51 protein-coding genes, 1 rRNA gene and 1 pseudogene (1 of these 53 cut by a window edge) are annotated in these 56989 nt (G+C 62.7%); 25 read left to right on the top strand and 28 right to left on the bottom strand.

Annotation, left to right across the window (positions count from 1 at the left end; genetic code table 11):
• Positions 1-846: the 5' portion of an MFS transporter gene (locus tag F759_RS0111635; RefSeq protein WP_027800005.1), read on the bottom strand. 453 nt of this gene lie to the left of the window's left edge; the window shows 846 of its 1299 coding nt (coding positions 1-846); it begins with the start codon at positions 844-846; its stop codon lies beyond the left edge, outside the window.
• Positions 847-875: 29 nt separating this feature from the next.
• Positions 876-1736 (bottom strand): NAD-dependent epimerase/dehydratase family protein, encoded by an 861-nt coding sequence (locus F759_RS0111630; RefSeq protein WP_027800004.1) that lies wholly within the window; start codon positions 1734-1736, stop codon positions 876-878.
• Between the two features lie 599 nt (positions 1737-2335).
• Between F759_RS0111630 and F759_RS0111620 the strand changes: the two genes are divergently transcribed.
• The 4 genes from F759_RS0111620 to F759_RS0111605 all read left to right on the top strand — a co-directional run bounded on the left by F759_RS0111620 (position 2336) and on the right by F759_RS0111605 (position 6020).
• Complete coding sequence (locus F759_RS0111620; protein WP_027800003.1) at positions 2336-3760, top strand: cytochrome ubiquinol oxidase subunit I; 1425 nt, start codon at positions 2336-2338, stop codon at positions 3758-3760.
• Positions 3761-3784: 24 nt separating this feature from the next.
• Entirely contained in the window at positions 3785-4789 is a 1005-nt protein-coding gene (gene cydB, locus F759_RS0111615) for a cytochrome d ubiquinol oxidase subunit II (protein WP_027800002.1), read from the top strand.
• A complete protein-coding gene (locus F759_RS43285) occupies positions 4764-4916 on the top strand; it encodes a hypothetical protein (RefSeq protein ID WP_167334020.1) in 153 nt (50 codons plus the stop codon). Before cydB ends, F759_RS43285 begins: the two co-directional genes overlap by 26 nt.
• Before the next feature lie 342 nt (positions 4917-5258).
• Positions 5259-6020, top strand: a complete 762-nt coding sequence (locus F759_RS0111605) for a response regulator transcription factor (RefSeq protein WP_027800001.1) — start codon at positions 5259-5261, stop codon at positions 6018-6020.
• Positions 6021-6343: 323 nt separating this feature from the next.
• On the opposite strand, the gene F759_RS0111600 is transcribed toward F759_RS0111605, so the two are convergent.
• Positions 6344-8281, bottom strand: a complete 1938-nt coding sequence (locus F759_RS0111600) for an ATP-binding response regulator (protein WP_027800000.1) — start codon at positions 8279-8281, stop codon at positions 6344-6346.
• Positions 8282-8622: 341 nt separating this feature from the next.
• On the opposite strand from F759_RS0111600, the gene F759_RS0111595 reads away from it, so the two are divergent.
• Positions 8623-9414 carry a hypothetical protein gene (locus F759_RS0111595; protein WP_027799999.1) on the top strand — a complete coding sequence of 264 codons (792 nt, stop codon included), beginning with the start codon at positions 8623-8625 and terminating at the stop codon, positions 9412-9414.
• A gap of 177 nt (positions 9415-9591) precedes the next feature.
• Positions 9592-13002 (top strand): alpha/beta fold hydrolase, encoded by a 3411-nt coding sequence (locus F759_RS0111590; RefSeq protein WP_027799998.1) that lies wholly within the window; start codon positions 9592-9594, stop codon positions 13000-13002.
• Positions 13003-13012: 10 nt separating this feature from the next.
• On the opposite strand, the gene F759_RS0111585 is transcribed toward F759_RS0111590, so the two are convergent.
• The gene (locus F759_RS0111585) at positions 13013-14434 is read right to left on the bottom strand and encodes an FAD-binding oxidoreductase (RefSeq protein ID WP_027799997.1); all 1422 of its coding nucleotides are present in this window, start codon (positions 14432-14434) and stop codon (positions 13013-13015) included.
• A gap of 27 nt (positions 14435-14461) precedes the next feature.
• Positions 14462-15436: an isopenicillin N synthase family dioxygenase gene (locus tag F759_RS0111580; protein ID WP_027799996.1), complete on the bottom strand. Its 975-nt coding sequence runs from the start codon at positions 15434-15436 to the stop codon at positions 14462-14464.
• A gap of 227 nt (positions 15437-15663) precedes the next feature.
• On the opposite strand from F759_RS0111580, the gene F759_RS0111575 reads away from it, so the two are divergent.
• The 5 genes from F759_RS0111575 to hutC (F759_RS0111555) all read left to right on the top strand — a co-directional run bounded on the left by F759_RS0111575 (position 15664) and on the right by hutC (F759_RS0111555) (position 19702).
• The gene (locus F759_RS0111575) at positions 15664-16491 is read left to right on the top strand and encodes a transporter substrate-binding domain-containing protein (protein ID WP_027799995.1); all 828 of its coding nucleotides are present in this window, start codon (positions 15664-15666) and stop codon (positions 16489-16491) included.
• A gap of 70 nt (positions 16492-16561) precedes the next feature.
• Entirely contained in the window at positions 16562-17212 is a 651-nt protein-coding gene (locus F759_RS0111570) for an amino acid ABC transporter permease (protein WP_027799994.1), read from the top strand.
• Between the two features lie 19 nt (positions 17213-17231).
• Positions 17232-17894: an amino acid ABC transporter permease gene (locus F759_RS0111565; protein WP_027799993.1), complete on the top strand. Its 663-nt coding sequence runs from the start codon at positions 17232-17234 to the stop codon at positions 17892-17894.
• Between the two features lie 17 nt (positions 17895-17911).
• Entirely contained in the window at positions 17912-18775 is an 864-nt protein-coding gene (locus F759_RS0111560) for an amino acid ABC transporter ATP-binding protein (RefSeq protein WP_027799992.1), read from the top strand.
• 51 nt (positions 18776-18826) lie between these two features.
• Positions 18827-19702 (top strand): histidine utilization repressor, encoded by an 876-nt coding sequence (gene hutC, locus F759_RS0111555; RefSeq protein ID WP_027799991.1) that lies wholly within the window; start codon positions 18827-18829, stop codon positions 19700-19702.
• Between the two features lie 42 nt (positions 19703-19744).
• On the opposite strand, the gene hutC (F759_RS0111550) is transcribed toward hutC (F759_RS0111555), so the two are convergent.
• From hutC (F759_RS0111550) to F759_RS0111510, 9 genes are all read right to left on the bottom strand, one after another.
• Complete coding sequence (gene hutC / locus F759_RS0111550) at positions 19745-20575, bottom strand: histidine utilization repressor (RefSeq protein ID WP_407668530.1); 831 nt, start codon at positions 20573-20575, stop codon at positions 19745-19747.
• A 126-nt stretch (positions 20576-20701) separates the two neighbouring features.
• Positions 20702-22387: an HAL/PAL/TAL family ammonia-lyase gene (locus tag F759_RS0111545; protein WP_027799989.1), complete on the bottom strand. Its 1686-nt coding sequence runs from the start codon at positions 22385-22387 to the stop codon at positions 20702-20704.
• A 38-nt stretch (positions 22388-22425) separates the two neighbouring features.
• The gene (locus tag F759_RS0111540) at positions 22426-23217 is read right to left on the bottom strand and encodes an ABC transporter ATP-binding protein (RefSeq protein ID WP_027799988.1); all 792 of its coding nucleotides are present in this window, start codon (positions 23215-23217) and stop codon (positions 22426-22428) included.
• Between the two features lie 34 nt (positions 23218-23251).
• A complete protein-coding gene (locus tag F759_RS0111535; protein ID WP_027799987.1) occupies positions 23252-24007 on the bottom strand; it encodes an ABC transporter permease in 756 nt (251 codons plus the stop codon).
• A gap of 13 nt (positions 24008-24020) precedes the next feature.
• Complete coding sequence (locus tag F759_RS0111530) at positions 24021-24743, bottom strand: ABC transporter permease (protein ID WP_027799986.1); 723 nt, start codon at positions 24741-24743, stop codon at positions 24021-24023.
• Positions 24744-24833: 90 nt separating this feature from the next.
• On the bottom strand, positions 24834-25694 hold the full coding sequence (locus F759_RS0111525; protein ID WP_027799985.1) for a transporter substrate-binding domain-containing protein: 861 nt from the start codon (positions 25692-25694) through the stop codon (positions 24834-24836).
• Between the two features lie 290 nt (positions 25695-25984).
• Entirely contained in the window at positions 25985-26665 is a 681-nt protein-coding gene (locus tag F759_RS0111520; RefSeq protein ID WP_027799984.1) for a methyltransferase family protein, read from the bottom strand.
• An 11-nt stretch (positions 26666-26676) separates the two neighbouring features.
• Positions 26677-27513 (bottom strand): arylamine N-acetyltransferase family protein, encoded by an 837-nt coding sequence (locus tag F759_RS0111515; protein ID WP_027799983.1) that lies wholly within the window; start codon positions 27511-27513, stop codon positions 26677-26679.
• A 28-nt stretch (positions 27514-27541) separates the two neighbouring features.
• The gene (locus F759_RS0111510) at positions 27542-28231 is read right to left on the bottom strand and encodes a hypothetical protein (protein ID WP_027799982.1); all 690 of its coding nucleotides are present in this window, start codon (positions 28229-28231) and stop codon (positions 27542-27544) included.
• 369 nt (positions 28232-28600) lie between these two features.
• Here F759_RS0111510 and F759_RS0111505 point away from each other — a divergent pair, with 369 nt between their 5' ends.
• Complete coding sequence (locus F759_RS0111505; protein ID WP_407668529.1) at positions 28601-30064, top strand: carbohydrate porin; 1464 nt, start codon at positions 28601-28603, stop codon at positions 30062-30064.
• A 45-nt stretch (positions 30065-30109) separates the two neighbouring features.
• On the opposite strand, the gene F759_RS0111500 is transcribed toward F759_RS0111505, so the two are convergent.
• The gene (locus F759_RS0111500) at positions 30110-30997 is read right to left on the bottom strand and encodes a LysR substrate-binding domain-containing protein (protein ID WP_027799980.1); all 888 of its coding nucleotides are present in this window, start codon (positions 30995-30997) and stop codon (positions 30110-30112) included.
• A 101-nt stretch (positions 30998-31098) separates the two neighbouring features.
• On the opposite strand from F759_RS0111500, the gene F759_RS0111495 reads away from it, so the two are divergent.
• Complete coding sequence (locus F759_RS0111495; protein ID WP_027799979.1) at positions 31099-32031, top strand: DMT family transporter; 933 nt, start codon at positions 31099-31101, stop codon at positions 32029-32031.
• Positions 32032-32155: 124 nt separating this feature from the next.
• Here F759_RS0111495 and F759_RS40795 read toward each other — a convergent pair.
• Positions 32156-32393, bottom strand: a pseudogene (locus tag F759_RS40795) (Txe/YoeB family addiction module toxin).
• 24 nt (positions 32394-32417) lie between these two features.
• Positions 32418-33716, bottom strand: a complete 1299-nt coding sequence (locus tag F759_RS0111490) for an MFS transporter (RefSeq protein ID WP_027799978.1) — start codon at positions 33714-33716, stop codon at positions 32418-32420.
• Between the two features lie 183 nt (positions 33717-33899).
• Between F759_RS0111490 and F759_RS0111485 the strand changes: the two genes are divergently transcribed.
• From F759_RS0111485 to mdcH, 8 genes are read left to right on the top strand one after another with little or no spacing between them, the layout of a single operon-like run.
• Positions 33900-34673, top strand: coding sequence for a GntR family transcriptional regulator (locus F759_RS0111485; protein ID WP_027799977.1), 774 nt, complete (start codon positions 33900-33902; stop codon positions 34671-34673).
• Positions 34674-34681: 8 nt separating this feature from the next.
• Positions 34682-36343: a malonate decarboxylase subunit alpha gene (mdcA, locus tag F759_RS0111480; protein WP_027799976.1), complete on the top strand. Its 1662-nt coding sequence runs from the start codon at positions 34682-34684 to the stop codon at positions 36341-36343.
• Positions 36343-37368 (top strand): triphosphoribosyl-dephospho-CoA synthase, encoded by a 1026-nt coding sequence (locus F759_RS0111475; RefSeq protein WP_084534240.1) that lies wholly within the window; start codon positions 36343-36345, stop codon positions 37366-37368. The genes mdcA and F759_RS0111475 overlap by 1 nt, the downstream gene beginning before the upstream one ends.
• Before the next feature lie 5 nt (positions 37369-37373).
• A complete protein-coding gene (locus tag F759_RS0111470) occupies positions 37374-37688 on the top strand; it encodes a malonate decarboxylase subunit delta (protein WP_027799974.1) in 315 nt (104 codons plus the stop codon).
• Positions 37685-38572 (top strand): biotin-independent malonate decarboxylase subunit beta, encoded by an 888-nt coding sequence (locus F759_RS0111465; protein ID WP_027799973.1) that lies wholly within the window; start codon positions 37685-37687, stop codon positions 38570-38572. Before F759_RS0111470 ends, F759_RS0111465 begins: the two co-directional genes overlap by 4 nt.
• A complete protein-coding gene (gene mdcE / locus F759_RS0111460) occupies positions 38569-39384 on the top strand; it encodes a biotin-independent malonate decarboxylase subunit gamma (protein WP_027799972.1) in 816 nt (271 codons plus the stop codon). Before F759_RS0111465 ends, mdcE begins: the two co-directional genes overlap by 4 nt.
• The gene (locus F759_RS0111455; RefSeq protein WP_027799971.1) at positions 39384-40076 is read left to right on the top strand and encodes a malonate decarboxylase holo-ACP synthase; all 693 of its coding nucleotides are present in this window, start codon (positions 39384-39386) and stop codon (positions 40074-40076) included. The genes mdcE and F759_RS0111455 overlap by 1 nt, the downstream gene beginning before the upstream one ends.
• Positions 40076-41008 carry a malonate decarboxylase subunit epsilon gene (gene mdcH, locus F759_RS0111450; RefSeq protein WP_027799970.1) on the top strand — a complete coding sequence of 311 codons (933 nt, stop codon included), beginning with the start codon at positions 40076-40078 and terminating at the stop codon, positions 41006-41008. The genes F759_RS0111455 and mdcH overlap by 1 nt, the downstream gene beginning before the upstream one ends.
• A gap of 58 nt (positions 41009-41066) precedes the next feature.
• Here the strand turns inward: mdcH and yjfF are convergent, their stop codons facing one another.
• From yjfF to F759_RS0111420, 5 genes are all read right to left on the bottom strand, one after another.
• On the bottom strand, positions 41067-42164 hold the full coding sequence (yjfF, locus tag F759_RS0111445) for a galactofuranose ABC transporter, permease protein YjfF (protein WP_027799969.1): 1098 nt from the start codon (positions 42162-42164) through the stop codon (positions 41067-41069).
• Entirely contained in the window at positions 42161-43204 is a 1044-nt protein-coding gene (locus tag F759_RS0111440) for an ABC transporter permease (RefSeq protein WP_027799968.1), read from the bottom strand. Before F759_RS0111440 ends, yjfF begins: the two co-directional genes overlap by 4 nt.
• Positions 43201-44820 (bottom strand): sugar ABC transporter ATP-binding protein, encoded by a 1620-nt coding sequence (locus F759_RS0111435; RefSeq protein WP_027799967.1) that lies wholly within the window; start codon positions 44818-44820, stop codon positions 43201-43203. Before F759_RS0111435 ends, F759_RS0111440 begins: the two co-directional genes overlap by 4 nt.
• A gap of 245 nt (positions 44821-45065) precedes the next feature.
• Positions 45066-46052: an ABC transporter substrate-binding protein gene (locus F759_RS0111425; RefSeq protein WP_036024167.1), complete on the bottom strand. Its 987-nt coding sequence runs from the start codon at positions 46050-46052 to the stop codon at positions 45066-45068.
• Between the two features lie 580 nt (positions 46053-46632).
• Positions 46633-47247, bottom strand: a complete 615-nt coding sequence (locus F759_RS0111420) for an alpha-ketoglutarate-dependent dioxygenase AlkB family protein (RefSeq protein WP_027799965.1) — start codon at positions 47245-47247, stop codon at positions 46633-46635.
• Between the two features lie 227 nt (positions 47248-47474).
• Between F759_RS0111420 and F759_RS0111415 the strand changes: the two genes are divergently transcribed.
• A complete protein-coding gene (locus tag F759_RS0111415) occupies positions 47475-48059 on the top strand; it encodes a malonic semialdehyde reductase (protein WP_027799964.1) in 585 nt (194 codons plus the stop codon).
• 21 nt (positions 48060-48080) lie between these two features.
• Here F759_RS0111415 and F759_RS0111410 read toward each other — a convergent pair whose 3' ends face one another.
• Complete coding sequence (locus F759_RS0111410) at positions 48081-48419, bottom strand: hypothetical protein (protein ID WP_027799963.1); 339 nt, start codon at positions 48417-48419, stop codon at positions 48081-48083.
• A gap of 402 nt (positions 48420-48821) precedes the next feature.
• Between F759_RS0111410 and F759_RS0111405 the strand changes: the two genes are divergently transcribed.
• Entirely contained in the window at positions 48822-49985 is a 1164-nt protein-coding gene (locus F759_RS0111405; protein ID WP_027799962.1) for a metallophosphoesterase, read from the top strand.
• Between the two features lie 78 nt (positions 49986-50063).
• On the opposite strand, the gene F759_RS0111400 is transcribed toward F759_RS0111405, so the two are convergent.
• Positions 50064-50600, bottom strand: a complete 537-nt coding sequence (locus tag F759_RS0111400; RefSeq protein WP_027799961.1) for a hypothetical protein — start codon at positions 50598-50600, stop codon at positions 50064-50066.
• A gap of 346 nt (positions 50601-50946) precedes the next feature.
• On the opposite strand from F759_RS0111400, the gene F759_RS0111395 reads away from it, so the two are divergent.
• On the top strand, positions 50947-51201 hold the full coding sequence (locus F759_RS0111395) for a GlsB/YeaQ/YmgE family stress response membrane protein (protein WP_027799960.1): 255 nt from the start codon (positions 50947-50949) through the stop codon (positions 51199-51201).
• Between the two features lie 69 nt (positions 51202-51270).
• Here the strand turns inward: F759_RS0111395 and F759_RS0111390 are convergent, their stop codons facing one another.
• The 3 genes from F759_RS0111390 to F759_RS0111380 form a co-directional block, all read right to left on the bottom strand.
• Complete coding sequence (locus tag F759_RS0111390; RefSeq protein WP_027799959.1) at positions 51271-52785, bottom strand: acetyl-CoA hydrolase/transferase family protein; 1515 nt, start codon at positions 52783-52785, stop codon at positions 51271-51273.
• A gap of 157 nt (positions 52786-52942) precedes the next feature.
• On the bottom strand, positions 52943-53158 hold the full coding sequence (locus tag F759_RS0111385; RefSeq protein WP_027799958.1) for a hypothetical protein: 216 nt from the start codon (positions 53156-53158) through the stop codon (positions 52943-52945).
• A 142-nt stretch (positions 53159-53300) separates the two neighbouring features.
• Positions 53301-55457 carry an FUSC family protein gene (locus tag F759_RS0111380; protein WP_027799957.1) on the bottom strand — a complete coding sequence of 719 codons (2157 nt, stop codon included), beginning with the start codon at positions 55455-55457 and terminating at the stop codon, positions 53301-53303.
• Between the two features lie 196 nt (positions 55458-55653).
• Here F759_RS0111380 and F759_RS0111375 point away from each other — a divergent pair, with 196 nt between their 5' ends.
• Positions 55654-56658: a LysR family transcriptional regulator gene (locus tag F759_RS0111375; protein WP_027799956.1), complete on the top strand. Its 1005-nt coding sequence runs from the start codon at positions 55654-55656 to the stop codon at positions 56656-56658.
• Between the two features lie 139 nt (positions 56659-56797).
• Here the strand turns inward: F759_RS0111375 and rrf are convergent.
• Positions 56798-56911: ribosomal RNA gene (gene rrf, locus F759_RS0111370) — 5S ribosomal RNA — on the bottom strand.
• Between the last annotated feature and the right edge of the window lie 78 nt (positions 56912-56989).

The following is a 56989-nucleotide window of genomic DNA, read 5'->3' as shown; positions in this document are numbered from 1 at the left end:
GCCGAGCACGCAGCCGATATCCGCTGCAAGGAACGGCATCCATGCGTAGAGCGCGATTTCCTTCAGGTTCATGTGGCGCTCGGTCATCATGTAGAGCGGAATCCACGCGTTGAAGGTCTGCCATGCCGGCTCGGACAGAATGCGCGGAATGCCGATCGCCCAGAAGTCGCGGCTGCGCAGCATGGCGAACCAGCTGCGCTTGGGCGCGCCCGCGTCGCTGTGCTTCGCTTCCTGGCCGCTGAGGATGTAGTCGCGCTCTGCGTCGCCCAGCAGTTTCTGATTGCGCGGATGCTTGTACAGCACCATCCACACGACGCTCCAGACAATGCCCGCTACACCGACGATCACGAACGCCAGTTGCCATTCGCCGTGCAGCAGCGCCCACACCACGAGCGGCGGCGCCAGCAACGCACCGATCGACGAACCGATGTTGAACCAGCCGATCGCAACCGAGCGCTCCTTCGCAGGGAACCACTCGCTGGTGGCCTTCACGCCGGCCGGAATGCCGGCGGCTTCGGCAATACCGAGCAGGCCGCGGAAAAATGCGAGGCTGCGCCATCCCGTCGACCACGCCGCCGCCGCGCATGCGAGCGACCACGCCAGCGCGAACGCGGCAAAACCGATCTTGGTGCCGACCGTATCGAGCAGGAAGCCCGCGACCGGCTGCATGAACGCATAGCAAAGCTGCCACGCGACCACCACGTGAGCGTATTGCTCGGTCGTGATGTGCAGGTCTTTCATCAACGTCGGTGCGGCCACCGACAACGTATTGCGCGCCAGATAATTGATGATGAGCCCGGCCGCGACCAGACTGACCATCCACCAGCGGATGCCCTTGATCTTCATTGCTGCGTCTCCTCGTAATACTCGAACTGTCACGACGGCCGCGCCGCGGAAGCGGCCGCGTTGCCGGTGCCCGCGCCGGTGCCCGCGCTGCTATCCGCGTCCTCGCGCGAATAGTCGATGCCGACAAAGCCGCCGCCCTGGAAGCGCTGACCCAGCGCATCGAGCGGATTCGGGCGGGCCAGAATTTCCGCGGCGTAGTCTTCGGCGTTTTGCGTCGGCCGGTAGCCAAAACGCTCGGCGCCGCTGTTGTCCCACCAGCTGCGCGTATTCGCCGACACGCCCCACACGGTGATGAAGCCCACGTCCTCTGCTTCGATGCAGCGGTCGAGGAAATGCATCAGGTCGGCGTGACCGAACCAGGTGCTCAGATGCCGCGGCTCGGTCGGACGCTCGAGACAGCTGCCGATGCGCACGCACACGCTCTCGATGCCATGCTTGTCCCAGTACATGCGCGCAAGCGCTTCGCCCCACACCTTGCTCAGACCATAGAAGCCGTCCGGGCGCAGTTCGCAGTCGAGGCTCAGGCGCTCCGTCACCGAATACATGCCGATTGCGTGATTCGAGCTTGCGAACACGATGCGCTTGACGCCATGCCGGCGCGCGCCCTCGTAGACCTCCACGAGACCGCGCAGATTGTTTTCGATGATCTCGGGCAGCGGACGCTCCACGCTCGTCCCGGCGAAGTGGATCAGCACGTCGACGCCGTCGAGCAACCGGTCGACTACCGCTGGATCGCGCAGATCGCCGTGCATCACATCCTCACCTTCGACGAGCGGTGTCAGCGGCTTCGAGCCGGCCGCCGAACGCAACGGCGTGCCGCGCGCAATGAACGCAGCGCGCACGACCGAGCCAAGCTGGCCTCCGGCGCCACTCAGGGCAATCTTCTTCATAGGGATTCCTTTACTGCACCCGCTCGCGAGCGGCGTGGATCGATTCACGCGTCGGCTTGGGTGGGGTCGTCTGCGATAAGACCGATGTTGTACGATAACGTACTATCTACGATGCGCAAGCGGATTTCAACTAGGCATTTACCCGTATTCATGATGCCGTCTTCGAAGCTGTCGCCGGCCAAAACACACCGCGAGGACCGGTTATTTGTGCGATGTCGTATAACATAGCCCTATCAACCTCTGATAATTTCGCCACGCGCCCAACAGCCACTGCCACGGCGTTCGCCAACGCAGTCAGCCGGCGCCGGCCTCGCTCTGCCTGACGCGACAGCGTTGCTGCGACGCGGTCGATTGACGCAGTTTTGCGCTACTGCGTCAAACCGCACAGGAATAAACAATAAGAAAATCCTGATACGCGTCAACAGTTTGCAACGCACAAAGGGCCCAACCGCGCAAAACAACGCGGTTTTTTGACGCACGTCGCACCGCAGCATAAACCTCGCACTTCCCCTAATCTTCGGCCATCTGCGAAACGCAGTGCGCACCGACACCGGTCGACGCGCGTAGTCCGCCCACGCGGCATCACGCACTTCACGATCATGAACTCCGCAATATCGGCATTCGACCTCGCCCGCATCCAGTTTGCGTTCACCGTCTCTTTCCATATCGTCTTTCCGGCGCTGAGCATCGGCCTCGCGAGCTTTATCGCCGTGCTCGAATGGCGCTGGCTGAAAACCGGCAAGGCGTACTACAAAGACCTCTGCCTCTTCTGGTCGAAGATTTTCGCCGTAGCCTTCGGCATGGGCGTGGTGTCCGGCGTCGTGATGAGCTATCAGTTCGGGACCAACTGGTCGGGCTTTTCCAGTTTCGCCGGTCCCGTCACCGGACCTCTGTTGATGTACGAGGTCATGACCGCGTTCTTTCTCGAAGCCGGCTTTCTCGGCATCATGCTGTTCGGCTGGCAGCGCGTGAGCCCGCGCGCGCATTTCGGCGCGACGCTGATGGTCGCCATCGGCACGCTGATCTCCACGTTCTGGATCCTTGCGTCCAATAGCTGGATGCAGACGCCGCAAGGCTTCGAAGTCGTGAACGGCCGGGTCGTGCCGCTCGACTGGTTCAAGATCATCTTCAACCCGTCGTTCCCGTACCGGCTCGCGCATATGGCGCTGGCGGCGTTTATCGTCGCCGGGCTCGTCGTGGCAGCGGTGGGCGCGTGGCATCTGCTGCGCGGACGGCGCGACCCCGCCGTCAAGAAGATGTTTTCGATGTCGCTGTGGCTGCTGCTGATTCTCACGCCGATCCAGGCGTTCGTCGGCGATCAGCACGGCTTGAACACGCGCGAATATCAGCCGGCGAAGATCGCGGCAATCGAAGGTCTGTGGGACACGGAGAAAGGCGGCACCGCGCTGAATCTGTTCGGCATCCCCGACATGCAGGCGGAAACCACACGCTATGCGGTGTCGATCCCGCACCTCGGCAGCCTGATCCTCACGCATAGCTGGGACGGCGAAATTCGAGGTCTGAAGGAGTTTCCGCCGCAAGACCGGCCCAACTCGACGGTCGTGTTCTGGAGCTTTCGCATCATGGCCGGGCTCGGCGTGCTGATGATCGTAATGTCGGTCGCCGCATGGGTACTGCGCCGCCGCGGACGCCTGTTCGAATCGAAGTGGTTTCAGCGCGTCGCCGTGGCGATGGGCCCGAGCGGCTTCATCACGCTGCTCGCGGGCTGGGTCACCACGGAAGCCGGCCGTCAGCCGTGGGTCGTGTACGGCGTGATGCGCACGTCGCAGGCCGTGTCGCCGCTCACCGCGCAACAGGTCGGCATTTCGCTGATGGCGTTCGTGGTCGTCTACTTCCTCGTGTTCGGCACGGGCATCTACTACATGCTCAAACTGATGCGTTCGGGCCCGGCGCTGCCCGCACACACGCCGCACGGCGTGCCGGATCACTCGCCGGAATGCACGCCAAACCAGACCGCGCGCCGCCCCTTTTCGGCCGCCGATCAGATGATCGACGCCGCCTAACCCCGATCGCTTGCGAGAAACAAAATGGACGTAACCGTAGTGTGGGCCGCGATCATCGCGCTGGGCCTTTTCATGTATGTCGTGCTGGACGGCTTCGATCTCGGCATCGGCATCGTCTTTCCGTTTTTCCCCGACGAGAAGGAACGCGACCTGATGATGAACACCGTCGCGCCGGTCTGGGACGGCAACGAGACCTGGCTCGTGCTCGGTGGGGCCGCGCTTTTCGCCGTCTTCCCGATGGTGTACTCCACCGTGCTGTCAGCGCTGTATCTGCCGCTGATCTTCATGCTCGTGTGCCTGATCTTTCGCGGCGTGTCGTTCGAGATTCGCGCGAAGGCGAACCGCACGAAGCATATGTGGGATCTGGCGTTCATCGGCGGCTCGGCGGGCGCCACGTTTTTCCAGGGCATCGTGCTCGGCGCATTTCTGCAAGGCATTCCGGTGATCGACGGCGCTTATGCCGGCGACGCGTTCGGCTGGCTCACGCCGTTCAGCCTGCTGACGGGCCTCGGGCTCGTCGTCACCTACGCGTTGCTGGGCTGCTGCTGGCTGATCGCGAAAACGGAAGGCGACTTGCAGCGCCGCCTGCATCGCGTGGTATGGCCGCTGACTGTCGTGCTGCTCGGCTTCATCGCGATGGTGAGCCTGTGGACGCCGCTGCAAGACCCGAACATCGCGCAACGCTGGTTCCATGACGGTCTGTTTTACCGGCTGCTGCCGGTGCCGTTCATGGTCGCGGCGTGCGCGTTCTTCATGCGCCGCGCCGTGCGCGAGCGGCATCACAACACACCGTTCGCGCTCGCGCTGCTGCTCGTGCTGCTCGGTTACGTGGGGCTGCTGGTGAGTCTGTGGCCGTATGCGATTCCGTCGAGCGTCACGCTGTGGGAAGCGGCCGCGCCACGCTCCAGCCAGACGTTCACGCTGGTCGGCGCAGCGGTGATTCTGCCGATCATCGTCGCGTACACGACGATGGGTTACTGGGTATTTCGAGGCAAGGTGCGTCATGGCGACCAGCATCATTATCACTAGGTCCGCGCGCAAGCTGCCGGGCTGGCTCTGGTTCATCGCGCTGTGGTGCTTGGGCGTAGGCTCGGCGATGTCGCTCGGCTTCGCCTTCAAGCTTCTGATGAATGCAACGCTGTTTGCAGTGAAATGACGGCTTACCCCGCGTGCGCTCATGCGGTTTAATCCGGCTCGCATAAGCTTCCGGATACGGTCGCCGCGGCTTCAAAAACAGCGCGCGCGGCTCGTCTACGTAGCAAGCCGGAACCGTAGCGCGAGTGAGACCTGCCTACAAAGACGTAGATAAAAACGTGGCGCCGGCGATGCCACAATCAGAGAACGACCGGCGCGGCGAGCCTCAAGGCGCGCCGCGCCGCACCGATCGGCTTATGATCACGGGGTAGCCGGCAATGATGCGATTCACGACCATAGAAGTAAAACAACACCCAGCAACGGCGGTAGTCCACAACGCGCAAGCCCGACTCGTGGAGACATCATGAAGTTTCTTGTGGCGGACGACCATGAACTGATCCGGCAAGGCGTCAAGGGAATGCTCCGCGGACTCGACGCCGACGCCCAATTCGACGAAGCCGATACCTGGGAAACCCTGGCCGCGGCCGCGCGGCCCGATGCCGATCACGATCTCGCAATCGTCGATCTGCATATGCCGGGCATGAGCGGGGCGTCGTCGCTAGAAGTATTGCTGAAGGCGAATCCCGCGCTGCCGGTGGTGGTGCTTTCCGCCGAAGAGTCGCCCGACGAAATGCGCGCGGTGCTCGCCGCAGGCGCGCTCGGCTTCGTGCCCAAGCGGCAGCCCGCGAGCGTGATGCTGAAGGCGATTGAACTCGTGTTGTCGGGTGGCGCATATGTGCCGATGGAAGCGCTGAGCCTGCTGGGTTCGCGCGATGCGCAGCAATCCGCGGATGGGTGTGCAGAGCGCGTCGGCGCCGCTGCATCGCAGGCGACGGCAAACACGGCCGGGCAAAGCACGGCGACGCTGACCGAGCCGATTGCGCAGCTTCAGGCGTTGCAGCCGCATCAGCAGCATTTGCTGGAAAACTTGTCACCGCGTCAGCAGGACATTATGCGGCTCGTACATCGCGGCTGGACCAACAAGATGATCGCGCGCGAACTCGGAGTGGCCGAGGGCACGGTCAAGGTGCATCTGTCGGTGATCTTTCGGGCACTCGGCGTGCACAACCGGTCGACGGCAATCGCGGTGATCAACGGCTGGCTGGAAGCGGGGAAAACGCTGTAGCGCTTGCGGGCTACCAACGGTGACGGGGTGGCGTGCAGGGGTTGTCGTCGGCGGTTCGTGGAGTTATTCGCGGTTGCGCCTGCTGAGTCGTGCTTGCTCCGCGTCCCTCGTGCTTGCTGCTGCCCGCTTGTGCTTGCTCCTGCTGTGTCGTGCTCGTTGGCGCTCGTTCGCGTTCCTTCCCGCTCGCTCCCAATCTGTCGTACTCGTTTCGCGCTTTGTCGTAGTCCTCGCGCTTAGGCTTGCCCGCGGTCGCTCGCGGCGATGGCGGCTCGTCACAACGCCGCGCCGCCGCGATCAACTCGCGACCTCCTCGCTATCCGCACCTATCCTTCCTCTTGCGATGCACTTTGCGGACGATGTCGCGCTTCGATTCGCGCAGCGCCAGGCGAGGTAATCACCTGATCGGCGCCCGCGTCCTTGCTCAAAACGGTCCCTTCACGGCCCGCCTCCGCGCTCTGACCGACGGGCAAGTCCACTGCGGCACCCGGCCGTCCCTTATCGAGCTCCGCCTGTTGCCACAGCATTTCAAGCGTGCGCCGCAAGCGCGCCGCCGTGACCGGCTTGTGCAACACCGGAATGCCTTGCAACGCGAGTGCCGCGAGCTCGGCCGACGCCATATCGCCCGTAATCAGCAGCATCACCACGCCTTCGTGGCCCGCGCGCGACAGCATGCTGCGCACCGCAGTAAGCGCCTGCGCGCCGGTCCTGTGATTGGCCAGTTGATAATCGCAAAGCACCGCGTCGGGCACGAAACCGTCCGCGAGCGCGGCCAGCGCAGCGGTCTCGTCGCGGGCGCCGCGCACGGTGCAGCCCCAGCGACCGAGCAAAGCTGAGAGGCCTTCGAGAATCGACGGTTCATCGTCGATGCACAGCACGCGCCGCCCTTGCGCCGACGTTCCACCCGCGGCCGCTTCGTTCAGGCTCGCGACAATGCCACTCGCGTCACCCGCCTGCACCGGAAAGCGGAACACCGAACCGCGGCCCGGCGCCGAGCGCAACTGCAATTCGCCGCCCAGCATGCTGACGAGGCGCTTCACTGTCGGCAGTCCAAGGCCGTGCCCCTGACGCGCATCGCGCTGCGGGTTGGCGACCTGATAGAACTCCTCGAAGATACGCTCGTGCTCCTCGGCCGGAATGCCGATGCCCGAATCGCGCACCTCGATATAGCCGCCCGCGGTTCGCCCCGCGCGCCGGACACCGAGCCAGATCGCGCCTTCTTCCGTATAACGCACCGCGTTCGACAGCAGATTGCTCAGCACGCGTTCAAGCAGCACCGGATCGTCGTAGACCACCATCGGCGTGGGCGCGATTCGCAGCGCGAGCCCTTTCGCCGCCGCCTGCGGCCGATACTGGCTACCGACCCGCTCGAACAACTCAGAGAGCCGGAAATGCAGACGGATCACTTGCGTCACGCCGCTTTCGAGCCGCGCCAGATCGAGCACCTGGTTGAACAACTGATTCAGCGCTTCCACGTTATAGACGATGTGCTCGGCGGTCTTCGCATGCTGCGCGGGCGTCGCTGCGGAATCGTTGAGCGACGCCGCGAGCAGGCCGATCGCATGCAAAGGCTGACGCAAATCGTGGCTCGCCGCCGCGAAAAAGCGCGTTTTCGCGAGGCTCGCTTCTTCGGCGACATGCTTCTGCACTGCGAGCGATTCCGCGAGGTACTGCTGATCGACGCGCGCCTGCACCACCTGCTGGAACAGTTTTCGGTAGCTAAGCGCATACACGTTGATCGCGCAAAAGAAAAACGCGAGGACGATGGCAAGAATCGTGCGATCGAACGTATGGGTGCCGAAGTGCAGCACGATCGACGGAAACAGCAGGAATGGAATGGCCGTGACGAAATTCAGCATGTCGAAGCCATTCGACATGAAGACGCCCGCTGCGAGCGTGACGAGCATCACCGTGTGCAGCAGCGGCAAATCGCTCTGCGGACTCTGGAATGCAAACCAGATTGCGATGCCCGGCGCGCTATACAGCAGTACGCCGCGCACGGCATGCAGATTGATCCAGCCGCGCGGCGACACGAGATGCGGATAGCGCCGGTTGCAGATCCACAGCGCAAGGCCCGCGCAATTGGCCGCTGCATAGAATCCGAAGCAGGCAATGAAAAGCGGCGGCGAGGGAATCGCCGGCCAGTAGATCGCCACCAGCACCGCAATCGAAAACCAGTGCGAGAAGAAAGCAATCGGGTCTTGTGCGTACAGCACGCGCACCAGGTCTTCGTCGATTGCACGCTGGATCGGGTCAGCCCGCATCGCGCGGTCTCCTTGTCGGGCACGGCAAATTCGGTGATGTCGCGCGAAAGCCCGGCGCTCGCGTGAAGCGCGGCCCGGCGTGTGGCGCACGCGCCTGCATGGTCTGCGGCAACGCGGCGGCGCCGTGCAACCGCTTTCTCATCAGACGAATGAGAGGCGATCTGTCGGATGGTTTACCCGGCAGTTTACCCATCGGCTACGACTTAATCCATATAGGCGAAGCCGGCGTCGGCGACCATACTGCTTTCACAACACCGCGCGGCCGCAACGGATCTATCGTCAACTCTTCGCCTGCAGTCGAGGCTCACCGCGCTTCTTGCCTTACCCAAATGGAGGCTTCCATGGGCGCAGTTCCGAGCCACGAGTTCGTCCGCAATTTCGACGATGCGATCCTGCCCGATCTGTGGCGCCGTCGTACGAAGCTGTCCGCCGACGAAATGGTGTCGATGGTCGAACTAGTCAAGCGGGCGTTGCGCACATATCACCCGCTCGAGTTGCAGGCACTCGGCGAAGATAAGGAAGAACTCATCGCGCAGTTCATTTATTCCAAGGTGCTGCGCCTCGCGCCCGGTCATACGGAAACGCGCGCCTGCGCCGACAGCGCGCCGTCCAACGGCTACGCACTGTGCGCGTATTTTCGCCGCTATCTGATCGACTGCCTGCGCAGCGCCGGCCATCAGCGCAACGTGTCGATGGAAACCGACGGCATGGCGCAGGAAATCGATCTGCATGCCCAGGCATTGGAAGACCCGGTGCAAAGCGTACTGCTCCAATACGGTCTCGACGAACAAAGCGTGCGGCTCGCGGCGCGTGCTTTTATCGAACGTCTCGACGAACCCGAACGGATCGTGCTGGCCGGCAGCCTCGGCTGGTGCTCGGAAGGCAAAGGCGGATTGTCGGCGGTTGCGGCCCAGCATCGTGTGCCCTCGTATCATTATCGCGCCGTCAAACTCGGCGTCACGATGAAAAAGACGGCCAGCGCCGACGATTTTTCCAATACGAAGATCGGCCGCTGGCTCACGGACGTGCTCGGCATCGAAATAGACATCGACAATCGTGGCGCCATTCTGCTTGCGCTGAACCTGCTTGCGGCCGAATCGAGCGATAGCGAAATGAATGAAGTGGCCGCGTAAGAGGCCATATCGACGGAAAAAAACAGAGCGTGCAACGAACGCCGCACGGCGCAGCGCCCTGATGCGCCTTTTTTTGTCATCGTGTAGCGCCTACGATAAAAAAGCCGCGGCACGCGCCGTCTTCCTTCCGCAGTCCTGCTGTCTTTCCTGCACCGATTCCTGACGAGGTGGTCCGGTATGAACCGCTTATCGAGCGCCGTGACGGCGATGAAATCGCACTACGAAGTGGTCGTGATCGGTTCCGGTTACGGCGGCGCCATCGCGGCGAGCCGCATGGCGCGCGCGGGCCGCAGCGTGTGCGTGCTCGAACGCGGGCGCGAGTTCATGGCCGGCGAATTCCCACGCACGCCTTTTCAGGGCGCCGAGCAGATCCAGTACAACACTGCGCTGGCGCAAATCGGCTCGCCACTCGCGCTGCTCGAAGTCCATGTGAACGACGACGTCAACGCGGTGGTCGGCTGTGGTCTGGGCGGCACTTCGCTGATCAACGCGAACGTCGCGTTGAAGGTCGATCCGCGCTTATGGGACGACGCGCGCTGGCCCGCCGCGTTACGCGACGATCTGGCCGGCCGCGACAAGGGCTATCAGCGTGCGTGGGACATGCTGCAACCGTCGCCGGTCCCAAGCCGCTTTCGCGAGTTGCCGAAACTGCTGGCGCTCGGGAAATCCGCCGAGGCGCTCGGCATGGGGGATCGCTTCAGCACGCCGCCGGTGACCGTCACGTTCGAGGACCGCACGAATGCGGCCGGCGTCGCGCAGAAAGCCTGCACCGGCTGTGGCGATTGCAACTCGGGCTGTAACTACGACGCGAAGAATTCGACGCACATGAACTATCTACCCGATGCCGTCGCGCACGGCGCGCAGATTTTCACGGGAGCCGCGGTGCATTCGGTCGTGCGCAATGCCGACACGCAGAAGTGGCAAGTCGCCTATCAGCTTGTCCGCCTCGGCCGCGAGAGCTACGACGCGCCCGATCTCTTCGTGAGCGCTGACATCGTGATCGTGTCGGCGGGAACAATCGGCTCCAGCGCATTGCTTTTGCGTTCGCGCAACGAGGGTTTGGGCGTATCCGGCATGCTCGGCCAGCGCTTCACCGGGAACGGCGACGTGCTCGCCTTCGCGTACAACGCCGACGACGTGATCAACGGGGTCGGCTGGGGCGCGCATGTCGAGCGCGATATTCCCGCAGTCGGACCGACCATCGCTGGCCTGATCGACCATCGCAATACCGCGAATGTAAAAGACGGCTTCGTGATCGAAGAAGGTTCGCTCGCGGGGCCGATCGGTGCGGCGCTCGTCGGCATGCTAGGCGCCGCTGCCCCGCTCGCGGGCGTGGATGTTGCGGGGCCCCGCACAGTGGCACAGCAGATTGCGTACGACGCGCGCGTTGTCGAAGGTTTCCTGCATGGTCCCTATCGCGGCGCGCTCAATCATACGCAGAGCTATCTCGTGATGGCGCACGACGACGAAAGCGGCCGGATCAGCGTGAACGAAAAGGGCCGGCCGCGCATCGCGTGGGAAAACGCCGGCAAGCAGCCGATTTTCGCGACCGTCGAGGAGACACTGAAGAAAGCAACGGTGCCGCTCGGCGGCAAATACTTGCGCGATCCGATTTCGAATGACATCTTCGGCAACCGGACCGTGACCGTGCATCCGCTTGGCGGCTGCGCGATGGGCGAGGACGCGGAACATGGCGTGGTCGATCATATGGGCCGCGTTTTCAGCGGCATGACCGGCACAGATGTACACGAGGGCATCTACGTGATGGACGGCGCCGTGATGCCTATCTCGCTCGGCGTCAATCCGCTGTGGACGATCTCCGCACTCGCCGAACGCAATTGCGCGCTGCTCGCCGCATCGCAGGGGTGGAGCATCGACTACGATTCGAAGGGCACGGCCGCTGCACCGCCCGTGCAAAAAATCGGGCTGCGCTTCACCGAAACAATGGTCGGCCATTACACAGCGGCTGGGGCGAACGAGGCCGCCGCAAGCCCGATGGCCTTCACGCTCACCGTGGAATCGGACGACCTTGCGAATATGCTTAGCGATCCGAATCATATGGCAAGAACCGCCGGCACGCTGACCTGCCCCGCCCTCTCCGCGCAGCCAATGACGATCACGGACGGCACGTTCAATCTCTTCGTGGCCGACCCGGACGATGTTGACGAGCGCAACATGAACTATCGAATGACGCTCAATTCGGCTGAAGGCAAAGCCTGGTATCTGAGCGGGCAAAAGATCATTACGCGAACGTCGCCGCTCGAGTTATGGGAGCAAACGAATACGCTGTATGCGCAAGTTCGTGAAGCGCCGTCAATGGATGCGCCGGCTATCGGCAGCGCGAAGCTGATCATTACGCCGCAGAACTTCCTGAAGCAGCAGCGCACGCTCGAAGTCACCAATGCACCCGATTTGAAAACGCGTCTCGAATGGACGCTGAAGTTCGGCAAGTACTTTGCAGGTGTACTGTTCAGCGAATATGGCGGTGTGGCCGCGCCGTTGCAGTACTACGACCCAAATGGGGCGCCACGCCTGAAGCGCGCATTGCGTGCGCCAGCGCCGCAAGTCTTCTTCTTCGATACGTCGGACGGCACGCGTTTGCGGCTCACGCGCTACGTCGATCCCGCCCGCAAGAACGCGCGCCCCGTGTTGCTGATTCACGGCTCAGGCGTGTCGAGCCGCATTTATTCGACGGACCTGATCGGCACCAACCTCGTCGAATATCTGTGTGCCGCGGGCTACGACGTGTGGCTCGTCGATCTGCGCGTGAGCATCGAAATGCCGAGCGTGCTGGTGCCGACCAATGTCGATAAAGTCGCACTGGAGGACATTCCCGCAGCGGTCGCAAAGATTCGCGAAGTGACAGGCGCAGTGGAGATTCAGGCGCTCGGCCACTGCATGGGCGGCCTCGCGCTGAGCATGTCGCTAATGGCGGGACTCGAAGGCGTGCGCTCGGCGGTGATATCGCAAGTCGCCGTGCATCCGGTGCCCGGCCGGCTCGGGAGGATCAAGGCGGGCCTGCATATTCCCGACATCATGCAGCACCTCGGCGTGACCGACCTCACTGCATATACGGAGGACGAAAGATGGCCGCACAATCTGTTCGATGAAGCGCTGCGGCTCTATCCGATAGATCATGACGAAGGCTGCGGCAACCCGATCTGCCATCGTGCAACTTTCATGTACGGCCTGCTTTACGAACATGCACAGGTGAGCGAGACGCTTCATTCGAACTTGCAGGAATTGCTCGGCGTGCATGACGTCGGCGTGTTCAAGCATCTGGCCGCGATGGTGCGCGCGGGCAATGTCGTCGATGCGCAGGGCGACGACGTCTATCTGAAAGGCGCGCGCGGTATGAAAGGCCTGGAAGGCATGCGCATTCCGATCGGTTTCATTCACGGCGACCGCAACGAAACGTATGTGCCGCAAAGCACCGCACTCACCTACGAAATGCTGGTCAACGCGTTTCCCGAGCAGCCTTATGAGCGATATCTGATCCCCGGCTATGGGCACATCGACTGCGTATTCGGCAAGAATGCGGCGGTCGATGTCTATCCGTCCATTGCGCGTTATCTGAATGCGCATTAACGCCGCAGCGTTAGAACAGTTTGCCAGGATTCAAAATGCCGTGCGGATCGAGCGCATGCTTGATCGCTGCCATTGCCGCCAGTTCGGCGGCCGAGCGCGAGATCGGCAGGAACTCGCGCTTGAGCAAACCGATTCCATGTTCCGCCGACACCGACCCATGCAGCGGCCCGAGCATTTCATAAACGAACGCGTACACCGCATGATGATCGACGCCCGGAATCGAATGGCCATCCACCGTCACATGAAGATTCGAATCACCGATGTGGCCGAAGAAATATGATTCGTTGCCGGGCCAGCGTTCATTCAACGCCGAGCGGCAGCGCTCGACAAAATCGCCGATCACGCTGATCGGCAGGCTCACGTCGAAGTTGATCGCGTCGAGTCGCGCCGGAAATTCGACGGTGCATTCGCGAATTGCCCATAACGCGCGCGCGTCGGCCATTGATTGCGCGATTACCGCGTCGCGGATTGCGCCTTGCTCAAGCGCGTCGGTGAGCGCGGCGGCAAAATGCTCACCGTCGTCGCTGGCATCGAAACTCGCGTGTTCGATCAGCGCGTAGAGCGGATGCGAGCCGTCGAACGGCGAGCGTGCGCCCGTCAGCTTCACGCCGAAATCGTAGAAATCCGGCCACATGATTTCGAATGCGCCGATGTCGTTGCCGAAACGCGTCGCCAGACGCCGCAGAAGATTGACGGCTGCATCATAGCCGTCGAGTGCGACGAGCGCCGTGTGACGCGCGGCGCGCTGCGGATGAAGCCGCAGCACCGCGCGCGTGATGACGCCAAGCGTGCCTTCCGAGCCGATGAACCAGTGCTTCAGGTCATAGCCCGTGTTGTTCTTGACCATCTTGCCGAGCGATGTCAGTACGTCGCCATTGGCCAGCACCACTTCGAGACCGAGCACCTGGTCGCGCGCGGTGCCCGACTGGATCACGCGATTGCCGCCCGCATTGGTCGCGAGATTGCCGCCGATCTGGCACGAGCCGCGCGCGCCGAGATCGAGCGCGAGTTCGAAGCCGGCTTGCGCCGCTGCTTCCTGCGCGGTTTGCAATGTAGTACCGGCGCGTACGGTCAGCGTGGCCGAAGCCGCATCGATTTCCTCGACGCCGGTCAAGCGTTCGAGCGACAACGCAATATCCGCAGCGCGCGCAATCGCGCCGCCGGCGAGCCCTGTCATACCGCCTTGCGGCACCACCGGCTGACAGGCCGCGTGGCAAATGGCGAGTGCACGAGAGACCTGGTCTGTGCTTCGCGGCAACAGCAATGCGGCGGGCCGCATGGGAGCGTGGCGTGTCCAGTCGGTCAGCGCGCGTTCGCCGATCTCGTCGCCTACGCGCACCGCTTCGTTGCCGAGCGCGGCACGCAACGCTTCGAGCGTCGCGGCAAGCGGCGCGGTGCGGTTTTGCGCGCTCGCGTTACCGTTATCCGTCATGCAGTTGTCCTTTGCGTGTTAGTTAGCTCAGGTGGCTTTAGCGGCCTGCTTCTTCCGATAACCCATTGAATCGTTGATACGCCCGAGAATATAGTCGCCCGCGGCCACAGGCTGATACTTCAGATCGTCCGCGCTCGCGCCGAGATCGCGCGGATCGACGATTGCGCCGTAGGTCGGATCGTAGAACGTCGCGATCGAATAACGCTCGCGCCCGGAGGCATTGATCACGCGATGCAGCGTCGAGCGAAAACGATCGTCGGTCCAGCGCGCGAGTAGATCGCCGACGTTCACGACGAAGCTGCCCTCGACAGGCGGCGCATCGACCCACGTATCGTTGGCAATTTCACGCACCTGCAAGCCACCCACCTGGTCCTGCCACAGCAGTGTGATGCAGCCGTAATCAGTATGCGGCGCGACACCGAACTGATCCTCGTCCAATTGAGGCGGCTGCGGCGGATAGTAGACCATCTGCGTGCGCTGCATCCGCTTCGTATAACGCGGCGCGAAAAAATGTTCATCGACGCCAAGGCTTACCGCCACCGCGCGCAGCAGATCGGCGCCGCATGCGCCCACCGCTTCATAGTAGCCGTACAACGCGGGACGCAGTTCGGGCATGAAGTCCGGCCAGTTATTCGGTCCGCGCAGCGCCTGTCCGGCGAGCACATCAGGATCGTCTTCCGGCAATTCGAGCCCGATGCTGAAAAACTCCTTGTAATCGGGGCGTTTCGCCTGATACATGGTCGCGTCGCCAAGCGCATTGAAACCGCGATGCCGATGATTGACCGCCGCGCGCCGTTTGATCTCGGGTGCAAACGCGAAGAACGTGCGCGCGGCCTGTGCCGCGGCGTCGATCGTCGCTTGCGGCACGCCGTGATTGACGATGTAGAAGAAGCCGATCGTCGTGCAGGCTTCGCGAATTTGCCGCGCCACGCGCTGCAACGCATGCGCCTCGCCCGCGCGAACGCCGGCAAAGTCGATGAGGGGAATACGGGTCACAGGCATCGCGTTGCTCCGTGAGAGGACCGACGGGTTCGGCGGGATCGCCATGTCATTGCAGTGGTATATACCGCCAAAGGCGCGCTCGCAAGTGCGCGAGCGGTGCTTCATATAAGGGCTTTTCTCTACTCGTGCGTTTATTTATTTCGCGCGAAAACTGCGGTATATACTGCCTCGCATGACTTGCGCCGAGCGCTTTCGTGCGAGCCTCGCTTTGCCAACCGGAGAATCCCATGAGCATCCTTGCAGGCTGGAAGTGTCGTTTGGTCATGCTGGCGTTGTGCGCCACGAGTGTCACCGCTCATGCGGAAGACCAGCTTGCCAAAGTGAAGAAGGCCGGCGAACTCGTGGTCGGCACCGAGATGCAGTTCGCGCCTTTCGACTTCCTCGAAAACGGTCAGCAAGCGGGTTTCAACAAGGATCTCTTCGCCGAAGTCGGCAAGGAACTCGGCGTGAAAGTGCGCTTTATCGACTTGCCGTGGCCGAGCGTGCTGCCCGGCCTCGAAGCGGGCAAGTTCGATATGGTGGGCGGCCCGCTCACCGTCACGAAGGCGCGTATGGAGCGCTACACGTACACGTTGCCGGTTGCAGACGCCACCGACGCGCTGCTCAAACGCGCGAACGACGCGGCGCTCAAGCAATCGTCGGACATTGCAGGCAAGACCGTGGGCGCCGGCAAGGGCTCGGCCCAGCTCGATCAGCTGAAGGCATACGTCGCCACATTGCCGAAGCCGCCTGAAATCCGCGAATACGTCGACAACAATCAGGCCTATGCTGATCTCGCCGCTGGCCGCATCGCGGCGGTGGCGAATTCGATGACCAACATCGCCTATGTCGCCAAGCAGCGACCCGAAACTTTCGCGGTGGTGCAACCGCCGTTCGGCGCGAAAGTGTACTTCGCGTATTGCCTGCGTAAAGATGCGGACAGCAAGCCGCTCGCCGACGCCTTCAATGCGGCGCTCGTGAAAATGCACAACGACGGGCGCCTCGCGGCTTTGCAGAAGAAGTGGTTCGGCGTGGCAATGGATGCCCCGACGACCATGCCCGCGCCGAACTATTGAGCGCGTTCTAAAAGCGCATTGAGCACGCATTGAACACGCACTAAACGCACGTCAGCGGGGGGCGACGCTCATGTTCAGTACGACCGTCTTCGTTCAGGGCATGCCGCTGCTGCTGCACGCGGCGCTTGCCACCATCGGCGTTTCGCTGACGGGTCTTTTCATCGGCTTCTTCGTCGCGGTCGGCGTGTGCACAGCGCGCCTGTCGCCGAATCGCGCCGCGCGCCGATTCGGCGGTGCGTATGTGTTCTTCTTTCGCGGCGTGCCGATGCTCGTGCAATTGCTGCTGGTGTATTACCTGCTGCCGTTCGCGGGCATCAACGTATCGCCGCTCGTTGCTGCGATCAGCGCGGTATCGCTGTGCTCGGCCTCCTATATCGCTGAAATTCTGCGCGGCGGTTTTCTCAGCATTCCACCGGGTCATATCGAAGCCGCGCGCATGCTCGGCCTCTCGCCGTTCGACACACTGCGGCGCATTCTCGTGCCGCAGGCATTCCGCCTGACGCTGCCGTCGCTCGTCAACGAGATGGTGCTGCTGATCAAGGCTTCGTCGTTGATCTCGGTTGTCGGTGTGGCGGAGTTGACGCGCACCGCGCAGAACATTGCCGCGAGTACTTACAGACCGCTCGAAGCGTATCTCGCCGCCGGGCTCATTTACTTCGTGATTTGCGGTGCGCTTGCGTTGATCGCGCATGCCGCGGAGTATCGTCTGAAGCACGCCTGATCGACCCGGAGCCTACGCGATGCAACAGTTCGATCCCACCGTCATCACGCACAATCTTCAGCCGATTGCAGCGGGCCTCGCCACCACGCTCGGCACGTGGGCGGCGGGCGTGGCGATCGGCATGGTAATCGGCTTTCTGATCGCCGTACTGCAACTCTTTTGCGGACGCTGGATACGCGGCCTGTTGCGCTTATATATCGAGCTCTTTCGCGGCACGCCGTTTCTCGTCCAACTGTTCTTGCTCTACTACGGCGGCCCGTCGTTCGGCCTCACGCTCGAACCAATGACAGCCGGCGTGCTCGGCCTTGGCCTCTATGGCAGCGCGTATTTCGCCGAAGCGTTCCGCTCCGGATTCCAGTCGGTGCCGCCTGGCCATCTCGAAGCGGCGTCGTGTCTCGGCCTGACGCGCACACAGGCCGTGTGGCGCATTCAGATGCCGCAAATGCTGGTGCTGATCGTACCCGCGCTGACGAACCTCATCATCGTATTGAGCAAGGAGACCGCTGTGCTGTCGATCGTCACCGTGCCTGAACTGACGTTCGTGCTGACCGGCATCGGCTCCGCGAGTTTCGCTTTCGTCGAAACGCTGCTCATGCTATGCGTGTGCTATCTCGCGCTGGTCGAACTGACTTCGCGCGCGGGCATGTGGGCCGAGACCCGCATCGCCCGTTTCATGGCATAAAGGAATCGGACTACTTCATGAACGCTATTGCCGACATGCCCTCTTCCGCGTCCGCCGTCGACACGCAACACGGTTCGCCGCTGATCGAAGTGCGCGATCTACGCAAGCGCTTCGGCGAAGTCGAAGTGCTGCGCGGCGTCGATCTGGAGATCGCCCGTTCCGAAGTCGTGTGCATCATCGGGCCTTCCGGATCGGGAAAGAGCACGCTGTTGCGCTGCCTCGCCGCGCTGGAAACGTACGATCACGGCGACGTGCGCATCGAAGGCGAACTGCTTGGCTATAGCGAGCGCAACGGCAAGCGCGTGCGCGCTCCGCAAGCCGAGATCAATCGCGTTCGGCGCAACGTCGGCATGGTGTTTCAGCAGTTCAATCTGTGGCCACACATGACGGCGCTTGGCAACGTCATGGAAGCGCTGCTGCGAGTGCGGCGTATGCCGCACGCCGAAGCGCGCCGCCGCGCGAATGCGATGCTCGAAACAGTGGGCCTCTCGCATAAGGGCGATGCATATCCGGCGAAACTTTCAGGCGGCCAGCAGCAACGCGTGGCGATTGCACGAGCGCTGGCAATGGAACCGCACATCATGCTGTTCGACGAACCCACTTCGGCGCTCGATCCCGAACTCGTCGGCGAGGTGCTGCAAGTGATGAAGCAACTCGCGCGCGACGGCATGACGATGGCCGTGGTCACGCATGAAATGGGCTTCGCCGCGCAGGTCGCGGATAAGGTGATGTTCATCGACCAGGGACGCATTGCGGTCCAGGGCAAACCACGCGAAGTTTTTCACGACGCCGGACAGCCGCGCTTGCGACAGTTCCTGCAAAACTATTTCGACCGCAACGCTTTCTGGGCGCGCGGCCCCGACGACGCAGAGCCGCTATGAACGCGCGCCCTGCCCCGAGCGCATCGCGCGGACAGTAACCAGGGGCTGCCGATGTCCTCCATGCTTCGCGGCAAGAGCCACAAAGCCCGCCGCAAACCCCCAGCCGCCGCGGCTCAAAGCACGCGCGACGCGGATCAGCAGCACACGCGCGCTGCGCCGCGGCGTACGCACGCTTCGGCTTCAGGAACACGCGCTGCGGCTGAGGCGCCGGCTGCACGCTACGAGCAGGTCAAGCATCATATTCGCGGCATCATCGAATCGGGCGCGCGTCAGGCAGGCGAGCGTCTGCCCTCGGAACTGGATCTCGTCGCGACGCTGGGCGTTTCGCGGATGACAGTCAATCGCGCGCTGCGCGAGCTCGCGCACGAAGGGCTCGTCACGCGTGTGTCGGGTGTCGGCACGTTCGTCGCACAAGCGAGGCCGCAATCCACGCTCCTGATGATCGCGCACATCGGCGACGAAATTCGCTCGCGCGGACACGAATACAGCTACCGTACCGTGCTTTTGCAGCGCGAGACCGCATCTGTCGTGGTATCCAACGCGTTAGGGCTCGCGCCAGCCGCCTCCGTTTTTCATGTGGTTTGCGTGCATCGCGAGAACGGCTTGCCGGTGCAACTGGAAGACCGCTATGTCAATCCGGCCATCGCGCCGGACTTTCTGCAGCAGGATTTCTCGGCGATCAGGCCATCGGAGTATCTGTTCGAAACGGTGCCCGCGCACGACGTCGAACACATTGTCGACGCGGGACTGCCGACTCAAGCCGAAGCCGGACTACTCGAAATTCGCGCGGAAGAACCCTGTCTCACGCTCGTGCGCCGAACGTGGACGAGTGGCGTTGCGGTGACGTTCGCGCGGTTTGTCCATCCTGGCTCGCGTTACCGGCTCGGCTGCCGCTTTGTGCCGGATATGTCGCAACGGCAAGGCTGACGCGATACGCGTCGCAACCGCGCATCGCACTGCGTCGGCGCGTCAAACATTGCCCGCCAGATGAAAACGCGACGCCGGGTGCCACAACTGCACCGATGTCGCCACGTCGTCGCCGACCCAGGTGCGACGCCATAGCTGCAAGCAGGGCTCGCCGATCTCCATCGACAGATGACGCCGCACATACGCATCCGGCTTCTGCGCGTAAATGCGAAACTCCGCGCGCTGAATCGGCGCGAGACGCACCATGTAATGATTCGGCGTCTCGACGGTGAAGTCCTGTTGCAGATACTCGGGGAACACCTTCGGATTGACGTAGCGATCCTCGTACTGGATCGGTTCGCCCTCCTCGCTGTGCACGATGCACGAATGAAACACCGGGCCGCTTGTCAGGCCGAGCGCTTCGAGCGCTTGCGGATCGTCGCCTGGTTCGAGCGTCAACACGCGCGCCGAATGACGATGACCGCGCGCGGCGATTTCATCGGCGATATTGCGGATTTCCAGCACGGTCGATTCGTACCGCTGCGGCGCGACGAATGTGCCGGACCCTTGCACGCGCGTCAGCACGCGTTCAGTGGTCAATTCGCGCAGCGCGCGCGAAACCGTCATGCGAGCGACGCCGAACTCTTTCACCAGTTCCGTTTCGGAAGGGATCAGCCCGCCCGGCTTCCAGTCGCCTTCGCTGATACGCCGGATCACATAGCGCTTGATCTGCTGATAGGCGGGGATTGCTTTCGCCGGCGCCTCGTTGCAAGCGGAGCGGGCGGCATTGCTGACGCTTTGCGCGCTTATTTGTGCACCGGGTTGCGCGCCTGGTCGCGCAGGTGTTTGCGTGCCCTCGTGCTCCTGCTTTTGTTCATTTGTAATTGTGTTCACTCCGACCTCGTGGGTGGGTTGCGGGTTGTACCCGTTGTACCGCTTTTACGCCCCGCAGGATGTGGCCTTCGGGGACACCTCGGCCGGTTCGCCGGCGGGTAAGCCCGCTCACCGGTTATGTCTCCATCAGGCCACGTGAGCGGCGACCGGCGCGTTGCTTGCGATGGCGATCGAGCCGGCCGCATTGCTCGCGCAGTCCGCGTCGCTCGCACTGTTCGCGCTGTTCGCGGCGGTGGGAAAGTTACCCGAAGCGGCCAGATTTCCGATAGATGCGTCCGCAATGACAGCAGAGCTGCGCGGCCTCATCCTGTCAGGGCTCGGCAATGGCGGCGGAGCTTCGCCTGCGATCATCCGGAAGGCCACGCTCATGTCGTCGGCGAGTGGGCGGTCGTCACGATACGTCGGCACGATTTGCCGCACGCGTTGCCACAGTGCCTGCGTGCGTGGCGCGGGTGGCGCGTCGGTGGCTTGCAGATCGTAGGCTTGCGCGGCGGCCAGCAGTTCTATCGCGACGATGCGCCCCGCGTTGTCCACGATTTCGAGCGCCTTTAGTGCCGCGGGCGTGGCGTGGCACAGGTGATCTTCCTGCAAGCCCGACGTGATGCCGCCGTCGAGACTCGCCGGCAACGCGAGACGCCGGTTCTGCGCGACCAGCGACGCCGCCGTGTACTGCGCGATCATGAAGCCCGAGCAGGTGCCCCCCGGCTCCGCGAGAAACGCGGGCAAGCCGCTCACGAGCGGATTGACGAGACGGTCGAGCCGCCGCTCGGCCATCGCGGCGACTTGCGCGATGGCGGTGGCGAGGCTGTCCATCGCAAGCGCAATGGACGCGCCCACCGCATGCGCCTGCGAATAGACGCGCGGATCTTCCGGCGTGCCGGCGACAATCGGATTGTCGGTAATCGACGCCAGTTCGCGATTGACTACGTCGGCGGTCGCGGCAAGCACGTCGCGCGCCGCGCCGTGCACGTGCGGGATGGTGCGCATGCTAAGCGGATCTTGCGTGCGCTGGCCGACTACCGCCGCGAGAATGCCGCTGTCGGCAAGCGCCGTACGCATGCGTTCGCCTACGAGGTTAAGCCCCGGCGAAATGCGCAACGCGAGCGAGTCTTCATCGAATGCGGCTAGTTGGCCGCGCAGATTCTCGAAGCTCATTGCGGCGACAACATCGGTCCAATCGAGAAGACGCACCGCGCGCGCCAGCGCCAACGCGGCAAGACCGGTCACGCAAGGCGTACCGTTGATGAGGCTCAGCCCTTCCTTCGCTTCCAGCACGAGCGGTTCGCGGCCGAGCATCTGCAACGCGTCGCGGCCCTTCAGACGTTCGCCGCGATATCGCACATGACCTTCGCCGATACACACCAGTGCAATATGCGCCATATGGCTCAGATAACCGACCGAGCCGAACGCCGGCACTTCCGGCAAGCAATCGGCGTTGAGCAAGGCCACGAGTTGATCCGCGACTTCAAGGCGAATACCCGAGTGTCCATGCGCGAAATTGTTGACGGCGGCGGCCATGATCGCGCGCGTCTCGGCGACGCCGAGCGGCGCGCCGACGCCGACCGCGTGGCTCATCAGAATGTTGCGCGAGAGCGTGCGTTGTTCGGTCGGCGACACGATCACGTCGCACAACGCGCCCACGCCCGTATTCACACCATACGCACGAATGCCGCGCTCGACGATCTGTTGCACAAGCACGCGCGCCGCCGCGATGCGCGCGCGGGCGTCGGCGGAAAGTTCGAGTGGCTCGCCGGCGGCGACCGCCGCCACCTGGGCCCAGTCGAGAGGACGATCGGAACGGATCACGGCCATGATGGTACTCTGCTCGGTAAATTGCCTGGCAATACGAATCAGTTGGTCGTGCGGTCCTGATGACTCGACACGAATTGACGGAAGCGCTCCGACTTGCACTCGACGAATACTTCGTCGGGCGTACCGTCGGCTTCCACTTGCCCTTGATGCAGGAACATCACGCGGTTCGACACGTGCCGCGCAAAACCCATTTCGTGCGTGACCACCAGCATCGTCCGGCCTTCTTCGGCAAGCGAGCGCATTACGCGCAATACTTCGCCAACGAGCTCGGGATCGAGTGCCGACGTGGGTTCATCGAACAGCATGACCTTCGGATGCATTGCGAGCGCGCGTGCAATCGCCACGCGCTGCTGCTGGCCGCCCGACAGATGCGCCGGATAGTGGCCGCGTTTTTCCGCGAGACCGACTTTCGCGAGCAGCGCCTCGGCTTCTTCCACCGACTCGGCGCGGCTGCGCTTTAACACGCGCATCGGTCCTTCGATCAGGTTTTCGAGCACCGTCATATGCGACCAGAGATTGAAGTTCTGGAACACCATGCCGAGTTGCGAGCGCACGCGGTCCACCTGGCGGCGGTCGCCCGGTTGCAGCTTGCCGTCGCCGCGGCGTTTCATTTTCAGCTCTTCGCCGGCGAGCGCGACGGAGCCGTCGTCGGGTGTTTCGAGCAGATTCAGACAGCGCAAAAAGGTACTCTTGCCCGAGCCGCTCGCGCCGAGAATCGAGATGACGTCGCCTTGATGAGCGTCGAGCGAAATGCCTTTGAGCACATGATGATCGCCGAACGATTTGTGAATGTTCTTAACCGACAGTGCAACAGGTGCCGTAGCGTTCATGGAATTCTCCAGGTTCATCCGGAATGGCCGGCGCTCAGGGCGCGGCGCGGCGTGCTTCGGTGGTGGCGGACACCGGTCGGCTCGGCGCGGACTGCTTCGGCGCCGCACGCAGATGCCGCGACAGCCGCGTCTCGAGCATGCCGAGCGCGCGCACGATAATGAAGTTCAGGAACAGATAGATCAGCGCGGCGCAGATAAATACTTCGGTCGTGCGATACGTTTGCTGAATGATCTGTTGCGCGACGCCGGTCACTTCCCACACGGTCACGAGACTCGCGAGCGCGGTGGATTTGACGAGCAGCACCGCTTCCGTCGAATAAGCAGGCAGACACTGGCGCAGTGCGATGGGGCCGATCACGCGGCGCAGCAGCGCAAAGCCCGACAGACCGATCGAATAACCCGCTTCGATCTGACCGACCGGCACGGCCATCAAGCCGCCGCGAATGATCTCGGCGGTATAGCCCGCGGTGCACAGCGCCAACGATAAAACCGCGCACATATAGGGCTCGCGCAGCACCGGCCACATGAAGCTCTCGCGAATCACGCCGAACTGGCCCATGCCGTAGTACACGAGGAACATCTGGATCAATAGCGGCGAGCCGCGAAACACGAGGATATAAGCGCGCGCGAAGCGGTTCGGCAGCCAGTGCGGCGACACGCGCATCGTGACGATCACGAGCGACAGCAGCCCACCGAGAATCAGCGAACAGAAGAAAAGGCCGAGCGTGGTCGGTACGGCGGCGAGCAGCTGCTTCACCGTATCGAGCAGAAAATCGAAGTCGAAGTTCATGATGCCGTTGCCGTCAGTTGCGCGCGAAGTTGCGCTTGAATGACCGGCCCACGCGCGCCTCGGCGTGGTTGAAGACCCGGTTCGAGATGCTGGTCATCAGCAGATACAGCGCGCCGCCCACCACGAAGAACGTGAAGTATTGATGCGTGGAGCCCGCCGCCACCTGACTCGTGCGCAGCAGTTCGGCGAGACCCGTGACCGAGATCAACGCAGAATCTTTCAGGCTCAGTTGCCAGACGTTGCCGATGCCCGGCAGCGCAAAACGCAGCACTTGCGGAATCAGGATGCGGCGCGCCATTGTCATTGTCGGCATGCCGATCGAGCGCGCCGCCTCCAGTTCGCCGCGCGCTACGGCGAGCACCGCCGAGCGATACACCTCCGCCTGGTACGCGCCGGAAATCATGCCGACGGCGAGCGCGCCGATCACGAACGGCGGCACACCGACGAAGCCTTCGGCGCCGAACCACTGACCCACGGTCGTGACGAGCGTCGAGCCGCCGAAGTAGAAAAGATAGATGACGAGCAGTTCGGGCACGCCGCGAAACACCGTCGTATAGATGTCGCCGATCACGCGCAGCGTGCGCAGACGCGACAGCTTGGCCGCAGCGACCAGCGCGCCGAACACGGCGCCGACCGCGAGCGCAGCGAGCGTGAGCGCGACGGTCATTAACGCCGCGAGCAGCAGCACGCCGCCCCAGCCTTCCGGCCCGAAGCCGAGCATCTGTATCAGAGCCATTCTCTACCTCTCATTCATGACGGCGGATCGAACGTGCGGCACGCGCGAGCCTGCGCCCGCGCATGCCGCATTCCTGCAACGCCTAATGAATCAAGGCGTAACGTCGGTCTTGAACCACTTGGCGGACAGCTTCTTCACGGTGCCGTCGGCGAGCGCCGCGCTGATGGCTGTGTCGAATTTCGCCTTCAGATCCGCGTCCTGCTTGCGGAACGCGAGGCCTTCGCCCGGGCCCCAGATCGGTCCGCCGATCTTCGGGCCGGCCATCGCGATCGACGAAGTTTCCTTCTTGTCGATGTTCGCGGCGTAATACGTGACGTCGTCGAACGAGGCATCGATGCGGCCGTTCGCGAGATCGAGGTCTCGCTCCGGCGACGTCTTGTAGACGCGAATCGTGGCGATGTCCTTGAAACCTTCGTTGATGAACTTGGTATAGACGGTGCCGGACTGAATGCCGATGGTCTTGCCCTTCAACTGCTTGCGCAGCGCGTCGACCGTCGGCTGATCGGACTTCGCATCGCCCGAGAGCTTCACGACGCCGGCACCCGGCGCGGCCTTGGGCAGCACCTTCGCGTCGGCTACCGCAAACGTGGCGGGCGTGGCCGCATACGGCTTCGAAAACGCGATGATCTTTTCGCGCTCCGGCGTGATCGAGATCGCGTCCATCAGCACGTCGAACTTGCCGGCTTGCAAGCCCGGAATCATGCCGTCCCAATCTTGCGCGACCAGATTGCATTGCAGCTTGATGCGCTCGCAGAGATTGGCCACCAGTTCCGGTTCGAAGCCGCCGAGCTTGCCGCCGGGCAAGGTCAGGTTCCACGGAGCGTAGCCGCCTTCCAGCGCGATCGTCACCGTCTTCCAGTCCTTGGCCTGCGCCGGTGCCGCGAAAATCGCCGCGGCGCCGAGCACGGCGCCGATCAATGCTTGTGCTGCCGTGGTGCGTTTCACTTTCACGTCGAAACTCCTTTGATTGAGCAAACCGTCGAACCGAAATGCGAACCGGCGTTTAACCGCCATTGAATTTGTATAGACAAGTCTGCATGAGTCAAGAAGCCGTCGCAAGCGGATTCGCCCAAAAATGCTGGGATCATCGGGTAAGCCCCTAGAGCCTGCGTGGAATGGGGCCTCTGGGCACACTACGGATGCGCGCGCGTTTGCTTTCGGCGAGAGCGCACGCTTTGGCGTGGTGCATTTTGTCTAGACAGGTGATGCGTGTGCCGCGACAGTGCGCGGCCGCCGCGCATCTACCAGATGAACGGAATGAAGCGAAAGCGCACGCGCGCCATGTAGTCGGTGTAGCCGTCGAGTTGTCCGGCAAGCACGCGTTCCTCACGCACCGCGCGCCAGCCGAGCCCGACCACCATGACCGGCACGAACGCGAGGCCCCACCAGGAACCGAGCAGCAAAGGCGTGCCGACGAAGAACAGCAGCGCAGCCGAATACATCGGATGACGCACGCGCGCGTAAGGACCGCTGTCGATCACCTTGTGACCACGGCTTGTCTGGATCTTCACGACGGGCGCGGCATAACTATTCGCCTGAAATACGAAGCGGCACATGAAGATGCAGAGGAACACGCAAAGCGAGCCGAGGCTCACCAGTGCGACCGGCAGCGGGGCCGACCAGCGAAAACGCATGGCGTCGAGGCCCATCGCGATCAGCCAGCCGCACCACACGAGCGCGACCGCGATCATGAAGAACCGGTCCCAGCGGCTCTGCTGCTTCTGCACGAACGGCGCGAGACGCTCGGCAAGCAAGCCGGGATCATGATGCGCGAGCCACACCCCGATCCATAAGCTCAACCCGCCGAGTTCGATCAGATACCACCACGCGGCTGGCCAGGCGACGGTGCCGGCCGCGCAGAACAGCAGCACGCCCATGCCCGCGAGCCATAGCAGGGTCTGGATGACGAGCCGGGCGATCATCGCGGTTCGATTCAAACCGAATCCGCTCGCGTGCGCACGCGCTCAAATATCTCCGCAATGTCGATGTCGCCGGTGTTTATACCGAAGCGATCGTGCAGGCAGGCCGCCAGTTCGTCGGCGCTCGCAAGGCGCTGCTCTCTCACGATGCTGCCGTCCGCGGCGCGCTCGTTCAGTTGATCGTTGAGCAGCGTGAGGCGTGTTTCGCGCAATACGCGGCACACGATCAGATTGCTTGCGAAGATCGCTTCAGGCGACGTCGACGTGTACCAGTTAGAGGTTTCGTAATCGATCCACTCGACCGGATGCAAATCGAAGCGATAGATACGCGACCATGTCTGGTCGCGCGCCTGCACTTCGAGATACAGCGCGTCATGCGAGGCGTCCGCGAGACGGAAGATGCCGAGGTCCGTGCGTTGCGCGAGGCCCGGCGTCAGCCGCAGCGGCGAAGTAAGCGTGACGCTGCCGAGACCCACGTCTGCGATCCACGCTTCGTTATCCAGATCGATTCGCAACACCATATGCGTGCGAGGCGGAACCGCGTCGGGCTCGCGACCCCACAGCACGCGTCCGACCAACGGCGTGACCTGAAAGCCCAGTTCGATCAGTACATTAGCAAGCAGCGCGTTCTGTTCGAAGCAGTAGCCGCCCCGGTGATCGTCGACGAGTTTCTTTTCGACGGATTCGAGGTCGAGCTTCACCGCGCGGCGCGTGAGCGGATTGAGGTTTTCGAACGGAATGACTCGCGGATGCAACCGGTGGATTGCCTGTAGCACCTCGAGCGTCGGCACACGTGGGCCCGTATAGCCAATGCGTTCGAAGTAGTTGTCGAGATCGAGTGTGTGTGACATAGGCATCGTCCGTATCGTTTTCTTTATGCTACTGCCCGCCTCCGAGTGCCGACTTCGCGATCGACGGCACACTGATACCGTGGCTCGATGCAAACTGTACCGCGGAACTGAGCGTGGACATCAGCGATTGCAATTGACCCGGCGCGGACTGCGCGATATACGACGCGCTTTGCGCGGTCTGCGGATTCATGCCGGCCTGCAATAGCGAAGCAGGATTCATCTGCCCGATGCTGCCGAGGCCCGACTGCAAGCTCGAATACTGACTGACCCCTTTGCCGAGCGACGACAGGCCATCGGTGAACGCCTGCTTGTTCACAGGCGTTTGCGCCCCGCCGCTCGCGCCGCCCGCGCGACTGGCAAATGCCTGAGTCAGCGTTTGCGACAGCGACTGTTGCGTGCTGCCCACTTGCGTCAACTGACTGACGGACGGCGTGCCGCCGCTCAGCAAGCCGGCCGCCTGCTGCGCCTGACCGGCCGCGCTGCTCAAACCCATTGCGGACGCAAGGGACGACTGGCCGCTCAGCACTTGCTGATTCGCGCCCACATAGGTTTGCAACAATTGCGACACGCCGCCCGAGGACGCCGCGCCGCCTGCGTCCGCGGAAGTGTCCCCGCCGCCAATGCCGAATTGTTTGAGGTTCAATTGTGCGTTCGAGGCGCCGCTCGCGAACAGACCGGCGCTCGCCAGCAACGAAACCAGAAGAACACGCTTCATCATATGTAACTCCTTGTAAGAGGCTGCGGAAACTCGTGCCGTTCGACAGGCGATACCGGCACGCGTTCGCACGAATTTATCGACTCGTCGGTTCGCCAGCGTATTGGCGCGAATCGTTTGTACCTCGTTGACGCACCTATCGTGCCTCGGTACGATCACGCCCATTCTCCGGTTCCCGTGAACCGAAGCCGGCCCGCGCCGGTTAAACAGCTATTTAACGCCGCGACGCGCGAGAGCAGTCCATAACAACATTAAAGGCTTTTGATGAACCTCGCCCGGTCCATTCATCGCGTTGCACCCGCGCCTATCCGCTGTGAGTTTTTGTCGTCGAAGTTTTTTTCGTCGAGCGGCGAGACAATCCCGCGATTGCGCATGCCTTCGATGCGCCGCACGGTGTTGCGTTCTGCATTGTGCACGGCGTTCGCATGGGCTTGTCCTGCAGGCGCGGCAATGGCGCAGACCGATGTAAATGTCAATGCCAACGCCGCGCGCGACGCGAGCGAAACGGCCGGCGCCGACGCGAACAAAGGCGCAGTCAGCGCGACCGGTTTGTGGAGCCGCGACCAGATGTTCGGCGACATTGGCGGTTTGCGTCCCTGGCTCGGCCAATACGGCATAACGTTCGGGCTCACGGAAACCAGCGAACTGCTCGGCAACCTGCGCGGCGGCCTCGCGCGCGGCGTTGCATACGATGGCGTCACGACCGCAACCGTTCAACTGGACACCGAAAAAGCATTTGGCTTGCCGGGCGGCCAGTTCAACGTGAGCGCATTGCAGATTCACGGCCGCAATCTCAGCAGCGACAAACTCGGCACGCTGAATACGGCAAGCGGCATCGAGGCGGACGACAGCACGCGCCTGTGGGAGCTGTGGTATCAGCAGTCGCTGCTGAACAAACGCGTCGACGTGAAGATCGGTCAGCAGAGTATCGATCAGGAGTTCATCTCCAGCACGTACTCCGCGCTTTTCATCAACACGATGTTCGGCTGGCCCGCACTGCCCTCCTACGATATGCCGTCGGGCGGCCCGGCATATCCGCTGTCGGCGCTCGGCGTGCGCGTGCGCGGACGTATCACGCCTTCGTTGACGGCGCTCGCCGGTGTGTTCGACGGCGATCCGCTCGGCAATAACGCCGACAACCGCAGCGGCACCAACTTCAATCTGCATAACGGCACGCTGTTCATCGGCGAGTTGCAATATGCGATCAACCAGCCCGCCGACAGCGACGCAGCGCCTGCGGCGAGCGCTGCGGGCGGCGGGTTGCCGGGCACGTACAAGATCGGCGTCTGGTACAACAATGGCCGTTTCGCGGACCCGCGTTACGACCACAACGGCGTGTCGCTCGCGAGTCCCGCATCCACGGGCGTCGCGGCGAACCATCGCGGCGACTACAGCTTCTACGCAGTCGCCGATCAGATGGTCTGGCGACCGGACCCCAACGAAGCACGCAGCCTCGGCGTCTTCGCCCGCGTGATGGGCGCGCCGGGCGACCGCAATCTGGTAAGCCTTGCGGCCAATCTCGGCGTCGTGCTGAAGGCGCCGTTCGCCGGCCGCGACAATGACAGCGCGGGCCTTGCCCTTACGTACATCAAGGTCGGCAGCCACGCGCGCGGGATCGATCAGGATAACCTGGCATTCAGCGGCGGCCCGTATGGCGTTCGCACCAGTGAAACGGCACTCGAAGCAACTTACCAGTATCAGATCGCCCCGTGGTGGATGCTACAGGCCGACGCGCAATACACGTTCAACGCGGGCGCCGGTCAGAACCCGAACGATCCGTCGAAGCCGCTGCGTAACACGTTCGTCGTCGGCCTGCGGACGAATATCACGTTTTGATACGATTCGCGCGACCGTCGCATGTGTAAGCCGCGCTGCGCTGAATCAGGACGCGGCCGTGGACCCGCGTGGCTGTGCGCGCAAAGACAGGTCCTGCACCATCTGTGCAGCCAGATAATCGCACGTCGGCCGATCCGACTTCGCGCTGCGCGCGACCACGATTTCGAGCGGCTCGATCTTCGGTAAGCCTTGCGCTTCGCCAAGAATGGCGAGGCGCGGCGGCACGCTGCAACGCGTGAGCGCAACCACCGACAAACCCGCGTCCACCGTTGCGACGAGGCCCATCAGGCTCGCGCTGCTGAATGCCGCGCGATAGCGAAGCCGCGCGCCATCGAGTGCGGCAAGCGTATGCTGGCGCGCCACGCAACCGGGCTCGTAGAGCCCGACCGGCAACGGCGAGGCCGCCAGCACCGGCGTGTCGACGGAAGCACCCACCCACACCATCGGCTCGCTGCGCACGAATTCGCCGCGCAATTTGTGGTCGCGTGTGACAAAGGCGAGATCGATCTTGTTGTCGGCGAGCATCGGCGCGAGCGACGTGCTCTGCGCGCAGACAATTTCAATTTCCACGTGCGGATAGAGATTCGAAAAGCGCCGCAATACTGGCGACAACAGCGACGACACGTAATCGTCCGGTGCGCCGAGCACCACGCGCCCGGTGACTTCGGGCCGAACGATCGCCGACCACGCTTCCTCGTGCAACGCCAGCACGCGCCTCGCATACTCAAGCAGCGTATTGCCGGGCCGCGTGAGCGACAGATTGCGCGTATTGCGCGCGAACAGCGTGGTGCCGAGCATGGTTTCGAGCCGCTTGATCTGCATGCTGACCGCCGCCTGCGAGCGATGCACGCTTGCCGATGCCTTCGTAAAGCTGCCGGTATCCACGACGGCAACGAAGGTGCGCAACAGATCGACGTCGAATTCGGGGTGCATGATTTATCAGTCGCGCTTATGGAATTTCTCAATTTAATTCGTTTGTGCATGCGGCGCAACCGGCGCAATACTTGGGTCATCACTTTACGGAGACGATCGGCATGGCCCTCACGCAACGTCAACAGGGCGCCATTACGTTGGCCGGCGGCGGGCTTCTGATGGGTACGCTAGGCATCTTTGTCGAGGAAGCGCGGCTCGGCGCGCTGACACTCGTGTTCTTTCGCTGCCTGTTCGGCTTTCTCTCGCTCGCCGGGTACTGCGCGTGGAAGGGCTTCCTCACGCGCGGACATTTCACACGACGCACGCTCGTGCTCGCGCTGACCTCCGGTGTGCTGATGGTTACGCAGTGGGTCGGCTTTTTCGATGCGATCCATCGCACCAGCATTGCGGTGGCGACCGTGGTGTTTCATGTGCAGCCGTTCTGGGTCGTGCTGATCGGCGCGGCGCTTTTTAACGAACGGCTAGGCGCGGACCGACTCGGCTGGATCGCGACCGCCTTCGTCGGGCTCGTGCTCGCGTCGGGCGTCGCGGCCACGGAAAATCTGCAAGGTCATACGAGCTATCTGATCGGCATCGGCGAAGCGTTGGCCGGCTCGGTGCTATACGCGAGCGTCACGTTGATCGCGAAGGGACTCGGTGATTTGCGCCCGCACCTGCTGACGCTCGCGCAATGCGCAGTGGGCGTTGTGTGCCTGCCGTTCATCGCGCCGCTCGTTGCGCCCTTTGGCGCCCTGCATATCGGGCCGATGCAGTGGTTCTGGATCGTCGGCATGGGCGTGCTGCACACAGGGCTCTCGTATGTACTGATCTACGGCGCGTTGCCGAAGCTCACCACGCCGATCATCGCGGTACTGCTGTTCGTCTATCCGCTCACCGCGATTGCCGTCGATGCAATCGTGTACGGTCGCGCGCTTTCGCTGCCGCAACTCGCGGGGATGGCGCTCATCGTGATCGCGAGTCTCGGCGTGAATCTCGGCTGGCCGCTGTTTTCGTTGCTGGTTCCTGGCCGGCGCGCGCGGCGTCATGCCGAGTGAACTGCGAGTGTGGACCTGATCGCTGAACGGAACGGGCCCGCGAACGGCGCCCGATTTGTTGTCGATGGCCGCGTGGTCGCCTACTGATGCTTAACGATCCGTTAACGGTAACGTCACCGCTCTCTCACTGGTCATAGTGAAAGCGGCAGGCAATCACATAGACCTTTTTCATCTCCCGGCAAATACACGAGCCGGTCCGCATGCGTGATGCGGCGCGACCAGAAACCGCTCAGGCTGCCGGCAAGCGGCTCCGGCTTTCCTGTGCCGGCAAACGGATCGCGCCGGCACTCCTCAAGCAACGTATTGATCTTGCGGACGACTTTGCGGTCGGTCTCCTGCCAGTATGGATAGTCGTCCCAAATCCCTTGCTGCGCGGCCCCTCAGCGTTACTGCGGCAACACTTCGCCCCTCGTTTCCGGCGCGAACGGAATCACGAACAGACCGGCGATAAACACGAGCGCCGTCAGAGCCACCGGCAAGCCGAGCGTGTGCATATGAAGAACCGCCGCGCCAAGCAGAAAGTTCACGCCCGCGCCGACGAATCGTCCGAACGACGTACAGAACGCAAACGCCGTCGCACGCACGCGCGTTTCGAACTGCTCGGGCAGCCACAAACTGAACAGCGCGAAATTGCCGCCGAAAAAGCCGAGCACGAACAGCCACGCGATGAACGGCGCGAGCCCGTTCGGCAAATAGAAGGCCCAGCCGAAACTTCCGGCGATCGCCACCGCCATTCCCGCGAAATAAAAAGCCAGCGTCTTGCGACGGCCGAAGCGCTCCGCAAGTGGCGGCAGCGCGAGGCAGCCGAGAATCGTGCCGATGGAGAGCAGGCCCGTCGCGAGCGACGCCATTCTGATCGCGTCGTTCTTCGCCATGCCGGCCTTGGTCGCAAGCTGGATGACCGCCGACGGCTCATACACGGCGCCCGCCCATAAACCGATGATGGCGATCGTCAACAGAATGCACGCGACCCACGTGCGCCGCCGGTAGGCCGGTCCCAGGATTTCGCGCAGCGGCTTCACGCGTTCGGCGCGCACTTCCGCCCGCTGCCATTTCTCGGATTCCTTCACGCGCAGCAAGATCAGAATTGCGACGACTACCGGCACCGCGCCGGTGAGAAACATCGCGCGCCAGCCGAAGTGCACGCCAATTGTGTAATTGAGCGCAGCAGCCAGAAAGAAGCCCGCGTAGTAACCCGTTTGCAGATAACCGGCGCCCATCTTACGACGATCCTCCGGCCACGCTTCCGCCACATAGGTGCCGGCCAACGCCCATTCGCCGCCGATGCCCACGCCCGCGATGAAGCGATAGATCCCCAGCTCCCACACGTTGTGAGAGGTGGCGGCAAGCCCCGTGAAGATCGCGAACGTGAAGATCGTGCCGGCGAGCACTTTGGTTCGTCCGAAACGGTCGGCAAGCGGCCCCCAGATAAACGACATGCCCCATCCAACCAAGAACAGCGCGAACAGGATCGAACCAGCCAGCCCGACATTGGCGGGCGTCGCCGCGTAGCCGGAGCGCGGCAACAACTCGGTCAGCGCGGGCGTGAGCACCAGCGCGTAGATGAACGAGTCCATGCCGTCGAGCGTCCAGCCGGCCCATGCACCCCAGAAACCCGCGATCTGCGAGCGATTCAACGGCGTGCGACGCCGTGCGGCCGACGCGCGGTCGGTGAGTGAACTCATCGTGCTCCTCCTTGCTGTTACCTGCATATAAAGGGATACGACCAAGCGATACGACCGGATGCGCGCTGTCGGTGATGGGCTTCTCCCGCTCTCCATCGACAAAAGCCTCGCAGGACGCCTGCAAACGACTTCCGGGTTTGCCCGCGTTTAATTCGCGCGATTTTGTATATAATATTTGAACTTATGAACGACGCAACAGATGGTTTTCCCCTGGATGCTGCCGCGCGCGTGCCGCTTCTTCCCGCGGCCGCGCCGCGAGCGAGCACGTCCCGCGTGATCGCAGAGGCGTTGCGCGAGGCGATCATCGACGGCACGCTGGCGCCGGGCTCGCCGCTACGCCAGGATGCGATCGCCCGGCACTTCTCGGTCAGCGCGATTCCGGTGCGGGAGGCCTTGCGTCTGCTTGAGACCGAAGGCTGGGCGAAGGTCGCGGTGCACAAGGGCGCAACCGTCGCGCCGTTGTCGGCGGATGAAGCGCGCGAAATCTACGAGATCCGTTCCGCGCTGGAGAGCCTTGCAATCGGGCTCGCGATACCCAGGCACAGCGCCGCCACGCTGCGCGAATGCGCCGCGCTGTGCCGCGCGGCCGAGCGCGAGCCGGACCCTTCGCTGTACGTCGCGCGCAATGCCGAGTTCCATATGAGCCTGTATGCGCCTGCTGCGCGTCCTCAGCTCGAAGACCTGATCCGCGTGCTGCATCGGCGCGGCGAACGATATCTGCGCCTGAAGTTCGGTTTGCCTTCATACAAAGGCGAATCCGACAATGAACACAGCGAATTACTCGATGCCGTGCAACGGCGCGACGTGCCTGGCGCACAAGCGCTCGTCGTTGCGCATCTGCTCGGTACTGGCGAGCTGCTTCACCGTTTCCTGACCGAACGCGCACCGGCGGAAGCCGTGCTCGCGAACCGGCCCAAGCCGCGCGGCAGACCCCCGCGCACCACCACCGGGAGTTGATTGAGCCGATGAACCCACCTGCCGAAGCGTCATCCGCCGCACGTTCATGGACCACGCGCCGCGACGAAAAAAATCGCCGCCTCGCGGCCGTCGCGCCGTGGCTCGAGGACGGCGTGCTGCAGCCAAACCGCATCGTCGATGCGCTAGAAACGCTGATCCAGCCAGGCGATCGGGTCGCGCTCGAAGGCGACAACCAGAAGCAGGCGGACTTTCTGTCGCGCTCGCTGGCAAAGGTCGATCCGCAAAAGCTTCACGACGTGCATCTGCTCATATCGAGCATCAGCCGCCCCGAGCATCTGACGCTGTTCGAGCGCGGCATTGCGCATAAGGTGGACTTCTCGTTCGCCGGGCCGCAGAGCTTGCGTGTCGCGCAATTGCTCGAAGACGGGCAACTGGAAATCGGCGCGATCTATACGTATGTCGAGCTCTATGCGCGCATGTTCGTGGACCTGACGCCGCATGTCGCGCTGCTCTGCGCGGAAAAGGCCGACCGTCACGGCAATCTCTATACCGGCCCGAACACAGAGGACACGCCGACCATCGCGGAAGCCGCCGCGTTTCGTCACGGCATCGTGATCGTGCAGGTGAACGAAATAGTCGATGAACTGCCGCGCGTCGACATTCCCGGCTCATGGGTCGATGTGGTCGTGCAGGCGGACCGGCCGTTCGCAGTGGAGCCGCTGTTCACGCGCGATCCGCGTCATATCGGCGACCTGCAAGTGCTGACAGCGATGATGGTGATACGCGGCATCTACGAGCCGTACGGCGTGAGTTCGCTGAACCACGGCATCGGCTTCGACACCGCGGCAATCGAGCTGCTGCTACCGACCTACGGCGAGTCGCTCGGCCTGAAGGGCAAGATTTGCCGCAACTGGACGCTCAATCCGCATCCTACGATGATCCCGGCCATCGAATCGGGCTGGGTCGAGAGTATCCATTGCTTCGGCAGTGAAGTCGGCATGGAGGCGTATATCGAGGCGCGTCCCGATGTGTTTTTCACCGGCAACGACGGCACGCTGCGCTCGAATCGCGTGCTGTGCCAACTGGCTGGGCAATACGGCGTCGATCTGTTCATCGGCTCGACGTTGCAGATCGACGCGGACGCGAATTCGTCGACGGTGACGCGCGGACGTCTCGCCGGCTTCGGCGGTGCGCCGAATATGGGCCACGATCCGCGCGGCCGGCGTCATTCGAGCGAAGCATGGCTCAAGCTGCTGAAGGACCAGGGGCCCGTGTCGCGCGGTCAGAAACTGGTGGTGCAACTGGCGGAGACGTACAAGAAAGGCGGCGAGCCGACTTTCGTCGATGAACTGGATGCCATCGCAGTCGGTGCGAAAAACGGCATGCCGGTCGCGCCCGTTATGATCTACGGTGACGATGTGAGCCATGTCGTTACCGAGGAAGGCATTGCGCATTTGCACAAGGCCGAAGGCATCGACGAACGGCGCGCCGCGATTGCCGCGGTGGCCGGCGTAACGCGGATCGGCTTGCGCGCGAAGCCGGAGAAAACCGCCGAGTTGCGCCAGCGTGGGATTGTGGCCTATCCGGAGGACCTGGGCATTCGGCGCGGAGAAGCGAAACGCTCTCTGCTGGCGGCACGCAGCATCGACGATCTCGTGACGTGGTCGGGCGGTCTGTATGCGCCGCCAGCGCGCTTCAGGAGTTGGTGATGAGAGCGGCTGCTGTTTTTATCGAGCGAGAAGAGTCGCGTTCTGGGCGGACCACGCACGTTCAGGAGTCGGTGATCAGCGCGGCGGCTGGTTTGCCGGAGCAAGGGCAGTTGCGTTCCGCGCGCGCCTTGTACAAGCGCGCCGAATCGCCCGCCGCTCGCGCGAACAAACGCACGCGCGACCTGCCCACCGACGCGCAACTGGCCCATTACGCCGTCGCCGCGCTGGTCGACGAAGCCGAACTCACGCCCAAGCCCGCGCTGGTCGACCGACGCGGCAGTGGCGCGCATCGCGACCTCGACCTGGCGATCATGCGACGCTCGGCGCACGCGCTCGAACCAACCTTCGCCGCGCTCGCACACGTGGCGCGCCGCCGCGGCGAACCGTCGGCACTATTGCGCACCGAACTCGCGCAGATCGGGCGCGCAGGCGAACAGGACATGCTGCGTGCGACAGGCGGCAGCAACGCGCATCGCGGCGCAATCTGGATCATCGGGCTGCTGGTCGCGGGGGCGTCGTTACCGGATGCCGCGGCCCGGCTCGACGCGTCGAACATCTGCCGGCGCGCCGCGCAGATTGCCTGCTTCCCCGACCGCTTCGCCGCTGCCACCGACAGTCACGGCGAACGCGCGCGACAGCGCTACCAGGTAGGCGGCGCGCGCCGCGAAGCGCAAGAAGGCTTTCCGCATGTGATCGGCACCGGCTTGCCCGCGCTGATCGCGGCGCGCGAGCGCGGCATCGCCGATGACGCCGCGCGCATCGACGCCTTGCTCGCGATCATGGCTTCGCTCGACGACACCTGCCTGCTGCATCGCGCGGGTCTCGCCGGCTTACATGCGGGTCAGCGCGGCGCGCGGCGCGTGCTGCAAGCCGGTGGAAGCTCCACACGCGAAGGCAAAACTGCGTTCGCCGCGCTCGAATACGAACTGCTGTCGCTCAACGCATCGCCCGGTGGCGCAGCCGATCTGCTCGCCGCGACCCTCTTTCTCGACATGCTGGCGCGTCACGACGCCAGCGGGAGCTGAGCCACATGGAACATCTGACCTTCGACTATCCGGCGCAACGCGCCGTCACGACCCGCGCGCACGTCGGCGTGGTCGGCTCGGGCGATCTGGAAGTCCTGCTCGCGCCCGCCGATAAGGCGAACGCGCTGACCGCACACGTCGTCGTGCGCACGAGCGTGGATGGCTACAGTCACATCTGGAAAAGCGTGCTCGACCGCTTTTTCAGCCGCTACGACGGCGCCGCACAAATCGAAATCAACGACTTCGGTGCGACGCCGGGCGTCGTGGCATTGCGGCTCGCTGAAGCCGTCGAAGCCGCCGAACAGGGAGACGACGCATGAGCTCGCTTGCAAGCACGCACGCCGCGCCGCTGCTGCGTGAGAGTTTCATCGAATTGCCCGCGCGCGAGCGCGCCCGCTCGCTGCTCGATGCGGGCACGTTCCGCGAATTGCTCGGCCCGTTCGACAGGATAGAGTCGCCGTGGCTGCCGCTGCAAGGCGTCGTATGTCAGGCCGACGACGGCTGCGTGATCGCGCGCGGCACCATCGACGGCGAGCCTGCCGTGATCGCCGCGATCGAATCGGCGTTCCAGGGCGGCAGCATCGGCGAAGTGTCGGGCAGCAAGATTGCCGCGGCGCTCGAAATGGCGTTGCGCGATTGCGAGCGCGGCAAGATCGTGCGTTCCGTCGTGCTGTTCGAAACGGGCGGCGTACGCCTTCAGGAAGCGAACCTGGGTCTCGCCGTGATCGCCGAGATTCAGGCGGCAATCGTTGCGCTGCGCCGTCATGTGCCGGTGGTCGGCGTGATCGCGGGCATGGTCGGCTGCTTTGGCGGCATGTCGCTCGCGGCCGCGCTGTGCTCGTACCTCGTCGTGACGAAGCAGGGACGGCTCGGTATGAACGGGCCCGAAGTGATCGAGCAGGAAGCCGGCATCGAGGAACTCGATGCAAGCGACCGGCGCCGTGTGTGGCAACTGATCGGCGGCGAACAGCGCGCAGCGACAGCGCTCGCGGACAGCCTCGTCGACGATGATTCGGAGGCCGTGCGCGCCGCGGTGCATGCCGCGTTTGCGCGGGGCGTACCGGCTGCACACCGAAGCGAACAGGTCGACACGTTTTTGCAGCGGCTCGCGCGAATCGATCCGGCCAACGTCACGCCGCAAAGCATGCGCGAGCTTTACTCGACGCAGCAAACAGAGAATCGGCCGCGCAAGGAGCAAGCATGAGCGATACCCAACTGAGCCGCGGCGCGCGCTGGTTCCAAGCGTTCGCCGGCGAGTCCCGCAGCGCGGCACCCGTGTGGAGCGGCGACGCGCCGCTCGGCGACGACACTGCGCGCTTCATCACCGTCGTGCCCGACGCAGGCAACCGCTTTCCGCGCGCGACCGATAACGTGGTCGGTCTCGAACAAGGCTGGCAACTCGCGCGAGCAGTACGCGAGGCCATCGCCGACGATGCGGCGAGCAGCACGCGCCGCCCGATCGTCGCGATCGTCGATGTGAAAAGCCAGGCGTACGGCTATCGCGAGGAAATGCTAGGCATTCACCTCGCATGCGCCGCGGCGGTCGACGCGTATGCGTCGGCTCGCGATGCGGGGCATCCGGTCATCGCGCTGATCGTCGGACCGGCGATGTCGGGCGCATTCCTCGCACACGGCTATCAGGCAAATCGCATCGTCGCGCTCGACGCGCCGGGCACGATGGTTCACGCAATGGGCAAGGAAGCCGCCGCGCGCGTCACGCGCCGCACGGTCGAAGCGCTCGACGCACTCGGCGAAACCATCGTACCGATGTCTTACTCGATGGCCTCGTTCGCGAAACTGGGGCTGCTCGATCAGCTGATAGAAGGCATCGACGCGGACGCGCCGGACGCAGCGCAAATCCAACGCGTGCGGCAGGTGTTGTGCGAACAGATCGGCAGCGCACGCACGGGCAACCGCGATCTGTCGCGCCGGCTGGAATCGGCGGCGGCGCAGAAGAACCGCGCGGCATCCATCGAGGTGCGGCGGCGTCTCGCTGAACAATGGGATGCCGTGTGATGCGGGTCTGTGCCGCGCCGCCCTTCACGACGCCGTGCGCTGGGTCGTCGGATGAGCGCTGGCGGCCGCATGATCTGCTGCGTTTGCGGCGCCTCGCTGCATTCGACGGCGAACCGGCATGGGTCCGCGATGCCTTCGAGCGCGCGCCGTATGCCGTCGTGCGACGCGCACTCGCCTCGCAAGACATCGTTGCGATTGGCGTGCGCGGCGCGCAGCGCTCGCAGCGGTACGGCACATGGGCGGCATCTGCGGATATCGTGGAAGCACTCGCGCCTGAAGCGCTTGCGCACGATGAACCGCTCGCGGGGCGCGCTGTGTTACCCGCCTTCGCCGCGCTCGCCGCATTGCGCCGGCAAGCAAGCGCATTAAACGGATTCGTATGGGGGCCCACCGGCGGCGCGGGTTTCGAACTGGCAACGCAGACAAAGGCAGTATCGGAATCGAGCGATCTCGATCTATTGATTCGGACACCGGAACGATTATCGCGAGAATCCGCAGCGGACCTGCTGGATCAGCTTGACACGCTCGCGCGACAAACCGGCATTCGCATCGACGCGCAACTCGAAACGCCAGCAGGCGGCGTTGCGCTAGCCGAATGGGCCGCGGGCAAATCGCGCGTGATGGCACGCCACGCAAGCGGCCCGCAACTGCTTGCCGATCCGTGGACCGCCGTTCAACCGACGGGCGTCTGATGCTCGCGCTCATCTTCCCCGGCCAGGGCGCGCAGACCGACGGCTTCCTGCATCGCCTGCCGTCGCATCCCGCCGTGCATGCCACACTCGATGAGGCATCCGACGTACTCGGCGTCGACGTCCTCACGCTCGACACGCCGGACGCATTGCGCTCGACAGTTGCCGTGCAGTGCGCCTTGACCGTGGCGGGCGTGGCCCTCGCCCGCGCGCTGGCCGACGAAGCACTAACGCCGGACATGAGCGCGGGCTTGTCGGTGGGCGCATACCCGGCGGCGGTCAGTTGCGGCGCGCTCGCCTTCCACGACGCGTTGGACATGGTGCGCCGTCGCGCGCAACTGATGGAAGCCGCGTATCCATCGGGCTACGGTCTTGCGGCAGTGTCCGGGCTGACCGAGCACGCGCTCGCAACGCTTGCCGCCCGGCACGCCGACGAAGGCGAAGCGCCCGTCTATATCGGCAATGTGAATGCGCCGCGCCAGGTCGTGATGGCCGGTGCGAACGCGGCGCTGGACAGCTTCATCGCCCGCGCGTTGGCTGCCGGAGCACGCAAGGCGACGCGCCTCGCGGTCAGCGTGCCTTCGCATTGCGAATTGCTCGCGCAGGCAAGCGACGAACTGTCGGCCTACGCACGTTCGATTCGCTTTAGCGCGCCGCAAAGCGTCTACATCGGCAATCGCGGCGGCCGTCCCTTGTACACGGCTGACGCGATTCGCGACGACCTCGCGACCAACATGCGCTACACCGTGCGATGGTTCGACGCGCTCACCGTCATGCAGGAAATGGGTATGCGCGTCGCGATCGAAGCGTCGCCCGGCCAGGTGTTGACCGACATCACGCGCGAACATTATCCGGACGTTGCCGCACTCGCGGCCAGTACGCTGCCGTTCGAACGCCTGACGGCGACGGCGCGGCGGCGCCTCGAAACCAGATAGACAACGGCGCTCTATACGGCTCGACAAAAAGCGCGGGTGCAACCGCTCTGGCCACCGCTCACGCCTGCTCGAGCGCGCGTCCTATCACGTGCGAGTCCGACGCCGTTGAGGGCTCGCCCTGCCCGCGCTCGCGTCCCGACGTCACGACCGCGCCGGTGCCGCCCGGACGCCGCACCGACTTTGCGTGCCGTTCGATCAGCCGTTGCAGCAGGCAGAAAGCGCACAGCAGCGCGCCGATCACGATGCGGGTCCACCACGAACTGAGTGTGCCGTCGAACGTGATCAACGTCTGAATCGTGCCGAGGATGCCGACGCCGAACAGCGAACCGACCACATAGCCGACGCCGCCTGTGAGCAGCGTTCCGCCGATTACAGTTGCCGCAATGGCGTCGAGTTCCATGCCTTGTCCTTGCAGGCCATAGCCGGACAGCACGTAGAACGTGAAAACCGCGCCGCCGAGCGCCGAGCAGAAGCCGCTCAGCGCATACACGCCGATGCGCGTGTGTGCGACCGGCAGCCCCATCAGCAACGCGGAGCGGGCATTGCCGCCTACCGCGTACACGTTACGGCCAAAGCGCGTGAAGTGAGCGACGTAGATGGCGCCCAGGAGCGCGACGAACGCGATCAGCACATTGGCGGTCACCGAGCCGACGCCGATGTCCAGCCGGAATGCGGAGATCGCCTGAAAGGTCGGATCCGTAATCGTGATCGATTGCGTGGTGATGAGAAAGCACAGGCCGCGCGCGAAGAACATGCCGGCGAGCGTCACGATAAACGCCTGCAAGCGGAAGAAGTGAATCAGCGCGCCTTGCACGGCGCCGAACACGGTACCCATCAGCAGAACGATCGGCACGACGACCCACACCGATAAATGCAGGCGTTCCGACAACACCGCTTCGACGATGGTCGTGAGCGCAACCACGGAGCCCACCGATAGATCGATGCCGCCCGACACGATCACGAACGTCATGCCGATTGCGACGATCAGCAAAAAAGCGTTGTCGACGAGCAGATCGAGCAATACCTGCCACGAGAAGAAACCGGTGTACATCACGGATCCGAAGCCGAATAACGCGCAGAACAGCAGAATCGTGACCGCGATGGGTAACGTGCGCGGATCGACGATATGAGCCCACGCCGCGAAGAATCGTCTCATCGTGCCACCCCACGTTGCCTGATAATCTGCATTCCGAACGACATGGCGAGCGCACGCGCGGCCGGCGACTGAATCACGCTCACCGTGAGCACTACCGCCGCCTTTACGACCAGCGTCGCTTCGGGCGGCACGCCGATTGAATACGTCGTGTAGGTCAGCGTCTGGATGATCAGCGCACCGAGCACCGTGCCCGCGAAACTGAAGCGGCCGCCGAGCAGCGACGTGCCGCCGAGCGTTACCGCAAGAATCGCGTCGAGTTCGAGCAGGAGGCCGGCGTTGTTGCCATCGGCACTGCGCACGTTCGAGCTGATGAGGATGCCCGCCATCGCCGCGGTCAATCCCGAGAACCCGTACACCGCGAACACAAGCGCTTTGGAGCGCAAGCCGACGAGGCGCGTCGCAACGGGATTCACACCGATTGCGCGGATAAAGAGCCCGAGCGCCGTTCCCTCGACGAGCGCCGCCGTCGCCAGCACTGCAACCGTTGCAATCCACACCGAGCACGGCACACCGAGCCAGTACCCGCCGCCGACGAACAGATAGCCGGCCGCGCCGATTGGAATGATCTGCCCCGCCGTCAGCAATTGCGCGATGCCGCGACCGGCGACCATGAGAATCAACGTGGCGATGATCGGCTGCATGCCGACAAAGGACACGAGCAAGCCGTTCCACATGCCGCTCAGTACGCCGACGATCAGCGCCGCGAGCAACGCCTCCGCGACGAGGCCACCGCTCGGCACAGGTTGCGTCGCGAGTATCGTCGCCGCCGCCGCGCCCGCAATTGCGACCACGGCGCCAACCGAAATGTCGATGCCGCGTGTCGCGATAACGAGCGTCATGCCGGTCGCGACGAGTACCAGCGGCGCGGCGCGATTCAACACATCGATTGGTGCGCCGAACAGATGGCCGTCGAGCATGCGCAGCGACAGAAAATGCGGATTGACCCATAGATTCAGCGCGCACAACAGCGCCAACGTGACGCACGGCCAGATCAACGGACGCTCGACGCCGTCACGCGCGAGCCAGTTCGATAGCTTCATTCGCCGCTCCCCGCAATGAGTCGGTAGATATTGTCTTCATTCGACGCCTTGCCCTCGACCTCGGCGATCTTGCGACGGTCGCGCAACACGGCCACGCGATGACTGACGCGCAGCACCTCACTGATCTCGGACGAAATGAACAGAATGCTCAGACCGTTCGCGCACAACGCAAGCAGTCGATCCATGATGTCGAACTTCGCCGCTACGTCGATGCCGCGCGTGGGCTCGTCGAGAATCAGCAGTTTCGGATCGGTGGCAAGCCAGCGAGCGAGCAGCGCTTTCTGCTGATTGCCGCCGGACAAAAGCCCGATAGGCTGCTCGGCATCAGATGCCTTGATGCCGAGCCGTTCAATCCATAGATCGGCCAGCTCGCGCGCACGTTGACGGCTGATCTTGCGCCACCATCCGCGTCTTGCCTGCAACGCCAGCAGGATGTTGTCGCGAATCGACAGGTCCGCGACGATGCCTTCTTTCTTCCGGTCTTCCGCGCAATAGGCAATGCCGTGGCGCACCGCATCGTGCGGCGAGCGCAGTCGCACGGGCTTGCCATCCACGAGCATCGTGCCGCTATCGGCGCGATCCGCGCCGAACAGCAGCCGCGCGGTCTCGGTGCGGCCAGAACCCAGCAAGCCGGCGAGTCCGAGTATCTGGCCGCGCTGCACGTCGAGGTCGATTGGCTGCAACGTGCCGCGCCTGCCCACGCCGCGCAGTTCGATAAACGCGGACGCCGCCCGCTCCGCCTGCGGTGTTTCGCTGGGACCGGATGCTTCATGCGCGGCTTCGCGCAGCCGCGCACTCATACGCTCATGACCCACCATCCTGGCGACCAGCTGATCGGCCGGCAGATCGCGCGCGAGATATTCGCCCTCGCGCTCGCCATTGCGCATGACCGTGATGCGGTCGGAAATCGCATACGTCTGCTCGATAAAATGCGTGACGAACAGAATTGCAATGCCGGATTGCTTAAGAAGCCGAAGTATTTTAAAAAGCTGTGCGACTTCGCTATCGTCGAGGCTCGATGTCGGTTCGTCGAGTATCAGCACGCGCGCGTCGACGGAAAGAGCTCTTGCGATTGCCACCATCTGTTGCACTGCGATGGGGTACGCGTCGAGCGAACGCGTCACGTCGAGCGCGATATCGAGGCGCGCGAGTGCGGCTTGCGCGCGGCGTTTGATGTCCGGCCAGTCGATTGCGCCGAACCTCCTCGGCTGACGCCCCGCGAAGATGTTCTCCGCGACCGACAGATTCGGGCACAGGTTCACTTCCTGGTAGAGCGTGCGCACACCCGCCTCCTCCGCTTCCTGCGGCGACGCAAAAGCCACGACTTCGCCCGCGAGACGGATGGTGCCGGTGTCGGGCGCAATTACGCCCGTGAGCACATTGATGAGGGTGGATTTGCCGGCGCCGTTCTGCCCCATCAGTGTGTGAACTTCGCCGGGGAACAACCGGAAATCGACGCTTTGCAGCGCCTTCACGCCAGGAAATGTCTTGCTGACGCCGGTTGTGGCGAGAATCGGCTCGCGAGCGTTCACGTCGCCGTTGCCGGCAGCGGTGGCTGCAACGGACGCGGTCGTGCTCATGGCCGGCGGATTGGGTTCGGAAGCGGGATGCGTCATAGACCTCGCTCGATCGGCGGTGCGTTGGTGTCGCGCTGCGTTGGTGTCGCGCTGCGTTGGCGCCTTGTTGCGACAAGCTCCAGCATCAGGTGAAAAGAGACCGTCCGCTGCCCAAGCAATCGGACGGTCAGGCACCGCTGGAGAAACTTTACGATCTATATTTACGGCTGCGCCTGCTCGCGCTTCTGCTGCATTAACCGGCTTCGCATGCAGGCGCGTTGGCAAGGATGCCTAAGTACTTTCGCCTAGTACTTGCGCGTCGGCAATGTCTGCGCCGCGACGCTCATCGGGAAAACTGTTTCTTCCGTCAGGATCCGCTTGGGCAAAGGCTTGCCGGCCACCACGTCTTTCACCGCCGACATCAGTTGCGGTCCGAGCAACGGGCTGCATTCCACGTCGACATTCATCTTACCTGCGGCCATAGCCTGGAAGCCGCCTTTGGTCGCATCGAACGAAACTACGATGACGTCCTTGCCCGGATGCATGCCTGCCTCTTCCATTGCCTGGATTGCGCCGAGCGCCATATCGTCGTTATGCGCATAAACCACATTTATTTTATTTCCATAAGTCTTGATAAAAGCTTCCATGACCTGCTTGCCGCCAGCCAAGGTGAAGTCGCCGCTTTGCGACGCAATAACCTTGAACTTGGGGTCGCTCTTGATTACTTCGATCAGGCCGGCATGCCGGTCATTCGCAGGCGCAGAGCCAACCGTTCCTTGCAGTTCGGCGATGTTGACGGGACCTTGCGAGTCTTTGTAGTGATCCGCGAGCCATTTACCACCGCGCCGCCCTTCTTCCAGGAAGTCAGAGCCGATCATCGTCACGTACAGTGACGTGTCCTTGACGTCGATGTTGCGGTCAGTGAGGATCACCGGAATCTTGGCGGCCTTCGCCTCGCGCAGCACCGGTTCCCAACCTGACTCGACGACCGGCGAGAAAGCGATCACATCGACTTTTTGCGCGATGTACGAGCGGATCGCCTTGATCTGGTTTTCCTGCTTTTGCTGCGCGTCTGAGAATTTGAGCTTGATCTTGGCGTCGGTCGCCGCGGATTTCACCGACTCGGTGTTCGCGGTTCGCCATGCACTTTCAGCACCGACCTGGGCGAAACCCAGCGTGATCTGTTTGTCCTGCGCGTAGGCGCCGGGCGTTGCCAGCGTCAGCGCACCGAAACCCGCGCACAGCGCGAGCGCGCCCAACGCACGACATGCGGCGCGTCGTGTATTCGCCATGACTGTCTCCTGAATCGTTGTTGTGTAGGCGATCCATCAGTTCCGCCCGCCGTTGCGGCCGTGGCGATGTGTGGATCGTGATGTAGCGTAGTGTGCCTGGCCTTAACAGTCCAATCATATGATTCTCGCCGGCAATATCAATTTTGGTATAGGACGCTGGGTTGTGCTGCGGTGTGACGATGCGTGGCTTGGCAAGGGCGGACTCTGAGCCTCACGTCAGGTCGCGCGCCGAGCATCGGTAGTTTTTTGTGCGCTTACTGCTCGGTGAATGGCTGCGTCGCCGCTTGCGGACGAGGTTCGCGGACGACGCCCGCAGCCGGGATTGGGAACGGCGATGGCGATGACCGGCGCGAGATCGCCGGGCGGAGCGCGTGGCCCTGAACTCACCGACTTAGAAGCAGCCGCACTGCTGCCTGTGTATCGCCCGCACGAAGATGGCCGGGTTGGGCGCAGGCGTCAACGCAATAATGGAATCAGGGGGAGTGGGTTGCAGTCCAGGGCTATCGGCGCAAAGACCGATGAGTCTGGCACGAGAGGGAAACGCGATCGAATCCCGCTCACAGGCGCTACGGCCTATGCGTTATCCGCGCGACGATCGCACGGCCTGCGTGCGAGGCGTGACCCACCGAAAAGTGAGGTTGATGCGCTCGCCGCTGACGCGCGGCTCCTTCGGCACCCGATGCCGCCACTCCGCCTGCGTCTTGCCCTTCATCACCAGCAAGCTGCCGCCTTGCAGCGAGAACGACTGGACCGCGCCGGTCTTGTTATGCCGCAGGTCAAACGTGCGCGCCGCGCCAAGGCTGACCGAAGCAATCACCGGCTGCGGGCCAAGCTCGGCCTCGCGGTCGGCATGCCATCCCATACTGTCCGCGCCGCTGCGATAGCGGTTGAGCAGAACGCTGTTGAACCGTGCATTGCTGACGGCTTCGGCGGCCGCTCTCAGTTCGGCGACCGTCGGCGTCCACGGCTGCGGCAGATTGCGTATGCCGGAATAGACGTACACAGCGTCGGGGTCGCCCTGCCATGCAGTCAGCCGCGGCAGCGCGACGCGGCCGCCGGGTGTGCCCATCGTATCCTGCCGCCATTCGACTTCGCCGAGGAGTCGAGCCAGGTACTGGTCGGCCGCTTCGGGAGCGAGCCAGTCGGGGTACCACTCGACGTCGGGCGTCGGTAGATCATCGAAAAAGTCTGACATAAGATTGACTGATACGGGCGCAAGCGCGCAATGGAACGTTGGCTATTATGGCGGCAACGGCGAGTGACCGGCTTTCGCGCCTTGCGGTTTCGTTGCTCTTTTCTCGCAATTTCCTTGCGATTTCCTTGCGCGGCGGATGCCTGCTATTGGCGGTTTCCATTCCGCGGCGACTGCTGGGCCAGCGCACGTTTCCAGTTCTCGACCTCGATTTTCAATGGACGATCACCATGATTCTTTCGGATGAGGCGCTCGACCAACTGTTTCGCGAGGCGCGCACGCATAGCGCCTGGCAACCGAAACCCGTTGACGACGCGGTGCTCAAGCAGCTTGTCGAGCTCACGCTGCTCGGCCCGACGTCGGCCAATTCGAGCCCGGCACGTTTCGTCTTTGTAAAAAGCCCGTCCGCCAAGGAAAAACTGCGGCCGGCCTTGTCCGCGGGCAACGTGGACAAGACCGTGGCCGCGCCGGTGACGGTCATTCTCGGAATGGATATGGCGTTTTATGAGCATCTGCCGAAGCTCTTCCCGCATGCCGACGCACGCAGTTGGTTTGCCGGCAACGACAAGGCGATTGCCGACACCGCGTTTCGCAATTCGACGCTCCAGGGCGGCTATCTGATTCTCGCCGCCCGCGCGCTCGGTTTGGACGCAGGCCCAATGTCGGGCTTCGACGCCGCCAAGGTGGACGAGGCTTTCTTCGCAGGCACGACAATCAGGTCGAACTTTCTGATCAATCTCGGCTACGGCGATGCGTCGAAACTGTTTCCGCGCAGCCCGCGCTTCAGCTTCGCTGAAGCGGCGTGGGTAGAATGAAGCGCGCCGCTTTCAGCATTTTCAGGTGAAGATTGCGATGTAGAACACTACGACGCCGATTACCGCACCGACAAAGCAGAAGTTTTCTTCCGTGTCGTCGCCATTGGAGCGCAGCCATGCGCCGACGACGCCGAAGAGCCCGGCAATACCGAGTGCGACGCACAGCATCACGACACCGAATAGTGCGCTCTTGCCGAGTTCGGAAAAGTCGATGTTGCGCACGCCGAGGTATAACCCCAACGCCATCAACGATAGGCCGACGAGAGGCAGCATCACATGACTGCCCTCATATCCCACGTGATGCGCGCGATGCGCAGGGTCGCCGTGGTGAAAACGATGGCCTGATCTGAGCAGTTTCATGATCGCCTCCTGCCTCGCCGTTTGTCGGCCATAACGCCTGCCGAACTGCGCCGCCGTCGTATCAGTAGACGCTACAACGACCTTGCGCCAGCCAGCATACTTCCAGCATAGACCACGCCCACGCGTAATTCAAAGCCCATTTAATTAGGGTAACCGAATGCTGTGAGTGGTTCAGGCAGCAGCGTTTGGGAGCGGCGGCTTGTCGGCGAATCGTTGACAACGAGGTGTCGCTGCATCGCAACAAAAGACGCAGACCTGGTCTTTACCTCCGCGTATTTTGCCGCGCCGGCAGGCCGTTGCGCATGCCGGTAGAATGGGCCGGCCAGCGAACTGCGTCGCGGCAGCGACTCGCCGCCGCCGGCGTTCCGCTCATGCTGGCTCCTACCCGCCTTGACCTTCTCTATGCGCCGCTCATCGTTCCTCGTACGCTTTATCTTCATTGGCATCCTGCTGCACATTTATGTCGGCTTCCGTCTGATTCCAGACATGCCAGTCGACATTACCGCCCGTTGGCTGTCGGCATTGTGGCTCGTGCTGTCGGTCTTTCTTATTCCGCTCGGCATGCTTGCGCGCACGATCAAACGGCAGCCACTCGGCGACCGGCTCGCGTGGGTCGGCTTGCTGACAATGGGCTTTTTTTCGTCGCTGCTGGTGCTGACGTTCGTGCGCGATCTGGCGCTGGCATCACTGATGACCGTTGACGCGATCTGGCCTGACACGATCGCTCTCGTGCATTGGCGAACGGGCACCGCGGCAGCCGTGCCCTTGCTTGCATTGCTGTCGACACTGGTCGGGCTCATCAATGCTCGCCGCCGCGCGCGAGTCGTGACGATCGAGGTACCGATCGACGATTTGCCAGCCGCGCTCGACGGCTTCACGATTGTCCAGATCAGCGACATTCATGTGGGCCCGACAATCAAGCGCCGCTATGTCGACGCAATCGTCGACGCAGTGAATCATCTAAAGCCTGACCTCATTGCCGTAACGGGCGATGTAGTAGACGGCACCGTCCCGCAGTTGACTCACCACACACAGCCGCTCTCGCGGTTAAGCGCGCGTCACGGCGCGTTTCTGGTTACCGGCAACCACGAGTATTACGCGGGAGCCAATGCGTGGATAGACGAGTTCCGGCGCCTCGGACTCAACGTGCTGCTCAACGAACATGTGATCGTGGATCATAACGGCGCGCGCGCGATCATTGCCGGCGTGACCGATTATTCGGCTGGCCATCATGACCCGTTGCACCGCAGTGACCCTATGGCGGCGATCGCGGGCGCACCGGGCGACGTGCTGATCAGGGTGCTGCTCGCGCACCAGCCACGCTCCGCGGAAGCAGCCGCCGAAGCCGGTTTTACACTGCAACTATCGGGTCATACGCACGGCGGCCAGTTCTTCCCGTGGAACTTCTTCGTGCGCTTGCAGCAACCGTTCACCGCGGGCCTCGCGCGCCTGAACGGATTGTGGGTGTACACGAGCCGCGGCACCGGCTATTGGGGACCACCAAAGCGACTTGGCGCACCTTCCGAGATTACCCGATTGCGCCTTGTCCCCGGCGAGCCAGATTAAAGCGGGAAAGGAGCGCGGCGCTCTACAGCCTACGCTCTACTCGTTGGACGGATGTGCAGTAGGCATGAGGGGCGCGCCTTATTGTGCCGGTGCCACTGCGACACTGATCTGCGGCGCGAACGCCACCCATACTTGCATGCCCGGCGTCACATTCGCCAGCTTTGCGAGGTCGCGACCCTGAATGTGGAACGCCGAGCCGTTCGCGCCCTTCAACGCCATGACGCCTGAAGCGTGATCGATCGCCTGCACTTGCGCGCTTAGGTTCTGATCGGAGTTCGTCTGCCCGACTGGCGCGACGGCGGCAGCGACCGCGCCTTTGCCGTCAGCACCGCGCACAACGCTGATCACAGCGTTGCGCATCATACGGATATGGACTTTGCCGCCTTGGGTAATTCGCGCGAGGTCTCGCCCATCCGTAACGTCGAACGATGCTTCGCCGCCTTGTGCGTCGCGCACCGTTACGGAATGCCTTGCATGATCGACTGATTTCACCACTCCTTCGGCCTGTAAGGTGCTGCTTCCTTCAAACGGCGCCGGCAAACCTGCGGCGAAAGACGCGAACGGAGCAGCGGCGATCAACGCGCCAGCAACGATGCCAAGAGCTTTAGCTTTCATACATTCCTCGATGACGGAAACGGCGGAGAATTGCGCCGCTGTGCAAACCGACTATCTGCGCGCAGGGATGTAACGGCCTTGCGACGCGCAGAGCGATGCGGAAGATGTAAACAGTGTGTTTTTCGCGATGGTCGCCGTCAACATTTGGACTCCGTATTACTTACAAGATCGGTCTGCGTCGACCGTGGAAATTTCCTCGGCGAACGAATGCAGGCGCATCGTCTATCGTTGACTTGCAACACTTTCAGACAACGTTAATTCCGCATCCTGAATATGGACTGTCCCACGCGCTTCGACTAAGCTCTGTCACCGTGTATTTTTCACACACAACCGTGGAGTCTCAACTATGGAACACAGCATCATTGCGTGGCTTGTCATCGGCGCGATCGCCGGCTGGCTTGCCGGCGTGCTCGTCAAGGGCGGTGGCTTCGGGATCATCGTCGACATCATCGTCGGCATTGTGGGCGCATTCATCGGCGGTTGGCTCGCCCGTGTGCTGCACATCTCGCTCGGTAGCGGCTGGATCGGCTCGATCATCACGGCTGTGATCGGCGCGGTGATCCTGCTGTTTGTCATCCGGCTCGTCCGACGAGGCAGCTGAAGCTGATCCGGCGTAGTCGGCGTCAGCGGCAATGTCGCGTGACGCCGGCTTTGCCTCGTTCAACCCGGGTCAAGCGCCCGCTTGTGCTGCCGGCAGCATCGAACCGGTGTCGCGCAGCCGCGTATGCCAGGCGAAAGCCTGTTCCAGCCGATGCGGTGTTTGGCCGCCGCCTCGCAACGCATCTTGATAGTAGTCGCGAAGCAACTCGCGATACTGCGGATGCACGCAATTCTGAATATTCAGCGCAGCCCGTTCGCGCGGCGCCAGGCCTCGCAAATCAGCCAGGCCCTGTTCGGTCACTACCACGTCAACGTCATGTTCGTTGTGGTCGCAATGCGTAACCATTGGAACGACGCTGGAAACGCAACCGCCCTTCGCCGTCGACCTGGTCGCAAAAATCGCGCATGACGCATTGCGCGAAAAGTCGCCGGACCCGCCAATGCCGTTCATCATATGCGTGCCACCCACATGCGTTGAATTCACGTTGCCGTAGATGTCGAATTCCAACGCGGTGTTCAATGCGATCAGACCTAAGCGGCGAATCACTTCGGGGTGGTTGCTAACTTCTTGTGGGCGCAGCACCAGGCGACTACGGTAACGCTCGATCTCGCCGAACACCTGGGCCTGACGCGCGGCAGACAACGTGATTGACGCCCCTGAGGCGAACGTGACCTTGCCGGCATCCATCAGGTCGAAGGTCGAATCCTGAAGCACTTCCGAATAGATTTCAAAAGCGTCGAATGGTGCGTAGGCGAAGCCGGCCAGTACGGCGTTCGCAATCGTGCCTATGCCCGCCTGCAACGGCGGCAAACGTCGAGGCATACGTCCGCGCGAAATTTCATGCTGGAAAAATTCGATCAGATGGCCTGCGATCAGACCCGTCTCCGCATCGGCGGGCAGCGCGGTCGACGGACTATCCGCTTTGTCGGTGATGACAATCGCCGCGATTTTCTCGTGCGGAATTTCGATCGCCGATGTGCCGATGCGGTCGCGCGGGCGAACAATAGGCAGCGGTTCACGATTCGGCCGCCGGCCAGGAATCCAGATGTCGTGCAGTCCCTCGAGCGCGAGCGGCTGAGCCAAGTTGATTTCAACGATGACCTTCTCGGCGAGGATCGCAAAGCTCGCGGAATTCCCGACCGATGTCGTCGGCACAATGCCGCCGCTTTCCGTGATGGCCACGGCTTCGATGATCGCGACATCGAGTTTGCCGAGTTGGTTGGCGCGCAGCATCTCGACCGTCTCGGACAGATGCTGGTCGACGAACATGACTTCGCCGCGATTGATTGCATCACGAAGGGTCTTGTCCACCTGGAACGGCAAGCGGCGCGCGAGCACGTGCACCTCCGTGAGCACGCGGTCAACATCATGACCGAGCGACGCACCCGTCATCAACGTGATGCGCAGCGGCTTGCCTTCCTGGCGAGCGCGCTCGGCCAATGCAAGCGGCACCGCCTTCGCGTCTCCCGCGCGCGTGAAGCCGCTGGCGCCGACGCGCATGCCATCGTGAATCGCAAGCGCCGCCTCGGCGGCGGAAGTAATTTTCTCGCGCAGCGAGGCGCAACGAATTCGGTCTTCGTACATGAAACTTGGTCTCTCCATAGTCAGCAACCGAGTCTACCGGTGCGCACGTCTGCGATGCGCTTTCTTCGTCGGTCAGATTGTCGCAGTGGCCGCGGCGTCATGATCGACGACGTCGCGGCCCGCTTTGCCGGCGCGTGCGCGATGCTGCTCGATACTCCTAGCTGCCGAAGTAGATGTTGCAGAAGCTCACAGGGCCGACGCACTCGTCGGCTTGGCTTGCCGGCGCCGCGAGCCGGCTCGCCGGGGCTGCGCCCTCGTCGCGTTGGACAATCGCCTGCGGCGCCTGGTGTTGCGGGGCGACCTGTGCCGTCTGTGCGTGAGCAACAGCAGCGGACAAAGAGCAGGCGATCAGGACAATCTTCAACAATTTCATTTCGTTCTCCAGGACTAACGGTTACTGCGTGACAGCGATGAAACTATATGACCGCTGTGTGTGCGAATAAACGGGGCTGCCCGGAAGTGACTTTTCCATCCAGCGGAAAGATCGCGTGCGTGGCTGGAACCACGTGCGTTGGTCAGCGCGGCTTGAAAGGTGCGTCTTTGTCCAGCAACGCAGTGCGAATGAAATGAAGGCAACTCAGAATGCGTTGCATGTCGTGACGTTTATCCGGATCTGCGTGCACCGCTTTCAATACATCCTGGGCAATCCAGGTAGCCGAGCGAACGGATACCAAAGCGTGGTCGAGCGTTCTCGCGTCGGGCCGCTCGAACAGCCCCGCGAGGTGATCGAGCATATGTTCGACGGCGTAGTTCCAACACGGATGCAGGGCTTGCACATGTCCGGCATGCGCCGCTTCGTTGCGCAGATCGATGACGGCGTGCCCTACTTCGAGGGTCGCCAGCATCCAGCGCAATGCATGCCGGCGACGTCGCGGCCGCCGCGTCAACAGGCGCAATTGCGAAGCGAGATCATGCGTGCTCGACTGAAAACGCTGATTGAGCCCTGGCCGCTGATCTCTGCATGCGAGGACGGCCTGGGCGCGTAGATCGTCCATGATCCGCTCGATGAGCCACGGCATATCAGCGGGAAAGACAGTGGCGAGGATGATGGCGGCCAGCAACATCGACGCTGTGAGGGCAATGCCGTTGTTGATGAGCAGACCAGGCTCGAAGCTCACGACATTATCGGGTCCAGCCAGTAAGCAGAAGAACACCGAAAAGCCGACGCCAAGCCCAGCCGTCCGCTTGAGCGTGGCGAGATATGCGCCCAGCGCCAGCACCGGCGCGAGCGTGATGCAAAGGAGCGGAAAACCGTCAATGTTGGGATATACGTAGCAGGTGAACGCGTAGCCCGCCAGAGTCGCGAGCGCAGCACCGAACGCCATCCGCACAGCCATATCTCGAGCGTTCGGCGCGGTGGACGTCAACGCGCACACAAGCGCCACGCCAATGACAGCGAGGCCCCCGCTCGGCCAGTCTGTCGCGATCCAGAAGCAAGCGGCGATCTCCATCGCTGTGGCTGAGCGGATAAATGTGAAAGCAACCGCATATCTGTTAGTTATACTAACGTAATAGTTTTCGCTGCGTTGCCGAGAGCCGGGCTTGCGTTGCACGAACGTATCGTAAGTGTCCAAGTATTTCGCCCATTCATTCACAAAACGGTATAGCAACTCTGCTGCCGTATCAAAGTCCGCTAGCGATTCTGTCGTCGCCTGTTCCAGCTGTTGCCTCGTCTGCCGCACACGTCGTGGCAGTTTGGCTTGATAGGTGCGCAATCGGGCGGTTAGATGCGATACATCGGCAGGTGCGTCGCGCTGCAATGCGATCAACGCCGTGAGTTCGCGAAGGTGCGGATCGATATACGCCGTCATCGTGGCGATGTCGCTGGTGTGCGAACGCTTAAGCAACTGATGCAGCGCGTGCAAACGTGCGCAAGCATCCATGAACTCGCTGTTCAGGCGACCGAGATGATGGTTGCGCGAACGCATCGCTGGATCTTCGAAGGCGGCGAAGATGCGCGTCGCTTCCAAACCCACGATCTCGTCGACGAGAGCCGCGAAACGCCGCTCGAACGCTCGCCGACCGACTTCGCGAGAAAGCACGTCGGCAGCGAACGCAGTAAAATTTCCGTAGCGGACTTGCAGTGCTCGCAGCAGAGCAAGGCTCGAGCGCTGCGGCACGATTAACGCACTTACCGCACTCGAACAGACAATCCCGATCGTCACTTCGGCTGCTCGCGTCAGTGCCGCAACGAAAAGACCGTGAGGCGTCGCGACGTTCGGAATGCCGATCAGCGCCGCCGTGTAACCCGCGAGAACAAAACCGTACCACCTGAAATGCCGATAACGGACCGCCGCCGCGATACACGCGCTGATCCATACGATCATGCCGAGCATATGCAACTCGGCCTGTTGAACGAACAGCGCGCCGAGCGTCAACGCCGCGATTGCGCCTACCGCGGTCCCGAGAATCCGATAGAAGCTTTTTGCGAGCACCATCCCGCTGAACGGTTGCATCAGCACGAACACGGTAGTCATGGCGATACGCGGCTGAGGCAAATCCAGCAACATCGCTATGCCCAGCGCAAGGAGCGCCGCAGTGATCGTCTTCAGCAAGTGCAGCCAGACGAGTCCGCCGCTGCTTGCCCAGTCGCGAACGATTGAACGGCGCAACGACGCGCGCCACTGTCCAGCGAAACTTGCTGCCGGTTTGATCGCATGCTGGCGTTTCATCTAAAGGCAATGCACCTCGGTTTGTCACGGAAGTAAGCGCCGGTTAATGCGTGCACCGGCAGGCAAGGCGCCGATTGTAGGAGCATACGATGCGGGCATTAACGGGACGGCTGCGGAACGTCCCTTCCAGAACGAACAACAATGAGCCGATCAGTCGAGCGGACAATACGGCCTGTGCCGTGAAATAGAAGGACCGATGGATACGTTACAAAACATGCGAGTGTTCTCGCGCGTAGTGGAAGCCGGCAGTTTCACCGCCGCCGCACAATCCTTCAATTCGACGACTGGCGCGATGTCGCGCGCGGTGTCGGAACTCGAGGCCCACCTGCGTACGCGCTTGTTGAATCGTTCAACGCGCCGTCTCGCGCTCACTACCGCAGGAGAGCGTTATCTGAAGCGCTGTCAGCAAATACTTGCCGACGTCGATACCGCCGAAGAAGAAGCCAGTTGTGCACATGAGCGCCCGAGCGGTGCGCTTCGCATGCATAGTTTTGCGAGTATCGGCCAGCACTATGTGCTGCCGGCGATCTCGCGCTATCGCGCGCTTTACCCAGAAGTGACTGTGGAGTTGACGCTGTCGCAGCGCATGCCCGATCTTTTTGAAGGAAGCGCGGATGTTGCGGTGATTGGGGCGTCGGCGTTACCCAATTCCGACCTCGTGTCGTTTCAGCTTGGGACGACGTTCAGCATACTGTGCGCGTCGCCCACATATCTGAGAGCGCATGGTGCGCCGCTAAGACCGGCCGATCTCGCGCATCACGAATGCCTGATTCTGCATACACCCGCGTTTGCACCACACGAGTGGGTGCTCGATGGGCCCAACGGCAGCGAGTTGATGGAAGTCGACGGTCCAGTGCAGGTGAATATCGCGGAGTCGCTGATCGTTGCGATCCGGGAGGGGATGGGCATCGGCATGGTGCCGCTTTACGCGGCAATCGCCGGATTAAGGGATGGTACGTTAGTGCGCGTATTGCCGGACTACACGCTGCAGAAGATGAACGTCTATGCGCTATATCCATCGCGGAAGTTTATCGACGCGAAGACGAGAACATGGGTAGAGTTTCTGCGCACGCATTTGCCTGAGGTGATCGCGCGCGATGAGGCGTTGCTTGCAGAGATACGCCAAGCAGATAGCGCCGGCGATACGCTGCCGCGCGTTATTCCGGACTCGGCTGCGGAAAGTCGCAAGGTAGTGATTTAGCGACTGTGATTGCGGCTGTGGTTTTGCACGCAGTGGCAAGAATACTGGGCGCGTGGGCGCTGCTGTTTCGAGTCGCGTAAATGCACGTAAACGCAGAAACCCCACCGTGTTGGGGTGGGGTTTCTGGTTCTGCTGGGGAGCCTGACGATGACCTACTTTCACACGGGCAATCCGCACTATCATCGGCGTGGAGTCGTTTCACGGTCCTGTTCGGGATGGGAAGGGGTGGGACCGACTCGCTATGATCATCAGGCATGACGGGTTGCCGTACTGCTCGGGGAGCAATACGGCCAATCGGGAAGAAGTAGTTTCTGATGAGTCAACATCAGGG

Source organism: Paraburkholderia dilworthii, assembly GCF_000472525.1.
Taxonomy (GTDB): Bacteria; Pseudomonadota; Gammaproteobacteria; order Burkholderiales; family Burkholderiaceae; genus Paraburkholderia; species Paraburkholderia dilworthii.
Note: the sequence above shows the minus strand (reverse complement) of the source record. Positions and strands in the feature narration are given on the sequence as shown.

Excerpts from the sequence above, each read along its gene's own strand:
- F759_RS0111630 (WP_027800004.1), bottom strand. The coding sequence starts at position 1,736 with ATGAAGAAGATTGCCCTGAGTGGCGCCGGAGGCCAGCTTGGCTCGGTC.
- F759_RS0111620 (WP_027800003.1), top strand. The coding sequence starts at position 2,336 with ATGAACTCCGCAATATCGGCATTCGACCTCGCCCGCATCCAGTTTGCG.
- cydB (WP_027800002.1), top strand. The coding sequence starts at position 3,785 with ATGGACGTAACCGTAGTGTGGGCCGCGATCATCGCGCTGGGCCTTTTC.
- F759_RS43285 (WP_167334020.1), top strand. The coding sequence starts at position 4,764 with ATGGCGACCAGCATCATTATCACTAGGTCCGCGCGCAAGCTGCCGGGC.
- F759_RS0111605 (WP_027800001.1), top strand. The coding sequence starts at position 5,259 with ATGAAGTTTCTTGTGGCGGACGACCATGAACTGATCCGGCAAGGCGTC.
- F759_RS0111600 (WP_027800000.1), bottom strand. The coding sequence starts at position 8,281 with ATGCGGGCTGACCCGATCCAGCGTGCAATCGACGAAGACCTGGTGCGC.
- F759_RS0111595 (WP_027799999.1), top strand. The coding sequence starts at position 8,623 with ATGGGCGCAGTTCCGAGCCACGAGTTCGTCCGCAATTTCGACGATGCG.
- F759_RS0111590 (WP_027799998.1), top strand. The coding sequence starts at position 9,592 with ATGAACCGCTTATCGAGCGCCGTGACGGCGATGAAATCGCACTACGAA.
- F759_RS0111585 (WP_027799997.1), bottom strand. The coding sequence starts at position 14,434 with ATGACGGATAACGGTAACGCGAGCGCGCAAAACCGCACCGCGCCGCTT.
- F759_RS0111580 (WP_027799996.1), bottom strand. The coding sequence starts at position 15,436 with ATGCCTGTGACCCGTATTCCCCTCATCGACTTTGCCGGCGTTCGCGCG.
- F759_RS0111575 (WP_027799995.1), top strand. The coding sequence starts at position 15,664 with ATGAGCATCCTTGCAGGCTGGAAGTGTCGTTTGGTCATGCTGGCGTTG.
- F759_RS0111570 (WP_027799994.1), top strand. The coding sequence starts at position 16,562 with ATGTTCAGTACGACCGTCTTCGTTCAGGGCATGCCGCTGCTGCTGCAC.
- F759_RS0111565 (WP_027799993.1), top strand. The coding sequence starts at position 17,232 with ATGCAACAGTTCGATCCCACCGTCATCACGCACAATCTTCAGCCGATT.
- F759_RS0111560 (WP_027799992.1), top strand. The coding sequence starts at position 17,912 with ATGAACGCTATTGCCGACATGCCCTCTTCCGCGTCCGCCGTCGACACG.
- hutC (WP_027799991.1), top strand. The coding sequence starts at position 18,827 with ATGTCCTCCATGCTTCGCGGCAAGAGCCACAAAGCCCGCCGCAAACCC.
- F759_RS0111545 (WP_027799989.1), bottom strand. The coding sequence starts at position 22,387 with ATGGCCGTGATCCGTTCCGATCGTCCTCTCGACTGGGCCCAGGTGGCG.
- F759_RS0111540 (WP_027799988.1), bottom strand. The coding sequence starts at position 23,217 with ATGAACGCTACGGCACCTGTTGCACTGTCGGTTAAGAACATTCACAAA.
- F759_RS0111535 (WP_027799987.1), bottom strand. The coding sequence starts at position 24,007 with ATGAACTTCGACTTCGATTTTCTGCTCGATACGGTGAAGCAGCTGCTC.
- F759_RS0111530 (WP_027799986.1), bottom strand. The coding sequence starts at position 24,743 with ATGGCTCTGATACAGATGCTCGGCTTCGGGCCGGAAGGCTGGGGCGGC.
- F759_RS0111520 (WP_027799984.1), bottom strand. The coding sequence starts at position 26,665 with ATGATCGCCCGGCTCGTCATCCAGACCCTGCTATGGCTCGCGGGCATG.
- F759_RS0111515 (WP_027799983.1), bottom strand. The coding sequence starts at position 27,513 with ATGTCACACACACTCGATCTCGACAACTACTTCGAACGCATTGGCTAT.
- F759_RS0111510 (WP_027799982.1), bottom strand. The coding sequence starts at position 28,231 with ATGATGAAGCGTGTTCTTCTGGTTTCGTTGCTGGCGAGCGCCGGTCTG.
- F759_RS0111505 (WP_407668529.1), top strand. The coding sequence starts at position 28,601 with ATGCCTTCGATGCGCCGCACGGTGTTGCGTTCTGCATTGTGCACGGCG.
- F759_RS0111500 (WP_027799980.1), bottom strand. The coding sequence starts at position 30,997 with ATGCACCCCGAATTCGACGTCGATCTGTTGCGCACCTTCGTTGCCGTC.
- F759_RS0111495 (WP_027799979.1), top strand. The coding sequence starts at position 31,099 with ATGGCCCTCACGCAACGTCAACAGGGCGCCATTACGTTGGCCGGCGGC.
- F759_RS0111490 (WP_027799978.1), bottom strand. The coding sequence starts at position 33,716 with ATGAGTTCACTCACCGACCGCGCGTCGGCCGCACGGCGTCGCACGCCG.
- F759_RS0111485 (WP_027799977.1), top strand. The coding sequence starts at position 33,900 with ATGAACGACGCAACAGATGGTTTTCCCCTGGATGCTGCCGCGCGCGTG.
- mdcA (WP_027799976.1), top strand. The coding sequence starts at position 34,682 with ATGAACCCACCTGCCGAAGCGTCATCCGCCGCACGTTCATGGACCACG.
- F759_RS0111475 (WP_084534240.1), top strand. The coding sequence starts at position 36,343 with ATGAGAGCGGCTGCTGTTTTTATCGAGCGAGAAGAGTCGCGTTCTGGG.
- F759_RS0111470 (WP_027799974.1), top strand. The coding sequence starts at position 37,374 with ATGGAACATCTGACCTTCGACTATCCGGCGCAACGCGCCGTCACGACC.
- F759_RS0111465 (WP_027799973.1), top strand. The coding sequence starts at position 37,685 with ATGAGCTCGCTTGCAAGCACGCACGCCGCGCCGCTGCTGCGTGAGAGT.
- mdcE (WP_027799972.1), top strand. The coding sequence starts at position 38,569 with ATGAGCGATACCCAACTGAGCCGCGGCGCGCGCTGGTTCCAAGCGTTC.
- F759_RS0111455 (WP_027799971.1), top strand. The coding sequence starts at position 39,384 with ATGCGGGTCTGTGCCGCGCCGCCCTTCACGACGCCGTGCGCTGGGTCG.
- mdcH (WP_027799970.1), top strand. The coding sequence starts at position 40,076 with ATGCTCGCGCTCATCTTCCCCGGCCAGGGCGCGCAGACCGACGGCTTC.
- yjfF (WP_027799969.1), bottom strand. The coding sequence starts at position 42,164 with ATGAGACGATTCTTCGCGGCGTGGGCTCATATCGTCGATCCGCGCACG.
- F759_RS0111440 (WP_027799968.1), bottom strand. The coding sequence starts at position 43,204 with ATGAAGCTATCGAACTGGCTCGCGCGTGACGGCGTCGAGCGTCCGTTG.
- F759_RS0111435 (WP_027799967.1), bottom strand. The coding sequence starts at position 44,820 with ATGACGCATCCCGCTTCCGAACCCAATCCGCCGGCCATGAGCACGACC.
- F759_RS0111425 (WP_036024167.1), bottom strand. The coding sequence starts at position 46,052 with ATGGCGAATACACGACGCGCCGCATGTCGTGCGTTGGGCGCGCTCGCG.
- F759_RS0111420 (WP_027799965.1), bottom strand. The coding sequence starts at position 47,247 with ATGTCAGACTTTTTCGATGATCTACCGACGCCCGACGTCGAGTGGTAC.
- F759_RS0111415 (WP_027799964.1), top strand. The coding sequence starts at position 47,475 with ATGATTCTTTCGGATGAGGCGCTCGACCAACTGTTTCGCGAGGCGCGC.
- F759_RS0111410 (WP_027799963.1), bottom strand. The coding sequence starts at position 48,419 with ATGAAACTGCTCAGATCAGGCCATCGTTTTCACCACGGCGACCCTGCG.
- F759_RS0111405 (WP_027799962.1), top strand. The coding sequence starts at position 48,822 with ATGCGCCGCTCATCGTTCCTCGTACGCTTTATCTTCATTGGCATCCTG.
- F759_RS0111400 (WP_027799961.1), bottom strand. The coding sequence starts at position 50,600 with ATGAAAGCTAAAGCTCTTGGCATCGTTGCTGGCGCGTTGATCGCCGCT.
- F759_RS0111395 (WP_027799960.1), top strand. The coding sequence starts at position 50,947 with ATGGAACACAGCATCATTGCGTGGCTTGTCATCGGCGCGATCGCCGGC.
- F759_RS0111390 (WP_027799959.1), bottom strand. The coding sequence starts at position 52,785 with ATGTACGAAGACCGAATTCGTTGCGCCTCGCTGCGCGAGAAAATTACT.
- F759_RS0111385 (WP_027799958.1), bottom strand. The coding sequence starts at position 53,158 with ATGAAATTGTTGAAGATTGTCCTGATCGCCTGCTCTTTGTCCGCTGCT.
- F759_RS0111380 (WP_027799957.1), bottom strand. The coding sequence starts at position 55,457 with ATGAAACGCCAGCATGCGATCAAACCGGCAGCAAGTTTCGCTGGACAG.
- F759_RS0111375 (WP_027799956.1), top strand. The coding sequence starts at position 55,654 with ATGGATACGTTACAAAACATGCGAGTGTTCTCGCGCGTAGTGGAAGCC.